Annotated in this window: 52 protein-coding genes and 1 riboswitch (2 of these 53 cut by a window edge); of the genes, 41 read left to right on the top strand and 11 right to left on the bottom strand. The window is 66.3% G+C overall.

What is annotated here, in order from left to right:
- Positions 1–569: the 5' portion of a helix-turn-helix transcriptional regulator gene (locus tag R9B84_RS32630; protein ID WP_423761555.1), read on the bottom strand. The gene continues 262 nt to the left of window position 1, outside the view; only the first 569 of its 831 coding nucleotides appear in the window; it begins with the start codon at positions 567–569; its stop codon lies off the left edge, out of view.
- 238 nt (positions 570–807) lie between these two features.
- Here R9B84_RS32630 and R9B84_RS32625 point away from each other — a divergent pair, with 238 nt between their 5' ends.
- The 4 genes from R9B84_RS32625 (at position 808) to R9B84_RS32610 (ending at position 6,707) form a co-directional block, all read left to right on the top strand.
- A complete protein-coding gene (locus R9B84_RS32625) occupies positions 808–2,532 on the top strand; it encodes an amidohydrolase (protein WP_423761554.1) in 1,725 nt (574 codons plus the stop codon).
- A gap of 212 nt (positions 2,533–2,744) precedes the next feature.
- Complete coding sequence (locus R9B84_RS32620; protein ID WP_423761553.1) at positions 2,745–3,860, top strand: polyamine ABC transporter substrate-binding protein; 1,116 nt, start codon at positions 2,745–2,747, stop codon at positions 3,858–3,860.
- Positions 3,861–3,956: 96 nt separating this feature from the next.
- On the top strand, positions 3,957–5,540 hold the full coding sequence (locus R9B84_RS32615) for a DUF3138 family protein (RefSeq protein WP_423761552.1): 1,584 nt from the start codon (positions 3,957–3,959) through the stop codon (positions 5,538–5,540).
- Between the two features lie 90 nt (positions 5,541–5,630).
- A complete protein-coding gene (locus R9B84_RS32610) occupies positions 5,631–6,707 on the top strand; it encodes a C45 family autoproteolytic acyltransferase/hydolase (RefSeq protein ID WP_423761551.1) in 1,077 nt (358 codons plus the stop codon).
- A gap of 230 nt (positions 6,708–6,937) precedes the next feature.
- Here R9B84_RS32610 and R9B84_RS32605 read toward each other — a convergent pair whose 3' ends face one another.
- Together R9B84_RS32605 and R9B84_RS32600 are read right to left on the bottom strand one after the other, a co-directional pair.
- Complete coding sequence (locus R9B84_RS32605; RefSeq protein ID WP_423761550.1) at positions 6,938–7,306, bottom strand: hypothetical protein; 369 nt, start codon at positions 7,304–7,306, stop codon at positions 6,938–6,940.
- 23 nt (positions 7,307–7,329) lie between these two features.
- Entirely contained in the window at positions 7,330–7,731 is a 402-nt protein-coding gene (locus R9B84_RS32600; protein WP_423761549.1) for a winged helix-turn-helix transcriptional regulator, read from the bottom strand.
- A 136-nt stretch (positions 7,732–7,867) separates the two neighbouring features.
- Here R9B84_RS32600 and gstA point away from each other — a divergent pair, with 136 nt between their 5' ends.
- From gstA to R9B84_RS32505, 19 genes are all read left to right on the top strand, one after another.
- Positions 7,868–8,500 carry a glutathione transferase GstA gene (gene gstA, locus R9B84_RS32595; protein WP_423761548.1) on the top strand — a complete coding sequence of 211 codons (633 nt, stop codon included), beginning with the start codon at positions 7,868–7,870 and terminating at the stop codon, positions 8,498–8,500.
- A 107-nt stretch (positions 8,501–8,607) separates the two neighbouring features.
- Positions 8,608–8,988: a hypothetical protein gene (locus R9B84_RS32590; protein ID WP_423761547.1), complete on the top strand. Its 381-nt coding sequence runs from the start codon at positions 8,608–8,610 to the stop codon at positions 8,986–8,988.
- Between the two features lie 92 nt (positions 8,989–9,080).
- Positions 9,081–10,373, top strand: a complete 1,293-nt coding sequence (locus R9B84_RS32585; RefSeq protein ID WP_423761546.1) for a TolC family protein — start codon at positions 9,081–9,083, stop codon at positions 10,371–10,373.
- 11 nt (positions 10,374–10,384) lie between these two features.
- Entirely contained in the window at positions 10,385–11,917 is a 1,533-nt protein-coding gene (locus R9B84_RS32580; RefSeq protein WP_423761545.1) for an efflux RND transporter periplasmic adaptor subunit, read from the top strand.
- The gene (locus R9B84_RS32575) at positions 11,914–15,132 is read left to right on the top strand and encodes an efflux RND transporter permease subunit (protein WP_423761544.1); all 3,219 of its coding nucleotides are present in this window, start codon (positions 11,914–11,916) and stop codon (positions 15,130–15,132) included. Before R9B84_RS32580 ends, R9B84_RS32575 begins: the two co-directional genes overlap by 4 nt.
- Complete coding sequence (locus tag R9B84_RS32570; protein ID WP_423761543.1) at positions 15,129–15,491, top strand: copper-binding protein; 363 nt, start codon at positions 15,129–15,131, stop codon at positions 15,489–15,491. The genes R9B84_RS32575 and R9B84_RS32570 overlap by 4 nt, the downstream gene beginning before the upstream one ends.
- A gap of 7 nt (positions 15,492–15,498) precedes the next feature.
- On the top strand, positions 15,499–15,936 hold the full coding sequence (locus tag R9B84_RS32565) for a hypothetical protein (RefSeq protein ID WP_423761542.1): 438 nt from the start codon (positions 15,499–15,501) through the stop codon (positions 15,934–15,936).
- A gap of 211 nt (positions 15,937–16,147) precedes the next feature.
- Positions 16,148–17,590: a PAS domain-containing sensor histidine kinase gene (locus tag R9B84_RS32560; protein ID WP_423761541.1), complete on the top strand. Its 1,443-nt coding sequence runs from the start codon at positions 16,148–16,150 to the stop codon at positions 17,588–17,590.
- On the top strand, positions 17,587–18,222 hold the full coding sequence (locus tag R9B84_RS32555) for a response regulator transcription factor (protein ID WP_423761540.1): 636 nt from the start codon (positions 17,587–17,589) through the stop codon (positions 18,220–18,222). Before R9B84_RS32560 ends, R9B84_RS32555 begins: the two co-directional genes overlap by 4 nt.
- 130 nt (positions 18,223–18,352) lie before the next feature.
- Positions 18,353–18,739, top strand: a complete 387-nt coding sequence (locus R9B84_RS32550) for a response regulator transcription factor (RefSeq protein ID WP_423763528.1) — start codon at positions 18,353–18,355, stop codon at positions 18,737–18,739.
- A 105-nt stretch (positions 18,740–18,844) separates the two neighbouring features.
- Positions 18,845–19,468 carry a YSC84-related protein gene (locus tag R9B84_RS32545; RefSeq protein WP_423761539.1) on the top strand — a complete coding sequence of 208 codons (624 nt, stop codon included), beginning with the start codon at positions 18,845–18,847 and terminating at the stop codon, positions 19,466–19,468.
- A gap of 92 nt (positions 19,469–19,560) precedes the next feature.
- A complete protein-coding gene (locus R9B84_RS32540) occupies positions 19,561–20,097 on the top strand; it encodes a YMGG-like glycine zipper-containing protein (protein ID WP_423761538.1) in 537 nt (178 codons plus the stop codon).
- A gap of 28 nt (positions 20,098–20,125) precedes the next feature.
- Complete coding sequence (locus R9B84_RS32535; RefSeq protein ID WP_423761537.1) at positions 20,126–20,521, top strand: hypothetical protein; 396 nt, start codon at positions 20,126–20,128, stop codon at positions 20,519–20,521.
- A gap of 16 nt (positions 20,522–20,537) precedes the next feature.
- Positions 20,538–21,707, top strand: a complete 1,170-nt coding sequence (locus R9B84_RS32530) for an efflux RND transporter periplasmic adaptor subunit (protein WP_423761536.1) — start codon at positions 20,538–20,540, stop codon at positions 21,705–21,707.
- 12 nt (positions 21,708–21,719) lie between these two features.
- Positions 21,720–24,914: an efflux RND transporter permease subunit gene (locus R9B84_RS32525; RefSeq protein ID WP_423761535.1), complete on the top strand. Its 3,195-nt coding sequence runs from the start codon at positions 21,720–21,722 to the stop codon at positions 24,912–24,914.
- Position 24,915: 1 nt separating this feature from the next.
- A complete protein-coding gene (locus R9B84_RS32520; protein WP_423761534.1) occupies positions 24,916–26,385 on the top strand; it encodes an efflux transporter outer membrane subunit in 1,470 nt (489 codons plus the stop codon).
- Positions 26,382–27,671: a paraquat-inducible protein A gene (locus R9B84_RS32515; protein ID WP_423761533.1), complete on the top strand. Its 1,290-nt coding sequence runs from the start codon at positions 26,382–26,384 to the stop codon at positions 27,669–27,671. Before R9B84_RS32520 ends, R9B84_RS32515 begins: the two co-directional genes overlap by 4 nt.
- On the top strand, positions 27,646–29,262 hold the full coding sequence (locus R9B84_RS32510) for an intermembrane transport protein PqiB (RefSeq protein WP_423761532.1): 1,617 nt from the start codon (positions 27,646–27,648) through the stop codon (positions 29,260–29,262). The genes R9B84_RS32515 and R9B84_RS32510 overlap by 26 nt, the downstream gene beginning before the upstream one ends.
- On the top strand, positions 29,259–29,846 hold the full coding sequence (locus R9B84_RS32505; protein WP_423761531.1) for a PqiC family protein: 588 nt from the start codon (positions 29,259–29,261) through the stop codon (positions 29,844–29,846). Before R9B84_RS32510 ends, R9B84_RS32505 begins: the two co-directional genes overlap by 4 nt.
- A 238-nt stretch (positions 29,847–30,084) precedes the next feature.
- Here the strand turns inward: R9B84_RS32505 and R9B84_RS32500 are convergent, their stop codons facing one another.
- Positions 30,085–31,095: a sodium:calcium antiporter gene (locus tag R9B84_RS32500; protein ID WP_423761530.1), complete on the bottom strand. Its 1,011-nt coding sequence runs from the start codon at positions 31,093–31,095 to the stop codon at positions 30,085–30,087.
- A gap of 71 nt (positions 31,096–31,166) precedes the next feature.
- A riboswitch (yybP-ykoY riboswitch) is annotated at positions 31,167–31,345 on the bottom strand.
- A gap of 116 nt (positions 31,346–31,461) precedes the next feature.
- On the opposite strand from R9B84_RS32500, the gene R9B84_RS32495 reads away from it, so the two are divergent.
- The 4 genes from R9B84_RS32495 to R9B84_RS32480 all read left to right on the top strand — a co-directional run bounded on the left by R9B84_RS32495 (position 31,462) and on the right by R9B84_RS32480 (position 34,252).
- Entirely contained in the window at positions 31,462–31,737 is a 276-nt protein-coding gene (locus R9B84_RS32495) for a metal/formaldehyde-sensitive transcriptional repressor (protein WP_423761529.1), read from the top strand.
- An 11-nt stretch (positions 31,738–31,748) separates the two neighbouring features.
- Entirely contained in the window at positions 31,749–32,750 is a 1,002-nt protein-coding gene (gene dmeF / locus R9B84_RS32490; RefSeq protein ID WP_423761528.1) for a CDF family Co(II)/Ni(II) efflux transporter DmeF, read from the top strand.
- A 2-nt stretch (positions 32,751–32,752) separates the two neighbouring features.
- Entirely contained in the window at positions 32,753–32,938 is a 186-nt protein-coding gene (locus R9B84_RS32485) for a DUF1289 domain-containing protein (protein WP_423761527.1), read from the top strand.
- Positions 32,939–33,043: 105 nt separating this feature from the next.
- Entirely contained in the window at positions 33,044–34,252 is a 1,209-nt protein-coding gene (locus R9B84_RS32480; RefSeq protein WP_423761526.1) for an MFS transporter, read from the top strand.
- Between the two features lie 22 nt (positions 34,253–34,274).
- On the opposite strand, the gene R9B84_RS32475 is transcribed toward R9B84_RS32480, so the two are convergent.
- Both R9B84_RS32475 and R9B84_RS32470 read right to left on the bottom strand, forming a co-directional pair.
- Complete coding sequence (locus R9B84_RS32475; RefSeq protein WP_423761525.1) at positions 34,275–35,693, bottom strand: heavy metal sensor histidine kinase; 1,419 nt, start codon at positions 35,691–35,693, stop codon at positions 34,275–34,277.
- On the bottom strand, positions 35,690–36,361 hold the full coding sequence (locus tag R9B84_RS32470; protein WP_423761524.1) for a heavy metal response regulator transcription factor: 672 nt from the start codon (positions 36,359–36,361) through the stop codon (positions 35,690–35,692). The genes R9B84_RS32475 and R9B84_RS32470 overlap by 4 nt, the downstream gene beginning before the upstream one ends.
- Before the next feature lie 267 nt (positions 36,362–36,628).
- Between R9B84_RS32470 and R9B84_RS32465 the strand changes: the two genes are divergently transcribed.
- From R9B84_RS32465 to R9B84_RS32420, 10 genes are all read left to right on the top strand, one after another.
- A complete protein-coding gene (locus tag R9B84_RS32465) occupies positions 36,629–37,021 on the top strand; it encodes a hypothetical protein (RefSeq protein WP_423761523.1) in 393 nt (130 codons plus the stop codon).
- 88 nt (positions 37,022–37,109) lie between these two features.
- A complete protein-coding gene (locus R9B84_RS32460; RefSeq protein WP_423761522.1) occupies positions 37,110–37,406 on the top strand; it encodes a hypothetical protein in 297 nt (98 codons plus the stop codon).
- Positions 37,403–38,887, top strand: a complete 1,485-nt coding sequence (locus R9B84_RS32455) for a TolC family protein (protein ID WP_423761521.1) — start codon at positions 37,403–37,405, stop codon at positions 38,885–38,887. The genes R9B84_RS32460 and R9B84_RS32455 overlap by 4 nt, the downstream gene beginning before the upstream one ends.
- 1 nt (position 38,888) lies before the next feature.
- On the top strand, positions 38,889–40,184 hold the full coding sequence (locus R9B84_RS32450) for a multicopper oxidase family protein (protein WP_423761520.1): 1,296 nt from the start codon (positions 38,889–38,891) through the stop codon (positions 40,182–40,184).
- A 78-nt stretch (positions 40,185–40,262) separates the two neighbouring features.
- Positions 40,263–40,610: a copper-binding protein gene (locus tag R9B84_RS32445; RefSeq protein ID WP_423761519.1), complete on the top strand. Its 348-nt coding sequence runs from the start codon at positions 40,263–40,265 to the stop codon at positions 40,608–40,610.
- 14 nt (positions 40,611–40,624) lie between these two features.
- Complete coding sequence (gene copC, locus R9B84_RS32440; protein ID WP_423761518.1) at positions 40,625–41,005, top strand: copper homeostasis periplasmic binding protein CopC; 381 nt, start codon at positions 40,625–40,627, stop codon at positions 41,003–41,005.
- Positions 41,002–41,943, top strand: a complete 942-nt coding sequence (locus tag R9B84_RS32435) for a copper resistance D family protein (RefSeq protein WP_423761517.1) — start codon at positions 41,002–41,004, stop codon at positions 41,941–41,943. Before copC ends, R9B84_RS32435 begins: the two co-directional genes overlap by 4 nt.
- Before the next feature lie 212 nt (positions 41,944–42,155).
- On the top strand, positions 42,156–43,967 hold the full coding sequence (locus R9B84_RS32430; protein WP_423761516.1) for an ExeM/NucH family extracellular endonuclease: 1,812 nt from the start codon (positions 42,156–42,158) through the stop codon (positions 43,965–43,967).
- 733 nt (positions 43,968–44,700) lie between these two features.
- Positions 44,701–46,551 (top strand): S10 family serine carboxypeptidase-like protein, encoded by a 1,851-nt coding sequence (locus R9B84_RS32425; protein WP_423761515.1) that lies wholly within the window; start codon positions 44,701–44,703, stop codon positions 46,549–46,551.
- Positions 46,552–46,633: 82 nt separating this feature from the next.
- A complete protein-coding gene (locus R9B84_RS32420) occupies positions 46,634–47,026 on the top strand; it encodes a 2-oxoglutarate dehydrogenase (protein ID WP_423761514.1) in 393 nt (130 codons plus the stop codon).
- A 62-nt stretch (positions 47,027–47,088) separates the two neighbouring features.
- Here the strand turns inward: R9B84_RS32420 and R9B84_RS32415 are convergent, their stop codons facing one another.
- The gene (locus R9B84_RS32415; protein ID WP_423761513.1) at positions 47,089–48,045 is read right to left on the bottom strand and encodes a helix-turn-helix domain-containing protein; all 957 of its coding nucleotides are present in this window, start codon (positions 48,043–48,045) and stop codon (positions 47,089–47,091) included.
- A gap of 299 nt (positions 48,046–48,344) precedes the next feature.
- Between R9B84_RS32415 and R9B84_RS32410 the strand changes: the two genes are divergently transcribed.
- Both R9B84_RS32410 and R9B84_RS32405 read left to right on the top strand, forming a co-directional pair.
- On the top strand, positions 48,345–49,592 hold the full coding sequence (locus tag R9B84_RS32410; protein ID WP_423761512.1) for a D-arabinono-1,4-lactone oxidase: 1,248 nt from the start codon (positions 48,345–48,347) through the stop codon (positions 49,590–49,592).
- A 33-nt stretch (positions 49,593–49,625) separates the two neighbouring features.
- Positions 49,626–50,405 (top strand): glucose 1-dehydrogenase, encoded by a 780-nt coding sequence (locus R9B84_RS32405; protein ID WP_342310195.1) that lies wholly within the window; start codon positions 49,626–49,628, stop codon positions 50,403–50,405.
- An 88-nt stretch (positions 50,406–50,493) separates the two neighbouring features.
- Here the strand turns inward: R9B84_RS32405 and R9B84_RS32400 are convergent, their stop codons facing one another.
- Positions 50,494–51,576, bottom strand: coding sequence for a helix-turn-helix transcriptional regulator (locus tag R9B84_RS32400; protein WP_423761511.1), 1,083 nt, complete (start codon positions 51,574–51,576; stop codon positions 50,494–50,496).
- Positions 51,577–52,146: 570 nt separating this feature from the next.
- Here R9B84_RS32400 and R9B84_RS32395 point away from each other — a divergent pair.
- Positions 52,147–52,416: a DUF4148 domain-containing protein gene (locus R9B84_RS32395; protein ID WP_423761510.1), complete on the top strand. Its 270-nt coding sequence runs from the start codon at positions 52,147–52,149 to the stop codon at positions 52,414–52,416.
- Between the two features lie 254 nt (positions 52,417–52,670).
- On the opposite strand, the gene R9B84_RS32390 is transcribed toward R9B84_RS32395, so the two are convergent.
- Both R9B84_RS32390 and R9B84_RS32385 read right to left on the bottom strand, forming a co-directional pair.
- On the bottom strand, positions 52,671–54,203 hold the full coding sequence (locus R9B84_RS32390) for an amino acid permease (RefSeq protein ID WP_423761509.1): 1,533 nt from the start codon (positions 54,201–54,203) through the stop codon (positions 52,671–52,673).
- Between the two features lie 269 nt (positions 54,204–54,472).
- Positions 54,473–55,552, bottom strand: coding sequence for an alcohol dehydrogenase catalytic domain-containing protein (locus R9B84_RS32385; protein WP_423761508.1), 1,080 nt, complete (start codon positions 55,550–55,552; stop codon positions 54,473–54,475).
- Positions 55,553–55,662: 110 nt separating this feature from the next.
- Between R9B84_RS32385 and R9B84_RS32380 the strand changes: the two genes are divergently transcribed.
- Positions 55,663–56,460, top strand: a complete 798-nt coding sequence (locus R9B84_RS32380; protein WP_423761507.1) for a helix-turn-helix transcriptional regulator — start codon at positions 55,663–55,665, stop codon at positions 56,458–56,460.
- A gap of 158 nt (positions 56,461–56,618) precedes the next feature.
- On the opposite strand, the gene R9B84_RS32375 is transcribed toward R9B84_RS32380, so the two are convergent.
- Positions 56,619–57,671, bottom strand: partial view of an aminotransferase class V-fold PLP-dependent enzyme gene (locus R9B84_RS32375; RefSeq protein WP_423761506.1) — the 3' portion only. It continues 426 nt past the right edge of the window; only the last 1,053 of its 1,479 coding nucleotides appear in the window; its start codon lies off the right edge, out of view; the stop codon is at positions 56,619–56,621.

Raw genomic sequence — 57,671 nt, 5'->3', positions numbered from 1 at the left:
GCGCAGGTGCGCGCGTGCAGCTCGAACATCGGGAACAGCAGGTCGACCATCTGCCGGAAGTGGAACAGCTCGTCCGTGGTGAACGCGGCGCGCCCGACGGTGCGCGCGAGCCCGAGCGCGTACTGCAGGTGCGCGTTGCCGTGCACGAGCAGGCATTCCTGCGCGATGCCGGGCTCGTCGAAGATCCGGCGGCGGAATTCGCCCTGCGCGATGCCGTCGACATGGCGCTGCACGAGCAGCGTGCCGGCCTTGCCGCGCAGCGGCGCGACCAGCGGATCGATCTGGCAGTAGTCCTGGTAGTAGATGTCCATCACGCGCAGCGTATCGGCCGCGAAGCGCAGGCTGCCGCTGCCGAGCCATTCGACGACGAAACCCGACGTGCTGCCCGTATCGGCGCGCCAGCGCTCGAGGTGCACGGCGTCGGCGTCGATGCTGTCGTTGACGAACTCCGTGACTGCGCCGACGAAATCCGGCGTGCCGACCGCGCGCAGCGTCGCGCCGAGCGTGTCGGGGCGCACGCCGATCAGGTAATGGCCGCGGGCGGCCGGGTCGGGCTGGAGAAGTCGCATGGTCGGGCGAGGGCGGTCAGGGAACAGCGCGACGTTACGCGAACGACGTGCACGCGTCAGCCGGGAATTCACCGGATCGACCCCATGGATTTCGTGCGTTGTCCCCAAAACGACGACAAGACCGCGTGCACGGCAGCCGGAATTCGTCCGAGCCCCGGCGGCGGGGGGGCATACCGGCGCGAATCGTCTGCCTATAGTGAAAGCACTTCGAAAACCTGATGACCAGAAAGGACAGGCAATGCAGACTCAACCGACGCATGCCGCCGCGACGCCGGCGGATTTCGTTCTGACCAACGCGAAGATCTACACCGTCGATCCGCACAAGCCGTGGGCACAGGCCGTCGCCGTGCGCGACGGCCGGATCGTCCACGTTGGCGACACGGCAGCCGTGCAGGCTTACGTCGGCGCGCATACGAAGGTGGTCGACGCGGCCGGCCGGCTCGTGCTGCCGGGCTTCGTCGAATCGCACTGGCACTTCGAGACGACCGCGTTCGCGTTCCAGGCGTTCGTGAACTATGAGGATCCGCAGCAGGTGCTCGCCGCGCTGCGCGCGTACGTCGAGTCGCATCCGGACGAGCCGGCGATCACCGGAATGGGCTGGGTGCAGGCGACGATTCCGCCGGCGCTGCTGCGCAAGGAGACGCTCGACGCGATCTGCGCGGATCGCCCGGTGTGCCTGCTGTCGACCGATTTCCATTCGATGTGGGTGAACTCGAAGGCGCTGGAGATCGCCGGTATCGATGCGTCGACACCGCCCGTTCAGGAAGGCGCGAGCTGGTTCGAAAAGGACGCGGCGACGGGCGAGCCGACCGGCCTGATCGTCGACGGCGCCGCGTATTCGTTGCTGATGCAGCGGATCAGCGCGGCCGGCCTGCTGCCGACCGGCATCGACCTGTACCTGAAATCGATTCCGCCGTGGCAGAAGAAGCTGTGCGCGGCCGGCGTGACGACCGTGTTCGATGCGGGCTTCTTCGATGCGAGCGGCGACCAGTCGCTGCTGTACGAGACGCTGCAGACGATGGAGCGCGCCGGCGACCTGAAGCTGCGCGTGGTCGGCAGCGTCGCGGTGATCGGCGAGATCGACGATCCGGTCGGCACGCTCGTCCGGTATCGCGAGCAGTACGATTCGCCGCTCGTGAAGGCGCGCGCGCTGAAGCTGTTCCTCGACGGCACCGAGGCGAACCACACCGCGTACCTGCTCGAACCGTACGCGGACCGCCCCGACACCTGCGGCGCGCCGACGATGCCGGCCGATACGTTCAACCGCTATCTGGTCGAAGCCGATCGTGCGAACGCGAACGTGATGGTCCACTGCGTCGGCGACGCGGCCGTGCGGATGGCGCTCGACGGCTTCGACGCGGTCAACCGCACGAACCCGCCGCGCGACCGCCGCCACGTGATTACGCACGCGTTCCTCACGCACCCGGACGATATCCCGCGCTTCCGTCGCGCAGGCGTGATGGCGAACACGCAGCTGCAGTGGGGCGTGGTCGACGCGTACACCGAGCAACTGCGCGACCACTACGGCCACGAGCGCTGGAGCAACATGTACAAGTTCCGTACGTTCCTCGACGAAGGCGTGACGGTATCGATCGGCATGGACGGCCTCGCGTGCCAGTGCCGCTGCCAGCACAAGCCGCTCGAACACATCGAGTCGGGCCATACGCGCCAGCTCGCGGGCGAGCCCGATGCGCCGGTGTTCCCGGATATCGCCGAGCGCCTGAGCATTCCGCAGCTGATCGCCGCGTACACGATCCACGGCGCGTACCAGCTCGGGATGGAGCACGAGGTCGGCTCGTTGACGCCCGGCAAGCGCGCGGATCTCGTCGTGCTCGAGAACGACCTGTTCGAAGTCGGCCAGTACGACATCGGCCGCATCGACGTCGCGCTCACGATGATGGACGGCCGCATCACGCACGTGGGCGACGATTTCGGCGTGCGTGCGGGCGTGACGGCATCCTGACCGGGCGGCGGCTGACTGAGCGGTGACGGAAGCTTTCAAAGCGCTTCCGTTTTGCGTTGATCGACGCATCCGGCCGGAACCGGATGCGTCGATTGTGTGGCGTGTCCCCCTATTGGCAGGGCAGACCGACCAATTTCCTCTGGCTACATTTTTCCGGACCGAAGCACACACCCGTTCATCGCGAACGGATCACGATATCGACGGAGGAAACCATGGCAGGGGACTGGAAGCAGCATCTGAGGACGGCATGCGCGGCGCTCGCGCTGGGCGGGTTCGCGTGGGCCGGTGCGCCCGTCGCGCACGCGGCGGACGTCGTCAACGTGTACAACTGGGGCAACTCGATCGGCAAGGCGACGATCGCGAACTTCGAGAAGGCGACCGGCATCAAGGTCGTCTATCAGGAGTTCGATTCGAACGAGACGCTGCAGGCGAAGCTGCTGTCGGGCACGTCGGGCTACGACGTCGTCGTGCCGTCCGACATCTTCTGGGCGCGGCAGCTGCAGGCCGGCATCTTCCGCAAGATCGACAAGAGCCAGGTGCCGAACTACGGGCTGCTCGATCCGGAAATCATGAAGGTGCTGTCGAAGGATGATCCGGGCAACCAGTTCGGCATTCCGTGGACGTGGGGCACGGATGGCCTCGGGATGAACGTCGAGAAGGTGAAGGCCGCGCTCGGCAACGACGCGCCGCTCGACAGCTGGGCGCTGCTGTTCGATCCGAAGTACGCGCAGAAGCTGCGGAGCTGCGGCGTGTCGGTGCTCGATTCGCCGGTCGATGCGTTCGGGATGGCGCTGGTCTACCTGAAGAAGGATGCGAACACGACGAACCCGGCCGACTACCAGGCCGCGTACGAGCTGCTGAAGTCGGTGCGGCCGTACATCACGCAGTTCAATTCGAGCAGCTACATCAACGATCTCGCGGGCGGCGACATCTGCGTCGCGCTCGGCTGGTCGGGCGACGTGAACTCCGCGCGCATCGCGGCCGCTGCCGCGAAGAAGCCGTATCACATCAAGTACGTGATCCCGACCGAGGGCAGCGCGATGTGGTTCGACATGATGGCGATCCCGAAGGATGCGCCGCATCCGGACGCCGCGCTGAAGTTCGTCAACTTCGTGCTGTCGGAGAAGGAGAGCGCGAACCTGACCAACGACACGTCGTATCCGTCGGCCGTGCCGTCGTCGAAGCACCTGGTGCGCACCGAGGTGACGAGCGATCCGGCCGTGTTCCCGCCCGCCGACGTGATCCGCAAGCTGAGCCTCAGCAAGCCGGTTCCGCCTGAGCTGATGCGTCTGCAGAACCGTCTCTGGACGAAGCTGAAGACCGAGTAAGCCGGCCGCCGTTCGCCACATTCCCGCATATCTTTCGCGCGCCCCGCCGCCCAACGCGGCGGGCGGGGGCGCGCTCGTCCCGACGACACCCACCCCATGAAAATCAAACACATGACGGCGCTGTGCCTGCTCGCGTTCGAAGCAGCCTCGGCATTCGCGCACACGCCGCAGGCGACCGATGCGAGCAGGATGAAGGCGCTGCAGGCGCAGGTCACCGCGCTGCAGCAGCAGGTCAACGAACTGCGCGCGAGCATGACGGCAGCGAAGGCGCCCGGCGCCGCCACCGCCGCCACCACCGCCGCATCGGGCGGCGCGAAGATCGGCACGATCAACACGGCGGCCGCTGCCGCGCCGGCGGCCGACGCGGCGCCCGCATTCACGAACGACGACCTGCAGCAGATGCGCGAGCAGATCGCGAACGCGTCGCTGAAGGTCGACTCACTGCAGGACGCCGCGACGACCGGCCCGCTCGCGGGCCTGAGCATCACCGGCTACGTCGACCCCGTGTACCTGTTCAACCGTGCGCAGCGCACGTCAGGCTTCCAGTTCCTGAACCACGATCCGGGCGCGTACGACTACTTCAACAGCACGATCGGCGACGTCTACCTCGACATCAAGAAGACCTTCGGCGTCGGCCCGATGGCGCCGTCTGCCGAGATCGTGATCCAGCCGAACCGCGGCTTCGGCAACGTGTTCAGCAATGCGCACGGCGGCGTCGGCAACAACATCGTCACGCAGGCGCAGGTCAACGTGCCGCTCAGCACGACGCGCACCTTCGAGGTCGGGATGATGCCGAGCCTCGCGGGCTACGAGGTGCAGCCGTCGAACCAGATGCTGACGCTCACGCACGGGCTGCTGTACGACTTCAGCGAACCGGGCAACCTGGTCGGCATCGGGCTGAAGGGCTCCAACGCGGCGATGACGCGCTTCTGGCAGGTGGTGATCGGCAACGAGGTGCTGCGCACGGCCGGCGCGATCGCGAATGCGGCGAACAACACGACGAAGACCAACTGGACGCCGACGATCACCGCGCGCTTCGACAACGCGACGTCGACGGCCTTCGACTTCGGCATCTCGGGGATGCTCGGCCGGCAGTCGCTGTTCTCGCCGTGCGCGGTCGCGGGCGGCTACGGCTACCAGTGCAACGGATCGTCGCCGACCGGCCTCTACAAGTACGTGGAAGCCGACATGACCTATACGCACGACAAGACCCAGGTCAACGCGCAGGTCGACTACGGCGAACTGCAGAAGGGCGCCTGGAACGGCGGCACCGCGCGCTGGTACGGGATGTCGCTGCTCGGCCATACGAAGTGGACGACGTCGTGGGTCGGCCGCATGGGCGCGACGCTGCGCGTCGACTACCTGAACAACACGGCGAACGGCGGCGGCGGCACCAACATCCAGTACGGGCTCGCGGGCGGCAACCCATCGGTGAACGGGGCGAGCGGCTTCGGCATCGATCCGTCGTGCTTCCAGGGCTCATCGACGAACGGCACCGAGTGCAAGGGCGCGCAACGCTATGCGATCACGGCCGACCTGTTGTTCTACCCGACGCAGCAGATCACCGTGAAGGTCGAATACCGCCACGACGCGGCGAACCATCCGGTGTTCCGCAAGAGCAACGGCACGTACGCGCGCAGCAACGACCTGGCCGGGATGCAGTTCATCTACTCGTTCTGACGGCCGGCGCGCGCCGGCCGATCGGCGACGCAACACATCACGTTCCGGGCCGCGCGGGCCCGGACCTCATTCAACACAGGAGATTTGATCTTGAAGCTGCACACCTTCGTGACCGACATCACCGATCCGCGCGCGCGCGGCCGCCTGATCGGCGAACGCTTCGCGCCCGGGATCCGCGAGACGGTCGCGCTGTATCTCGCGTTCTTCCCGAAGCTCGGCATCGATCCGCAGCGCGCGCGGGAGATTGGTGAAGCGAGCCTTGCCGCGCTCGGCGCATGGTGCCCGCGCCTGGCCGCCGAAGTCGAAGCGATCGCCGATGGCGTCGACCTGCCGCGCTGGCAGCTCGCGTGCCTGAACGCGCGCACCGAGATTCTCGCCACCGCGCCCGCGTCGGCCGAAGGCGAGTGCTCGACGACCGTCTACGCGCCGGCCGGCCCGCACGCGCCGCGCACGCTGCAGACGTGGGACTGGCACGACAGCCTCGCGCCGCAGGGGCTGCTGATGCAGTTCGACACGCCGGACGGCCGCACCGTCAAGCTGTTCTCCGAATTCGGGATGCTGGCGAAGCTCGGTGTGAACAGCGCGGGGCTCGGGCTGCATTTCAACATCCTGCACCACGCGAGCGACAACGACAGTGCGGGCGTGCCCGTGCACGCGATCGCACGGCGCCTGCTCGAGGACGCGACGACGGTGCAGGAGGCGATCGAACTCGCCCGCACCGCGCGCGTGAGCGCATCGACGGTGCTGACCGTGTTCACGCGGCATGACGCGAACCCGCGCGCCGCGAGCATCGAGCTGAGCCCGTCGGGCGTGGGTGTGGTCGTGCCGCGTCCGGACGGCTGGCTGCTGCATACGAACCACTTCCTCGATCGTGCGTTGAGCGCCGGCGAATGCATGCCCGACAGCTCGACGACGCGCGAGCGCTTCGCGCACCTGAACGATGTCGTGACAGGCATGACGAGCGCCGACGTGCGCGAGCGCGCGGCCGCGATGTGCGGCGCGGCGGGCGACGAGGCCGTCGTGTGTTTCCATCCGGACCCGTTGATGCCCGACACCGAGCGCTGGGAAACGCTGCTGACCGTCGGCGTCGATACCGATGCGTGCGCGCTCGACTACGTGGCCGGCAATCCGCACGACCTCGCGCGCGATGGGTTCTTGAGGTTCTGACGCGTAGGGCGGCACGCGCGTGCCTCAACAGCTCGACCTGTTCGTGTCACTGCTGTCGCGACCGATCTATCGGAGTCCTCGGGTTGCCCGCTGGGTGCAACAAATTGCTCCCTGTCAGTCGGCTATCGCTTCCTTCGCGCTGATCCAGCCCTGCACCGCGCCGGCGTGCGGATTGCGATACCGCACCTTGAGCCACTGCGAAGGTCGAGGATGGGCGTGCAGGCGATCGACTAACCGTGCGCGCTGTCGTCGCGATAACCATTCTTGCCGACGAAGATCTCCTTCAGTGCGGCGCGCAGCGCGACCGGATCGTACTGGCCGGGTGCGAGATGGATCACGTAACGCGTTTGGCCGTCGAGACGCGCGGCGACGCCCGGTTCGATCTCGACGTCGATCGTACCGTCCGTCAGGCGCACCGACAGATCCTTGACGCGCCAGTTGATCTGGTCGCGCACCATCACTTCGATCAGCGTGTCGTCCGGAAAGCGCGACAGCGCGAAGCAATAATCCTGCTCCGCGTCGTGACAGTAGATGTTGGCGAAGCTTTCGTCGTCGTCGAGGTCGGACGTTGCCGCGCCGACGGTGGCGTGAAGTTCCATGAGCGTAGTTCCTGCGTAATGGGTTATCGGGGTGAGCGGGACGAGCGGGTTGCCGTTTCGATCGCAGCCGCGGCTGCGGGTGTCGCATCGGTATCGCACGACGCATCGGCATCGCGTGCCTTCAGCCACAGCCCGAATTCGCGCATCACGTCGACCACCGGCCGCAGCCGGTCGCCGTCCGCGGTCAGATCGTACTCGACGCGCACCGGCACTTCCGGATAGACGGTCCGCCGCACGAGCCCCGCGTCTTCGAGCGCACGCAGGTCGAGCGTCAGCATGCGCTGCGAGATGCCCGGCATGTCGCGGCGCAGGTCGCTGAAGCGCCGCGGCCCGTCGAGCAGGTACGACACCAGCAACAGCCGCCAGCGGCCGCCGAGCAGGCGCATCGCTTCTTCAACGGAACATCCTGTCGCACTCGTTTTCATCCTGCGGAACCCTGGTCGGTAAATTTTTTGTGACTACGGCACAAACGACTGCCGTCTTCCCAGCCATGCGCCGATGCGAGATATTAGCGCCCGCGTCGCGGCGAATCGATACACGGACAACCAACGAAGGAAACGCATGAAGCTTTATCACGCTCCCGGAAGCTGTTCGCAGGCGATCCGCATCGTGCTGCAAGAAGGCAACATCGACGCGGCGATCGTCAAGGTCGACGCGCGCAAGCATGTCGTCGAAGGCGGCAGCAACTACTACGACGTGACCGAACTCGGCTACGTGCCGCTGCTCGAACTCGACGACGGCACGATGTTGCGCGAAGGGCCGGTGATCGCGCAGTATCTCGCGGATCTGCGCCCGGAATCCGCGCTCGCGCCCGCCTACGGTACGCTCGCGCGCTACCGGCTGATGGAATGGCTGAACTTTCTCGGCACCGAGATCCACAAGGGCTTCGTCCCGCTGCTGTACGCGGTGCAGGCGGGGAAGTACGTTGAACCCGTGCGGCAGAAGCTCGACAGCCGGTTTGCGTGGATCGACCGCCAGCTCGACGGCAACGCGTTCGTCACGGGCGACACGTTCACCGTCGCGGATGCGTACCTGTTCGCGTTGACCGGTTGGGGCAAGGCCGACTGGATGCGCTCGGTGTACGACGCGGATATCGACCTGAGCCGGTATGCGCATCTGCGCGCGTGGTACGAGCGGGTTCGCGAGCGGCCGGCCGTGCAGGCCGTGCTCGCGGCGGACGGCCTGTTGCGGTAGCGCACAGAGACGGTCGCGGATACGGCGCGTCATCCCGTCGCGCCGCGACCGTTTTTGTGCTATCGAGGTGCCGCCACGCAGCAAAATGCCGCGCTATAATCCTCGCCATGAAACTGCTTCGAACCTTCATCCTGCTGCTGCTTTGCGCGGTGCTGCCCATCAGTGGGCTGGCAGCCAGCGGCCTGACCGGTGAATGTCCGATGCAGCACACGATGTCGATGGAAGCGGACGCGGGCATGACCATGTCCGCCGACATGAGCGATTGCGATTCGATGAAGTCGCCCTCCGCCGGCAGCGCGAAGGCCAAAGCCAAGGGCATGGCCTGCAAGATAACGGCCCAATGCCAGTTCGGCAGTCTCTATCACCCGGCCGCCCGCGCCGACGTCAGCCGCCCCGCTGCATTCGCCAGCACGATCGTCTTCCATTACACGCACTCCGTTCCGGTCCGCGACCCGAGCGGGTTGTGGCGCCCCCCACGCATTAGCTGATCCCGATCCGACCGGTTCACCGCCCAGGCGGTGAGGTTCGTCCTGTGCTCAGGACGTGGAATCCCTTTGGGTTCCGACGTTGGGGTTAAACCATGTCATTCGATTTCGGCACGCCGCGCACGCGGCGTGCGTGTCGGCGCGCGTCCGTGCTGTGGGCCGCGCTGCTGGTGGCGGGCGCCGTTCACGCGCAGCAGTCGCCATTCACGCTGGACGCCGCGCTGCAGTCCGCGACCGATCGTTCCGCTTCGATGCAGGCCGCGCAGGCGTCGGTGCGCGCGAGTTCGGAAGCCGCCGTCAAGGCCGGCCAGTTGCCGGACCCGATGCTCAAGGCCGGCATCGACAACCTGCCGGTCAACGGCGGGCAGCGCTTCACCGTCGGCCAGGACTTCATGACGATGCGCCGCATCGGCATCGAGCAGGAATGGGTGTCCGGCGACAAGCGGCGGCTGCGCACGGCGCTCGCAGACCAGATGGTCGGTCGCGAACGCGCCGGCTACCTCGTGCAACTCGCGAACGTTCGCCAGCAAACCGCCACGGCCTGGCTGAACGCCGTCTATGCAAAGCAGGCGCTCGCGCTTCAGCAGGCGCTGCTCGCGCACATGAACCATGAACTCGACGCGACGCAGGCGTCGTATCGCGGCGCGAAGGCGAGCGCGGGCGATGTCGTTCAGGCCCGCGCGATGCTCGCGCAAACGCAGGATCAGATGCTCAAGGCGCAGCAGGCGTATCGCACCGCACTCATCGCGCTTGCCCGCTGGACGGCGACTCCCGTTGCGGACGTGACGGGCACGCCACCCGCGCCCGAATCCTTCGTGTCGTCGCTGCCGCCGGACGAACTGCGTCTGTCGCAACCGGCGCTCGTTGCCGCCGCGGACGACATCGCGGTTGCCGAAGCCGACACCGCGGTCGCGAACAGCGAGCGCAGCCCGAACTGGACGTGGGAGATCGCGTACCAGCAGCGCGGCGGCGCGTATTCGAACATGGTGTCCGTCGGTGTGTCGATCCCGCTGCCGCTCAACCGCAAGAACCGCCAGAACCGCGACGTCGCCGAGAAGGCCGCGCTCGCGACGAAGGCGCGCCTGATGTACGAGGACACGCTGCGTCAGGTGCAGGCCGATATCCGCACGCAGTCCGAAACGCTGGCGACCGGCCGCGAACGCATCGCGAACCTGAGCGCAGCGCTGCTGCCCGCCGCCGATCAGCGCGTGCAGCTCGCCAGCGCCGCGTACCGGGCCGGCACGGGTTCGCTCGCGGACACGTTCGCCGCCCGGCGTGCGCAACTGGAAGCGCAGTTGCAGGTGCTCGATCTCAGGCGCGACGTGTCGCAGACCTGGGCGCAGCTCGAATATCAGGTCGTGCCGGCGACGCTGGCCGCCGCGCAGTGAAGGAGAACCTCATGACGAAGCAATCACTGGTGCGCGCGGCGCTGATGGCATTCGCCGGCGCGGCGCTGCTCGGCGCAGGCTATGTCGCGGGCGTTCGCCAGGCGGCGGGCGGCGCGGGGATGACCGCATCGGCCGCTGCGCCTGCTGTCGCCGCTGCAGGCACGACCGATCCGAACACGGGCCGCAAGGTGCTGTACTGGCACGACCCGATGGTGCCGAACCAGCACTTCGACAAACCGGGCAAATCGCCGTTCATGGACATGCAGTTGCAGCCCGTCTACGCGGACGAAGGCGGCGGTTCGTCAGGCATCCGGATCGATCCGGGCCTGCAGCAGAACCTCGGCATCCGCTACGCGACCGTACGCCGGCAGCAGACAGCCGCCGGATTCGATGCGGTGGGTACCACGCAGTTCGACGAATCGCGTGCGGACGTCGTCCAGTCGCGCGTCACCGGCTATATCGACCATCTCTATGCGCGCGCGCCGATGCAGCGCATCGCGAAGGGCACGCCGGTCGCGTCGCTGTTCGTGCCGGACTGGCTCGCGCCTCAGGAGGAATATCTCGCGCTCAAGCGCGGCGGAATGGACGGCAGCCTGCTCGATGCGTCTCGCGCGCGGATGCGGGCGCTGTCGATCCCCGACGGCATGATCGCGAACCTCGATCGCACCGGCCGCGCGCAGACGCACGTCGTGCTGAGCGCGCCGGAAACCGGCGTCGTCAGCGAGCTGAACGTGCGGGACGGCGCGATGGTCGCGCCCGGTCAGACGCTCGCGAAGATCGCCGGGTTGTCGACGCTGTGGCTGATCGTCGAGGTGCCGGAAGCGCTGGCGCTGAACGTGCAGCCGGGGATGTCGGTCGACGCGACGTTCGCGGGCGATCCGGCGCGACACTTCAGCGGACGCATCCGCGAAGTGCTGCCCGGCATCAGCACGGGCAGCCGCACGCTGCAGGCGCGCGTGGAGATCGACAACGCATCGCTGAAGCTTACGCCCGGCATGCTGATGCGCGTGCGCGTCGCCGCGAAGGAGTCGGTTTCGCGCCTGCTCGTGCCGTCCGAAGCGGTGATCGCGACCGGCAAGCGCACGATCGTCATCGTGAAGAACGGCGACGGCCGGCTTCAGCCCGTGTCCGTGACGGTGGGCAACGACGTCGGCGGCGACACGGAAGTGCTCGACGGGTTGAACGAAAGCGATACGGTCGTCGCCTCGGGGCAGTTCCTGATCGATTCGGAAGCCAGCCTGAAAAGCGTGCTGCCGAAGCTGGAGCGAGCGGCGGGAGCAAGCGCCGCGGCATCGTCCACCGCCTCAGCGGCGCCGACTTACGAAACCACCGGCAAGGTCGAGAAGGTCACGGCCGACGACATCACGTTCTCACATCAGCCCGTTCCGGCGCTCGGCTGGGGCGCGATGACGATGGCGTTCGGCAAGCCGTCGGCACAGGCGTTCCCGGGCGTGAAGCCGGGCCAGACCGTGCGTTTCGCGTTCACGCAGACCGACGACGGCTACCGGCTGACGAAGGTCGAGCCGCAGGGAGGTGAGCGATGATCGCGCGCATCATTCGCTGGTCCGTCCACAACCGCTTCCTGGTGCTGCTGGCCACCGTGCTGATCGCGGCATGGGGCGTTCATTCGCTGCGGCAGACGCCGCTCGATGCGTTGCCCGACCTGTCGGACACGCAGGTGATCGTGAAGGCGTCGTATCCGGGCAAGGCGCCGCAGATCGTCGAGGATCAGGTGACCTATCCGCTGACGACGACGCTGCTCGGTGTGCCGGGCGCAAAAACCGTCCGCGCGTACTCGTCGTTCGGCGACGCGTTCGTCTATGTGCTGTTCGACGATCGCACCGATCCGTACTGGGCGCGTTCGCGCGTGCTCGAATACCTGAGCCAGGTGCAGAGCCGGCTGCCGGCGGGCGCGACGGTGTCGCTCGGGCCGGATGCAACCGGCGTCGGCTGGGTGTACGAGTACGCGCTCGTCGACCGCACCGGCCATCACGATCTCGGGCAACTGCGCGCGCTCAACGACTGGTTCCTGAAGTTCGAGCTGAAGGCGGTGCCGGACGTATCCGAAGTCGCGAGCATCGGCGGCATGGTGCGCCAGTACCAGGTCGTGCTCGATCCCGACAAGCTGCGCGCGTACGGAATCACGCAAGCGGCGGTTGCAGACGCGCTTCGCCAGGCCAATCAGGAGTCCGGCGGTTCGGTCGTCGAGCTGGCCGAGTCGGAGTACATGGTGCGGTCGTCCGGCTACCTGCGTACGCTCGACGATTTCCGGCACGTCGTGCTGCGCACCGACGATGCGGGCACGCCGGTGCTGCTCGGCGACGTCGCGCGTATCCAGGTCGGCCCGGCGATGCGGCGCGGGATCGCGGAGCTGAACGGGCAGGGCGAGGTGACGGGCGGCGTCATCGTGATGCGCTCGGGCAAGAACGCGCTCACCACGATCGACGCGGTGAAGGCGAAGCTCGCCGACCTGAAGCGTTCGCTGCCGTCCGGTGTCGAGATCGTCACGACCTACGATCGCTCGCAACTGATCGAGCGCGCGGTGGGCAACCTGAAGGACAAGCTGATCGAGGAATTCGTGATCGTCGGCATCGTCTGCGCGGTGTTCCTGTTCCATCTGCGCAGCGCGTTCGTCGCGATCCTGTCGCTGCCGCTCGGCGTGCTGGCCGCGTTCATCGTGATGCGCTACCAGGGCGTGAACGCGAACCTGATGTCGCTCGGCGGGATCGCGATCGCGATCGGCGCGATGATCGACGCGGCGATCGTGATGATCGAGAACGCGCACAAGCATCTGGAGGCGTACGACCACGCGCATCCCGGCGAGCCGATCACGGCCGCGCGCCGCTGGGAACTCGTCGCGGCGTCGGCCGCGGAAGTCGGGCCGGCGCTGTTCTTCTCGCTGCTGATCATCACGCTGTCGTTCATTCCGGTGTTTTCGCTGGAAGGGCAGGAGGGCAAGCTGTTCGCGCCGCTGGCGTTCACGAAGACCTACACGATTGCCGCCGCCGCCGGGCTGTCGGTGACGCTGGTGCCCGTGCTGATGGGCTATCTCGTGCGCGGCCGCATTCCGCACGAGAACGCGAATCCGATCAACCGCGTGCTGATCCGCCTGTACCGGCCGCTGCTCGAAGCGACGCTGCGGCACCCGTGGTTCGCGATCGGCGTCGCGGTCGTCGCGCTCGTGCTGACGGCCGTGCCGTTGTCGCGGCTCGGCGGTGAATTCATGCCGCCGCTCGACGAAGGCGACCTGCTGTACATGCCGACCGCGCTGCCGGGCATCTCGGCCGACAAGGCGAGCGAGCTGCTGCAGCAGACCGACCGGCTGATCAAGACGGTGCCCGAGGTCGACACGGTGTTCGGCAAATCGGGGCGCGCGGATTCGGCGACCGACCCGGCGCCGCTGGAGATGTTCGAGACGACGATCCGCTTCAAGCCGCGCAGCGCGTGGCGGCCCGGCATGACGCCGGAGAAGCTCGTCGACGAACTCGATCGCACGGTGAAGGTGCCGGGCCTGTCGAACGTGTGGGTGCCGCCGATCCGCAACCGGCTCGACATGCTGTCCACCGGCATCAAGACGCCGGTCGGCGTGAAGATATCCGGGCCGGACCTGAAGGGAATCGACGCGATCGCGACGCAGGTCGAGGCGGCGGTGAAGCACGTGCCGGGCGTGACGTCCGCGCTCGCGGAACGGCTGAACGGCGGCCGCTACATCGACGTCGATATCGACCGGCTCGCCGCCGCGCGCTACGGGCTGTCGGTTGCCGATATCCAGTCGGTCGTGTCGTCGTCGGTCGGCGGCGACGATGTCGGCGAGGTGATCGCGGGGCGCGAGCGTTTCCCGATCAACATCCGCTATCCGCGCGAGATCCGCGATTCGCTCGAGAACCTGCGGCAACTGCCGGTCGTCACGGCACGCGGCGCGCAGATCCGCCTCGGCGACGTCGCGCGCATTGCGATCGCCGACGGCCCGCCGATGATCCGCAGCGAGAACGCGCGGCTGTCGGGCTACGTGTACGTCGACATCCGCGGCACGGATCTGAACACGGCGGTGCGCGCGATGCAGCAGGCGGTGGCGCAACAGGTCGCGTTGCCGCCCGGCTATTCGATCGCGTGGTCGGGGCAGTTCGAGTATCTCGAACGCGCGGCGGCGACGCTGCGCACCGTCGTGCCGGTGACGCTCGTCGTGATCTTCGTGCTGCTGTTCCTCACGTTCGGTTCGGCGGCCGACGCGCTGCTGCTGATGTCGACGGTGCCGTTCGCGCTGGTCGGCGGCTTCTGGCTCGTGTGGGGGCTCGGCCATGCGGTATCCGTCGCAACGTCGGTAGGTTTCATCGCACTCGCGGGCGTGGCTGCCGAATTCGGCGTCGTGATGCTGCTGTACCTAAAGGGCGCGCTGACGCGCCGGCTCGACGCTGGCGAACCGCTGACCGATGCGCTGCTGCTCGACGCGATTCGCGAAGGCGCGGTGCTGCGCGTGCGGCCGAAGGCGATGACGGTCGCCGTCGTGCTCGCCGGCCTCGTGCCGATCATGGTCGGGCACGGTGCCGGCTCCGAAGTCATGCAGCGCATCGCCGCGCCGATGGTCGGCGGCATGGTCACGGCGCCGTTGCTGTCGATGTTCGTCATTCCCGCCGCGTGGCTTCTGCTTCAGCGTCGTCGTGTGCGACACGCGAGCGATGCGCGGCATGTCCCCGCAGTTTCGCCTGCAGTGCCTTCCGGCATGAATGTGCCATCCACCCAAACTGGAGAACCTCGATGAAGAAATTGATTGCTACCACTGCCGCCGTTTTCGCGATCGGCGCTTTCGCAAGCCCCGCATTTGCCGCCGGCGAAATGTCCGGCATGGACATGTCCGGCATGAAGATGTCGTCCGACGGCCCGGCCGCGTCGCATGCCGCGCTGACCGATGCGGAAGTGAAGAAGGTCGATGCCGCGACCGGCAAGGTCACGCTGAAGCACGGCGCACTCGACAACGTCGGGATGCCGCCGATGACGATGGCGTTCAAGGCGAAGGACGCGGCGATGCTCAAGCAGGTCAAGGAAGGTGACAAGGTCAAGGTACGCGTTGAAGAAGTCAACGGCACGTTGACCATCGTGAAGCTCGAAAAGCGCTCTTGACGAAGCATTGACGGCCGGCGCGCAGGTTGACGTCCGCGCGCCGGCACGCGGGGGGAGCAGGCGAGGGGGCCACCATGCGAACGAATTTCGCCAACGCGTATCAGTCGGACCACGAAACAACGGGCTCGTCGGCTATGCGGCGCGCGTCGAGCTCACCGATAGCGTGTTGCGCAATGTCGACCGGAAGACGCTCGTGTTTCTGGCCAGCATCTTCGTTCTTGTTCAGGCGTTCGTCATGACGGGAATGCTGCTGTTCGTGGCGCTGCGGCGCTATGAGCTGTTCGGAACCCAATTTGCGCTCGTCGCGCTGATCGTGCCTTCGCGAATGACGCGACGAATGACGTACCGCCATATCAATGACTTCAATCAAATTTATCGAAAATACTCGCGTGACGACGGCGAAAATTGCCGTCTGAACTGGAATCAAATCAATCGGTATACCTAGAATTGGTTTCGAGTACGCGAGTAATCGCGGCTTGCGTCGACGATTCTCAGACTGCAGGTAGCAAACGCAACACCACGCATGAAGCGCTGGAACACGGTGGAGCATCGGGGCTATCGCGGTCCGTTCCGCGGGCGGACTGCCTGAGCGATTGCGCGCCGCAGCAGGTGTGACGGTGCAGAGGGGCCGCGCGTCGCCACGGAGAGGAGCAGTCATGTCTGTCCCTACGCTGGATACCGAGGTTGTGCTGGCGGCGGCCATGGTGTCGTTCGTGTGGCGCTTATATAACTTGCACACGCAACTGCAAGCGCCGGTCGACTCGCGTAGCGGCGCGGCGGGCCGGCATTCATCTCGGCACGCGCATGAGCGCAGTGTGCCGTTTGGCATCGCTGCGCCGCAATGCGCCGCACCGCGGCGGGAGCCCCGCGGCGAAGGAATCATCGCGCATGCGGGCTTGCATATTCCGCCGGCGCTGCGCCGCGCGTCGGACGCGGCAGCACGTATTCCCTGGTTCGGCAAGCGTTTGAAACCCGGTCCGGATCATCGTGAAACGGCAACGCCGATGCGTGACGCGTTCGAACACCTACCGGTCGCGATCGTCGGTTTCAACGAGCGCGATGAAATCGCTTTTGCCAATGAAAGGGCGCTGGCGCTGTTCGGGTACCGCGGCGATGCATTGACCGGCGTGTCCGGTCGGATGCTGTTTACCGGCTGTCCCGCGAGCGTCGAGTTGAATGCGCAGGTTGTGCCACACCTGCCGCCGCTGGTGCGGTCGATGCAATCAGTGGTGGCGAGACGCAGCGACGGAGCGGAATTCCCGGCGGAAGTGACGACGAGCGAATGCTGCGTCGACGGCGCGCCGACCCGGCTCGCGGTCATCGTCGATCGCAGCGAGCGGGTCGAATTGCAGCGAAGCCGGCAGGAGCTCGCGCATCTCACACGTATCTCCGCGCTCGGCGAACTGGCGGGGTCGCTCGCGCACGAACTGAACCAGCCGCTAACCGCGATCCTGAGCAACGCGCAGGCCGCACAGCACTTCCTGGAGGGGGCTTCCATCAACCTGCCCGAGGTGCGGGAGACCCTGAAGGACATCGTGGCCGACAATTGTCGCGCGGGTGAAATCATCCGAAAAATGCGCGCCCTGGTGCGTAAGGGCGATGTGGATCTGCAACCGCTCGACGTCGGCGGCGTCGTTCGGGACGTCGTGCTGCTCGTGCATAGCGATGCGATCCTGCGCCGCATCCGGACGACGCTCGACATCGAGGACGCATTGCCAGCCGTGCGTGGCGACCGCGTGCAGCTTCAGCAGGTCGTGCTCAATCTCCTGCTCAACGGATTCGACGCGGTGCAGGACGGGACTGCCGCGGATCGTGTCGTCACCGTGCGGGTGTGGTCCGAGCCCGACGGCGCGGTGCGCATCTGCGTATGCGATCGAGGGCACGGACTGACGGTCGACCAGCTCGACAGGATCTTCAAGCCGTTCTTCACGTCGAAGCCGCATGGGCTGGGATTGGGCCTGTCGATCAGCCGGACGATCATCGTTGCGCACGGCGGCCGTCTCTGGGCGGAAAACAACGCGGACCGAGGCGCGTCGTTCCATGTCGCGTTGCCGGCAGGAAGCGCCGCCGAACCGAACAGTGCATGTGCGAAACCGTGAGCGATCCCGCTTCGATCGTCTTTATCGTCGACGATGACCCTTCGGTACGGCACGCGCTGTCGCGGCTCGTCCGGTCGTCGGGCTACCGGGCCGAGTCGTTCGAGTCGGGGCGCGCGTTTCTCGGCACGGCCGACTTGACGGTCTGCCCTGCGTGCTTGCTGCTGGATCTCCAGTTGCCGGACGTGAACGGACTCGAAATCCAGCGCACATTGAATGCGGCGCTGCCGATCATTTTCATTACCGGGCACGGCGACATCGGCACGACCGTGGACGCGATGAAGGCCGGCGCGGCCGACTTCCTGCCGAAGCCCGTTTGCGGCACGGTTCTGCTTGACGCAATCGGGCGTGCGCTCGAACGTTCGGTGCAGATGGGCGAACGCCGCCGGGAACTCGCGAGCCTCCAGGCGCGCGTCGACCGCCTGACGCCGCGAGAGCGGGAGGTCATGGCGCTCGTCGTGACGGGCCGCCTGAACAAGCAGGTCGCCGACGAACTCGGCATCGCCGAAAAAACCATCAAGATTCACCGCGCACGCGTGATGGAGAAAATGGAGGCGACGTCGCTGGCGGACCTCGTGCGTCTCGCCGACAAGCTCGGCTTCGGCGCTTCGATATCCACGCGTCCACCCCGCTGAGCCTCCTGCTAGGCGCGTCGTCCGTCGCGACGCTGGACCAAAGTCTTATACCGGTTTCGCTTTTCGCCTGATAGCCTCAATCTGCGGGATCGCTGTGACGCGGTCAACGGCCGAATCCGGAATTCTCACAATGGGTAACGTCAAGCAATTCGTTGCAGTTGTCGACGACGATGAATCGGTGGGCCGGGCGATCAAGCGTCTGTTGCGATCCGTCGGCATCGGTGCGGACACGTTTCAGAGCGGCGACGATTTTCTGGACACGCTCGCGTCGATGCCTTCATACCGCCCGGCTTGCGTGATTCTCGACATACAGATGCCCGGACTTAACGGACTCGAGGTGCAGCGGCGCCTCGACGGCACGGGCGTGCCCGTCATCGTGATCACCGCCTACGACGACGTCGCCGTGCGCGAACAGGCGCTTGCGGCCGGGGCGATCGCCTATGTGCGCAAGCCGTTCAACGATGCACTGCTGATCAAGACGGTGTGCACCGCCCTGGGTATCGCGTCGCCGTCGTGACGGCGTCTCCGCGCCGGTGCCGCCGGTGCCATATGGGACCAAAGTCCCATTGTTCTTGATGAATGCGGCAACCACACTTGAATCCGACAACGTGCGGCCGATGTCATGGGCCATGGCGCGGGCTTGCACGATTGCGGGAATTCAACGGGAGTACGCATCATGATCGAATGTATTCGCAAGCTGGCCGCGATCTCGCTGCTTGCCGTGACGGCGGCCTGCTCGACCAGTCAATCGCCATCCGCATCGGGTACCTCGGCCGAGGACGCCGTCCTCGACCAGGATGCGCAGGCAGCGCTGGCGAACCTGTACGTCGCCACGCCGCAGGCGAAGGACGTAGCGGCCAAGGCCAAGGGCATTCTCGTATTTCCGAGCGTGGTGCGAGCCGGGTTCATTGCCGGCGCTTCGCACGGCACGGGCGAACTGATCGAGGGCGGCAAGGTCACCGGATACTACGCGACGACATCGGTGACTTACGGTCTTCAGGCGGGTGTCCAGACATACGGGTACGTGATGATGTTCATGTCGGACAAGGCGCTCGACAACCTCAAGACGAGCGCCGGTTTCGAAGTCGGCATGGCGCCGACCGTCGTGATCGGCGATGCCGGCGCGGCCAGAAATCTGACGACAGCCACGCTGCAGTCGGATATCTACGCGTTCATCTTCGACCAGAAGGGATTGATGGCCGGGATCGGCTTGAGAGGATCGAAGATTACCCGCCTCAATCGATGAAGCAGGCGCCTCTTGCCTGCCGCAAGCAGGCGAATGGCGGCCTGGATGGCGGTCGGAAGACCGGGTGGAAGCGAGGCTACACGAGGCTACACATGGAATTCGCGTTGCAGCGACCGAAGCCTGCACGGCCAGGCAAGCGCGAAGCGACCCGCAAGCGGCGGCGCCCTCCCTTCGCGGTGGGTCTCGTCGCATTGACGATTGCCGGCTTCGCTGTTGCGCAGCAGCCGATCTTCTATCCCGCGAAGGGGCAGAGTGCGCAAAAGCAGCAGACCGACACGGCGGAATGCCAGGTATGGGCAAAGCAGACCACGGGCGTCGATCCGGTTGCCCTCGCGCAGCGCGCCGCCTCTCCGTCCGCTCCGCAGCCGCCACAGGGCGGCATGGTGCGAGGCGCTGCGGGCGGTGCCGCCATGGGGGCCGCGATTGGTGCGATCGCGGGCGATGCCGGCAAGGGCGCGGCGATCGGCGCGATCACCGGCACTGCCGGCGGCGGCATGCGCCGGCTTCGCCGGGAACAGGCCGCTGCCCGGCAGGAGCAGGCGATGGAGAGCAGCACCGCGAGCCAGTTGTCGACGTTTACGCGTGCCGTGACCGCATGCATGAACGGGCGGGGTTACACGAGCCAATAGTCATCGGAGCCGAGCGGTGGATGCAGCCATGAACAACCTCGTACGTACGGCGCTGGTGGCAACCTTCCTGCTGGATTGCGCCGGTGCATGCGCAGGCGATTTCGATGGAAGCAAGCCGTTGCTATGCGCGACGGTCGAGGCTCACGCCTGCGATCCGGGCCTTGCTTGCGCGCGTGCGCTACCCGCGGACGTCGGTGCGCCGAGGTTCCTGTCCATCGACTTCAACAAGAAGACGATTGCCGGACCCGCGCGCAGTGCACCGATTCAATTCATGGAGCGAGACCAGAACCAGATCGCCATGCAGGGCACCGAACTCGGCTTCGCGTGGACACTCTTGCTCGACACGCGCGACGGGACGATGACTGCGACCCTTGTCAACCGCGAAGACGCCGTGGTGGTGTTCGGAGACTGCACGGCGAAGTAGCGTCGGGAATCGTCCCATGAAGCCCGTAACCCTCATTCTTTCGATGCCGCTGATCGCGGCCCTCGCCGTTTGCACGGGATGCAAGAAGCCGGCAGCGATCCCGAAGCTCGGCGCGCCTGAAGTGACGATCGTGACGGTCGCGCCGCGCGACACGCCGGTGGACTTCGAATTCACCGCGCAGACGCAGAGTTCGCACGAGGTCGAGATTCGAGCGCGGGTGGACGGATTCCTGGACAAGCGCACCTATGTCGAAGGTCAGATGGTGAAGTCCGGCCAGACGCTCTTCCAGATGGACCACAAGCCGTTCGATGCCGCGCTGCAGACCGCGAAGGGACAGCTCGCGCAACAGCAGGCGAGGCTCAACGTCGCAAAGGAAAATCTCGCGCGGGTCAGGCCGCTCGCCGCACAGAACGCGCTGAGCAAGAAGGACCTCGACGACGCAGTCGGCAACGTGCAGCAGGCCGAGGCCGCCGTGATCGCCGCGCAGGGGCAGGTGCAAACGGCGCAGCTCAACCTCGGCTACACGACGATCAAGTCGCCGATCACCGGCCTGTCGAGTTTCGCCCGGCAGCAGGACGGCAGCTACGTCACGGCCACCGCGGCGGGACTGCTCACGTACATTTACCAGCTCGACCCGATGTGGGTGAATTTCAGCATCTCCGAAAACGAGATGCTCAAGCGCCGCGATGAAATTGCGAAAGGAAAGCTGCGCTTTCCGCCGAGCGACGAATTCGTCGTGACGCTCGTGCTGGCCGACGGTACGGAGTTTCCGCAGCGCGGGCGGATCAATTTCGCGAACCCGGCATTCAGCACCGACACCGGAACGTTTCTGGTGCGCGCCGTGTTCGACAACCCGAACGGCACGTTGCGCCCCGGGCAGTTCGTGCGCGCGCGCGTGTCCGGCGCGATGCGGCCCGGTGCGGTGCTGGTGCCGCAGCGCGCTGTCCTGCAGGGGGCGAAGAGTCACTACGTGTGGGTCGTCGACAATGAATCGAAGGCGCATCAGCGCGTCGTCGAAGTCGGGGAATGGCACGGCGACGACTGGTTCGTCACCGACGGGCTGAAGGCCGGCGAGCGCGTGGTGGTCGACGGGGCGATTCGCGTGGCGCCGGATACGCCGCTGAAGATCGTTCCCGGGACGCCGCCGTCGGCCGCGAGCGGATCCGGCGTCGCCGCGGCCCAGTGACGAGGTGGCTTCGTGAACATCTCCCACTTCTGTATCGACCGGCCGATTTTCGCGTCCGTCATCTCGATCGTCATCACGCTGGGCGGCGCATTGACGATGCTCGCGCTGCCGATAGCCCAGTACCCGGACGTCACGCCGCCGCAGATCACGATTGCGGCGTCCTATCCGGGTGCGAGCGCGGACGTGGTCGCGAACAACGTGGCCGCACCGATCGAGCAGCAGGTCAACGGCGCGGACAACATGATCTACATGAACTCGTCCAGCTCGTCGACCGGCAACCTGACGATCAACGCGTTCTTCGAGATCGGCACCAACCCCGAACTCGCGCAGGTCGACGTGCAGAACCGCGTGAACCTGGCGTTGCCGCAACTGCCGCAATCGGTTCAGGCGCAGGGCGTGCAGATCCAGAAGAAATCGTCGGCGTTCATGATGGTCATCGCGATCTATTCGCCGCAGGAACGCTACGACGCGACCTATATCGCGAACTACGCGAACATCTACGTGCTCGATGCGATCAAGCGCATCGGCGGGGCCAATCAGTCCGCCATCTTCGGCACGCCCGACTATGCGATGCGCATCTGGCTGAAACCGGACCGCATGGCGCAACTGGGCATCACCGCAGCCGACGTCCAGCGCGCGGTCGCCAACCAGAACCAGCAGTTCGCGGTCGGGCGGCTCGGTCAGGCGCCGACCGGCGGCGCGGTCGAGCAGTCTTTCGCGGTGACGACCCCGGGCCGCCTCGCCGAGCCGGCCGACTTCGACAACATCATCATCCGTGCGGCGAGCCAGGGCACGGCGATCGTCCGCCTCAAGGATGTGGGGCGGGCCGCGCTGGGGCAGAAGGACTATTCGATCCGCAGCCGCTTCCAGGGCAAGCCGGCCACGATTATCGCGGTCTATCAGCAGCCGGGCGCCAACGCGCTCGATGTGTCCAAGCAGGTGCGTGCGACGCTCGCGGACATGAAGAAGTCGTTTCCGGAAGGGCTCGACTACCAGATCGCGATGGACACGACGGAATTCACGCGCGCGTCGATCACCGACGTCGTGCACACCTTCTTCGAGGCGCTCATCCTGGTCGTGATCGTCGTGTTCGTGTTCCTGCAAAGCCTGCGCGCCACCATCATCCCGGTGCTGGCGGTGCCGGTGTCGATTCTCGGCACCGCGATGGGCATGGCGCTGCTCGGCTTCTCGATCAACATGCTGACGCTGTTCGGGATGGTGCTCGCGATCGGCATCGTGGTCGACGACGCGATCGTCGTGATCGAGAACGTCGAGCGCAACATGACGGTGCACAAGCTCGACCCGAAGGCGGCCGCCAAGCGCGCGATGGACGAAGTGGCCGGACCGGTGGTGGCGATCGTGCTGGTGCTGTGCGCGGTGTTCGTGCCGGTCGCGTTTCTCGGCGGCATCACGGGGCAGCTCTACAAGCAGTTCGCGATCACGATCGCGATTTCGGTGGTGATCTCGGGTGTCGTCGCGCTGACGTTGTCGCCGGCCCTGGCCGCGCTGCTGCTCACGAGCGCGCACCACGAGAAGAAGGGCTTCTTCCGATGGTTCGAAAACGTGTTCGCGCGGCTGACGGCCGGCTACACGCGCGCGGTCAGGTTCGTCATCAAGCGCTTCGTGCTCGCGCTCGTCCTGTTCGGCGGCATGATCGTGCTGACGGTGTTGATGTTCAGGGCGATCCCGGGCGCGTTTCTGCCGCCGGAAGATCAAGGCTACCTGCTCGGCGCGATCGTCATGCCGGACGCGGCAAGCCTCGACCGCACGGGCGACGTGTCGCAGCGGGTCGCCGACTACTTCATGAAGCAGGCGGCGGTGGGCAGCGTGACGACGGTCGACGGCTTCAGCCTGCTCGACAGCCAGAACAAGAACAACGCCGGCACGTTCTTCGTCGGCCTGAAGGGCTTCGACGAGCGCTACAAGTTCGCGAACATCAGGACGCAGAACGCCCGCGCCGTGCTGGTCGATGCGTATGTGAACCTGTCCAGGATCAGGGAGGGAATCGTCATTCCCGTCAATCCGCCGTCGATTCCGGGGCTCGGTACGACGGGCGGCACCGAGGTATGGGTGCAGAGCAAGGGCGACGCGTCGATTGCGCAGTTGGCGGGTGTCGTGCAGGAATTCGTGAACAAGGCGAAAGCGCGGCCGGAGCTGTCGGGCGTGACATCGACCTTCAACGCATCGTCGCAACAGCTTCTGGTCGATGTGGATCGCGACAAGTCCGAGACGCTCGGCGTGCCGATCCAGGACGTGTACAGCGCGATGCAGACGATGTTCGGCTCGCTCTACGTGTCGCAATTCAACCGGGCGAGCCGGCTCTGGCAGGTCATCCTGCAGGCGGAGCCGTCCTACCGCCTCAAGCCGCAGGACCTGGACCAGATCTACGTGCGCAGCACGAACGGCAACATGGTGCCGCTCAAGTCCGTGGTGACCTACCGGTACGTGACGGGCCCCGACCTGATCACGCGGTTCAACAATTTCCCCGCGGTCAAGATCACGGCCAATGCAGCCCCCGGCTACAGCTCCGGCCAGGTCATCGCCGTGCTGGAAGAGCTGGCGGCACAGTTGCCGCCCGGTTACGACGTCGCGTGGAGCGGCGAGGCCTACGAGGCGCGCAAGGCGGGCGGAACGTCCGGCCTGGTGTTCGGTTTCGGTCTCGTGATGGTGTTCCTGATCCTCGCCGCGCAATACGAGAAGTGGTCGCTGCCGTTCGGCGTGCTGATGGCGGTGCCGTTCGCGATGTTCGGCGCGCTGGTCGCGATCCTGCTGCGCGGGCTCAATAACGATGTCTACTTCCAGATCGGGCTGACGATGCTGGTGGCTCTGGCCGCCAAGAACGCGATCCTGATCTTCGAGTTCGCGGTGATCAACCGCGAGGCGGGCGCATCGCCCTACGACGCGGCGCTCACCGCTTCGGAAGAGCGCTTGCGGCCGATCGTCATGACCTCGCTGGCGTTCATCCTCGGCGTCGTGCCGCTGGCGATCGCGCTCGGCGCGTCGGCGAACAGCCGCCATTCGATCGGCACGGGCGTCATCGGCGGGATGCTCGGGGCCACGGCGATCGCCGTGTTCTTCATCCCGATGTTCTATTACCTGCTCGAGGCGCTGTCGTCGCGCTCGCGCGGCAAGGCCCTGCCGCCTTCCTCGGAGGCCGGGCCCGGGTCGCCGCACACCGCGCCATCCGCACCCTGCAAGGACGACTGACATGCGACGCGCCGCGTTCTGGCGCCTCTGCGCGCCGGTCTTGTTGATGGGCCTGGGCGGATGCCTGCTCGGCCCGGACTACGTGCGACCCCAGGTCGACGCGCCGGCGTCGTTCCGGTTCGCGTCCGGCGAGGCGGCAGACGTCGCCAACAGCGCGTGGTGGGAGCAGTTCCAGGACCCGACATTGAACGCGTTGATCGCGACCGCGCTGGCGGAAAACCGCGACGTCAAGGTTGCGTCGGCGCGCGTCGACGAATTCCTCGGTCAGTTCGTCAGCACGCGCTCGGCGTTGTTTCCGCAAGTCGCCGCCGGGTTCGACGCCACGCGCCAGCGCTCGTCGCGAAGCGGCGCGATTCCGCTGCCGCCGACGGTTCCGTCGGTCTCGAACCAGTTTCAGGCGACCCTGTCCGCAACGTGGGACCTCGACCTGTTCGGCAAGGTCAGGCGCGAAACCGAAGCTGCGCGTGCCAACCTGCGTGCGAGCGAGGAAGCGCGGCGCGCGACGATCCTGACGCTCGTGGCGTCGGTCGCATCGTCGTACATCACGCTGCGCAGCCTGGACCGCCAGCTGGAGATCGCGAAAGCGACGACAGCGAGTCGCGCGGACTCCGTCAAGGTGTTTACGGCGCGCTTCAACGGGGGCGAAGTGTCGCAGATGGAGCTGGCGCAGAGCCAGTCCGAATACGAGACGACGCTTGCGACCATCCCGCAGCTCGAAACGCAGATTGCACAACAGGAGGACGCGCTGTCCGTGCTGCTCGGCCGCAATCCCGGCTCGATCGTACGCGGCCGCGCGCTCGCCGAGCTCGAGACGCCCGCGGTTCCCGCGGGGCTGCCGGCGGATCTGCTCGAACGCCGGCCCGACCTGCTGCAGGCGGAACAGAACCTGATCGCGCAGAACGCGCTGATCGGTGCAGCCCGCGCGCTGTACTTCCCGTCGATTTCGCTGACCGGGCTGTTCGGTTCGGTCAGCGCGCAGTTCTCGAATCTCTTTACCGGGCCCGCGCGCGTCTGGTCGTTTGCCGGATCGGCGACGCTGCCGATCTTCACCGGCGGCAACATTACGGGCCAGGTCCGCCAGGCAGAGGCGCGTCAGCAGGAAGCGCTCTACGCGTACCAGAAGGCGATCGAGGTCGCGTTCCAGCAGGTCGAGGACGCGCTGATCGGATCGCAGAAGTCGCGCGAGCAACTCGCCACGCAGGCGCGCCAGATCGACGCGTTGCGCACGTACGAGCGGCTCGCGCGGTTGCGCTACGAGGGCGGTTATACGAGCTATATCGAGGTGCTCGACGCGGAGCGCACGCTGTTCAATGCGGAGTTGTCGTACACGCAGACGCGCAGCGCGACGCTCACGTCGCTCGTCAATCTCTACATGGCGATGGGCGGGGGCTGGGTCGTCACGGCCGAGCGGATGACCGCACGGCCGCACGCCGCCGCCGATCGGCCCGTGGCCGGCGAGGGGCCGAGATGAACCGCGCCGGCCTGATCGTTTGCCACGAATGCGACCTGCTGCAGCGAAACGTGCCGGTGGCGCCTGGCTGCGCGCTGCGTTGCCGGCGCTGCCATGCGGAGCTTTACCGGAACCGCGAGGACAGCCTGACGCGTGCGCTGGCGTTTGCCACGGCCGCGGGCGTGCTGTTCGTCATTTCCAACCTGTACCCGATCGTAGGCCTGTCGGTTGGCGGGACGGTTGTCGAGACGACGCTGGCCGGATCCGTGCGCGTGCTGTATGCGGACGGGATCTGGCCGCTCGCCGGCCTCGTGTTCGCGACCACGATGCTGATGCCGCTCGTGCAGATTGCCGGCATGCTCTGGCTGCTGGTGCCGCTGCGGATGAACCGCGTGCCCGCGTGTGCGGCGCTCGTGTTTCGGCTCTGCCACCTCGCGGCCCCGTGGGGGATGACGGAAGTGCTGATCCTCGGCTTGCTGGTGGCGCTGGTCAAGCTGGCCCACATCGCGAGCGTCGTGACGGGCGTCGCGCTCTATTCGTTCGGCGGGCTGATGCTCGTGCTCGCCGCCGCCGGCGCTTCGTTCGATGCGCATGAACTGTGGTCGCGGATCGATGCGGCGCAGGGCCGTGGCGACGGGCGCGGCAGCGGCATGCCAATGCCGCGCGGCGCCGTTACCGCCGCCGAATGCGGCCTCGTGCTGTGCCACGATTGCGGGCAGCTCGCGCGTGCGCCGGCCGGCGAGCACGGCCTGGCCTGTCCGCGCTGCGGCGCGGCGCTGCACCTGCGCAAACCCGCGAGCGTGTCGCGCACGTGGGCGCTCCTGATCGCCGCGATGGTCCTTTACATCCCCGCGAACGTGTTGCCGGTGATGTACACGAGTTCGCTGTTCGGTGCGCAGAAGGACACCATCCTGAGCGGCGTCGTCTATCTGTGGGTGTCCGGATCGTGGCCGCTCGCGGTCGTGGTGTTTGTCGCGAGCATCGCGGTGCCGCTGCTCAAGATTCTCGCGCTCGCGTATCTGGCGTTCACGGTCCAGCGGCAGTCGCGATGGCTGCAGGAACAGCGTACGCGCATCTATCGGATGGTCGAATTCGTCGGGCGCTGGTCGATGCTCGACATCTACGTGATCACGATGCTCGTCGCGCTCGTGCAGTTCCAGGCGCTGGCGACGATCAAGGCCGGTCCTGCGGCGATCGCGTTCGGGGCGGTGGTGGTGCTGACGATGTTCGCGGCGACGACGTTCGACCCCCGCCTGATCTGGGACACAGTGGAGCAGCATCATGGGTGGCCCCGAGCAGAAGCCTGACATGCCGGACATACCGGACGCCGTCGCCACGACGCGCTCGCGCTGGCGCATGCAACTCGTGTGGCTCGTGCCGATTGTCGCGGTGCTGATCGGCGGATGGCTGGCGGTGAAGGCCGTCATCGAACAAGGCCCGACGATCACGATCACCTTCAGGACCGGAGAAGGTCTCGAAGCCGGGAAGACGAAGATCAAGTTCAAGAACGTCGATATCGGCGTCGTCAGGTCGGTGGTGCTGTCCACCGATCACAAGCGCGTGGTGGCGACCGCCGATATCTCCAAGGACGCGACGACGCTGCTGGTCGACAACACGCGCTTCTGGGTCGTGCGCCCGCGCATTGCCGGCGGCACGGTGTCGGGCCTCGGCACGCTGTTGTCCGGCTCGTTCATCGGCGCTGACGTCGGCGATGCGAAGGGCGCGCGCCGCGCGTTCACCGGCCTCGAAGCCCCGCCGGTTTTCACGAGCGACGAGCCCGGACGCGAGTTCGTGCTGAAGAGCGCGGACATGGGATCGGTCGACGTCGGCTCGCCCGTCTATTTTCGGCGGCTCCAGGTCGGACAAATCGTCACCTACGCGCTCGATCCGGACGGCAAGGGGGTGACCCTGCGCGCGTTCGTCAATGCGCCGTACGACCGGTTCGTGAACGCCGATTCGCGCTTCTGGCACGCGAGCGGCATCGACGTCGCGCTGAGCCCCGACGGCTTGCGGGTCGAAACGCAATCGCTGGTGTCGATCATGATTGGCGGCATCGCGTTCGAGACGCCCGTCGATTCGCTCGATCAGCCGGTCGCGGCATCCGACGCGCCGTTCACGCTGTTCCGCGACCGGGCGGAGGCGATGAAGCGGCACGACCGGATCGTCGAGAAGTATCTGGTGAACTTCACCGAATCGGTGCGCGGCCTGGCGGTCGGAGCGCCCGTCGATTTCCGCGGCGTGGCGGTCGGCGAAGTGACGGGAATCTATACGCGCTTCGATCGCGAAACCCGCAAGTTCAGCATTCCCGTCGAATTCAATCTTTATCCGGAGCGTTTCACGTCGCGCTACCGGACAGGCGCCAAAGGCGGGCGCCTTTCGCAGCATCCCGAGCAACTGGCGAACCTGCTTGTGGAGCGCGGGCTGCGCGCGCAGTTGAGGACCGGCAACCTGCTGACAGGGCAACTCTATGTCGCACTCGATTTCTTTCCGGAAGCGGCGAAGGCTTCGATCGACTGGGCTGCCAACCCGCCTGAACTGCCAGCGATTCCGGGATCGCTGCAATCGCTGCAGGATTCGGTGACACGCCTGATGGCGAAACTCAACGGCATGCCGCTCGACAAGATCGGCAACAACGCGCAACAGACGCTGGCGAGCGCCAACCTGCTGCTCAAGCAGCTCGATACCGTGGTGCCGCAGGCGCGCGATACGCTGGCATCGGCGCACACCGCGCTCGATTCGGCGAACAGCGCGCTGCAGCCGGGCTCGGAGCTGCAGCAGAACACCGGCGATGCGATGCGTGAGATCGCCCGTACGGCCGCGGCGTTCAGGACGCTGGCGGACTACCTCGAGCGGCATCCGGAAGCACTGGTGCGGGGCAAGACGGAGGGCCGGCCATGAAGCGCGTCCGTTCGATCAAGGCCGTCGCGCTGTTGGTCGGGCTGCTCGGCGGCTGTGGCAGTTCGCCGACAGCCCGCTTCTACACGCTGAGTCCCGACGCGACGCTTACCGGCGTGGGCACCGCTATGCCCGTGAGCGTCGTGGTCAACCCGGTGACGGTGCCGGAACTTGTCGACCGCCCGCAGATCGTCACGCGCGTTGCCGGCAACCAGGTATCGCTCGACGAGTTCGCCCGATGGGCCGAACCGCTGAAGACGGACATTGCCCGTGTCATTGCCGCCGATATCGGCCAACTGCTGGGTTCGGCTCGAGTGAATGTGTTTGATTCGGGACCGAACATGGCGCCTGCATGGCGCGTCCGTGTGGACGTCATGCGTTTCGAGTCGGCGCCGCGCGATTCGGTCACGATCGAAGCGCTGTGGGCTGTACTGCCACCGGGAAAGGCGGTGGCGATCGCGGGTCGCTCGGTCGCGCGCGAAGTCGTGCACGGGCAGGGATACGACGCGCTCATCGCCGCGCACGATCGCGCGCTTGCCGCGGTAAGCAGCGATATCGCCACGGCCATCCGGGCGAGCTTGCGTTAGCCAGGCGATTCGAAGCGAATCACGCGTACCGCTCGAGCGCCATCGCCTGCTGTCGCGGTACCCGCTCTTGCCGTCGAAGATTTCCTTCAGCGCGGCGCGCAGCGCGACGGGATGTACAACGCGGATATCGACCCGAGCCGGTATGCGAATCTGCGCGCCTGGTACGAGCGTGTGCGGATGCGCCCGGCTGTGCATACGTGCTGCAGGCCGACGCACGACCGAACGCATCCCGACGCGTTCAGCGCGCCAGCGTCAGGAACAGATATCCCGCATAACCCGCACCGTTCGCCAGCAACGCCCAGATCGCGAGCCCGCGCGTGCGGGCATTGACGCGCAGCCAGGCCGCCGCCGCGAGCGTGACGATCACGCCGGTCAGCACTTCGGGCCGCGGCTCCCACGGCGTGAGCATGATGCCGATTGCCGGCAGCAGCGTGCCCTGGAACACCATCGCGCCGGTGATGTTGCCGAACGCGAGCGTGTCCTTCTTGCGGCGGATCCACAGCACGCTGTTGACCTTCTCCGGCAGTTCCGTGGCAATCGGCACGATGATCAGCGACAGCAGCAGCGCCGATACGCCGAGCACGTGCGACACGCCTTCCACGCCGTGGATGAAGCCCTTCGCACCGCCGACCAGCAGCGCGACGCCGAGCAGCAACTGCAGCGCGATGGTCGCCAGGTTGGTCGGCAGGCCCGTGCGCGCCAGGAACATCGTGTGCGGCGCCTCGGTGCCGTGCCCGGCATCGACAAGCTGGCTCGACGCGCGGAACGTCATCACGACGTACATCACGTAGATGCCGACCAGCATCGCGGCGAGCAGCGCGCGCACGGCCCAGTTGTGATGCGGGACGAACATCGCCGCGGTGGCCAGCGAGAACGCGGCGAGGAAGTAGTTCATGTCGCGCACGAAACCCGTGCGCTCGGGCGCGATCGTGCCGCGCAGCCCGCGCGATCGGATCACGGCGAGCGTCATCAGGAAGGTGGTGAGCGTCGCGAGCATCAGCGGTGCGCCGAGAATCGCGCCGACGCCGATTTCCTCGTTCACGGCCTGGTTCGCCGTGCCGCCGGCCAGCGCGAGCAGCGGCACCATGGTTTCGGGCAGCGCGGTGCCGACGGCTGCGAACAGCGACCCCGTCACGCCTTCGGAAATCTTCAGGCGTTCGCCGAGATGTTCGAGCGCATTGGTGAAGACCTCGGCGGCCACGAGGATGACGACCAGCATGAACGCCAGTTCGAGGAACATGAAAGTCATGCGACGCCTCCGCAGGCCGGTGCGTAGCGGGCGATGAGGCGCGGGGGGAAGGCGGGGAGGAACATGGGGACTCCGTGGTCGGACGCTGACGAACCATGGCGCATCCGCCGACGTCCGACCAGGAACGACGCGATGCGCCCATGGTCTCGCCAAACCGACTCGGTCGAACGCGCCACGGCTGAAAGCCGAGTGTGTTGACGCGTTCGCTTTCCGGGGGACGGAAAGCAGGCTACTCCCCAAAGACGAGCGCAAGTCTAGCCGAGCGGATTTCTTTCGACAAGCCTTCATCTCGAAAAAATATACCCCTCTACCCTATATGGAAAACACTTTGAAGATATACTCCCCCACCCTATACAGGAGCAATCGATGAGTCACACAGTTCGCGAAAAACAGAAGCTGCTGAACCGCGTGCGCCGTATCAGGGGCCAGGTCGAAGCGATCGAGCGCGCGCTCGAAGAGGAGCGCGGCTGCAACGACGTGCTGCAGCAGATCACGAGCTGCCGGGGCGCGATGAACGGCCTGCTGGCCGTCGTGCTGGAAGACCACATCCGGTCGCACCTCGTCGATGCGGACGCGCCCGACGCGCATGAAGGCAGCGCGACCGAGCAGCTGATCGAGGTCGTCCACAGCTATTTCAAGTAAGCGGAACGAAAATGAACGAATTCAACGGCGCGGCGGCCGGCGGCAGGCACAGCCATGCATTTCTGGGCGCCGCACATGAGCAGAACGAACGGAAGACGTGGATGGTCATCGGCCTGTGCACGGCGATGATGGTGGCTGAAATCGTCGGCGGCACGCTGTTCGGGTCGCTGGCGCTCGTCGCCGACGGGCTGCACATGTCGACGCACGCGGGCGCGATGCTGATCGCCGCGCTGGCCTATACCTATGCGCGCAAGCATGCCGACGATCAGCGCTTCGTGTTCGGCACGGGCAAGCTCGGCGACCTCGCCGGGTTCACGAGCGCGATCGTGCTGGCGATGATTGCGTTGCTGATCGGCTATGAGGCGATCGCGCGTCTTCTGTCTCCCGTGCCCATTCACTTCAGCGAAGCGATTCCGATCGCGGTGCTGGGGCTCGCGGTGAACCTGGCCAGCGTGTGGTTGCTGAGCGGCGACCACCATCACGGGCATGGCCACGGTCATCATCACGGGCATGACCACGACCACGATCACGAAGATGAGCATCACGCGCATCACGCTCATGGTTCGCACGCGGCGGCCCACCGCGATCACAACATCCGGTCGGCCTACATTCACGTGATCGCCGACGCGGCCGTTTCGGTGCTGGCCATCGTCGGCCTGCTGCTTGCGCGCGCGTTCGGATGGGTCTGGATGGACCCGCTCGCGGGCATCGTCGGCGCGCTGGTGATCGCGAACTGGGCCTACGGACTGATGCGCGATACGGGCGGCATCCTGCTCGACGTCAACGTCGACCGCAAGCTGGCGGACAACGTTCGCCGCGCGATCGAGACGCTCGGCGACAAGGTCAACGATCTCCACGTCTGGCGCGTGGGCCCCGGGCATATGAGCGCGATCGTGTCGGTCGAAACCGGCGACACGGCGCGCGATGCGCGTTTCTATCACGCGCTGATCGCGCGCTTCGACGGCGTGTCGCATGTGACCGTCGAAGTGATGACGCACGCGAAGGCGGCCTGATCGTGGCAGTGAAATCGCCGTGCATCGAGCTGTGCGCGTTTGACGGTCGAACGGGTTTTTGCGTCGGCTGCCTGCGCACGCGCGACGAGGCGCGCGACTGGAAGAAGCTGACCGACCATCGCCGGCACCAGATACTGAACGACCGCTCACGCCGGCAGACGAAGATCCGGCGCGAGCCGGGGGAATAGGGCGGCACGCGTGGCACGCGCGACAGTCGATGCGTGCCGCGTGTCACGGGCCTGCAGTAGTATCGATGGCGTCCCGTGTCGGGATTCCCGAATCGAGAGCGCCCCATGCAGACCGAACCGTCGACCGGCATTCTTCGTCAGATTCCGCGCAGCGTGTGGGTGCTGGGCTGCGTCAGCCTGTTGATGGACGTGTCGTCGGAAATCATCCACAGCCTGTTGCCGATGTTCCTGATGGCGGGGCTCGGCGCGAGCGCGACCACGATCGGCGTCATCGAGGGGATCGCCGAGGCGACGTCGCCGGTCGTCAAGGTGTTCTCCGGCACGTTGAGCGACTATCTGCGCAATCGCAAGTGGCTGGCGGTTGCCGGATACGGGCTCGGCGCGCTCAGCAAGCCGCTGTTCGCCATCGCGCCGACGATCGGCGTCGTGGTGACGGCGCGGATCGTCGACCGGATCGGCAAGGGAATCCGGGGCGCGCCGCGCGATGCGCTCGTGGCCGACGTCACGCCGGTCCACCTGCGCGGCGCCGCGTACGGGCTGCGGCAGTCGCTCGACACGGTGGGGGCGTTTCTCGGGCCGCTGCTGGCCGTCGTCATCATGCTGAGGTGGCGCGACGACTTCCGCCTCGCCTTCTGGCTGGCCGTGATCCCGGGCATGCTGGCCGTCGCGCTGCTCGCGTTCGGTATCGACGAGCCGGCGCGCGCGCCGGGCGACAAGCGCATCAACCCGATCCGCCGCGACGTCGTGAAACAACTCGGCGCCCGCTACTGGTGGGTCGTCGCCGTCGGTGCCGTGTTCGCGCTGGCCCGCTTCAGCGAGGCTTTCCTGGTGCTGCGTGCGATGGGCAGCGGCGTACCCGTCGCGCTCGTTCCGCTCGTGATGGTGGCGATGAACGTCGTGTATGCGTTGTCGGCCTACCCGTTCGGCAAGCTCGCCGACACGACGAGCCACACGAAGCTGATGGTGGCCGGACTCGTGATGCTGATCGCAGCCGACCTCGTGCTCGCGCACGGCACGCACTGGGGCACCGTACTCGTCGGCGTGGCGCTGTGGGGGCTCCATATGGGGATGACGCAGGGGTTGCTCGCGACGATGGTCGCGCATGCCGCGCCGTCCGACTTGAGAGGCACGGCGTTCGGCGTTTTCAATCTGCTCGGCGGCGTCGTGACGCTCGTATCGAGCGTCGTCGCCGGCCTCCTGTGGGACAGGGTGGGCGCCGCGGCCACGTTCTACGCGGGGGCGGTGTTCAGCGCGGCGACCATCATGCTGCTCGTCTGCCTGCGCGGATCGTTCGGCGCTGCGCAGGCCCGGTGATCGCAAGCCGGCGGCGAACGGTCTAGCTGTCGGTGCCGCGCGGAAAGTAAAGCGCGAACGTCGTGCGTCCGTCGCGGCTCACGACCTCGACCTTGCCGCGATGCAGCTCCATGATCGACTTGACGATCGCGAGCCCGAGCCCCGCATTCCTTGCCGCGCCGTGCCGCGACGAATCGATGCGGTAGAAGCGCTCGAAGATCCGGTCGACTTGTTCGGGCGGAATCGCGGCGCCGCGATTCGTGACCTCGACGACCGCGTAGCCGGCTTGCGCGGACACGGCCAGCTCGATCGTCGACGCGGCTTCCGCGTGTTCGAGCGCGTTCGACGCGAGGTTGCTGACCGCGCGCCGGAACAGCGTCGCGTCCGCGACGACCGGCGCTTCGCCATGCACGTCGATGCGCACGCCGGCCTCGTCGGCCAGCGCCTGGAAATACGACGCGAGCCGGCGCAGTTCGCTGCCCGCGTCGAGTTCGGCGGTTTTCAGGTGCTGTCGTGCGTTGTCGGTGCGCGCGAGAAACAGCATGTTCTCGATCATCCGCTGCAGTCGTTCGCATTCCTCGATATTCGAATCGATCAGCGTTTCGTATTCTTCGGTCGTGCGTGCGCGCGACAGCGTGATCTGCGACGAGCTGATCATGTTGGCGAGCGGCGTGCGCATGTCGTGTGCGAGATCGGACGAGAACTGCGACAGCCGCACGAACGCGCGTTCGAGGCGGTCGAGCATCCGGTTGACCGACGTCGCGAGCTCGCGCAGTTCGACGGGGCCGCCGCGCGCATCGAGACGCGCGTTCAGGTTGTGCGCCTCGATGCGCGACGTCTGCCGGCCGAGGCTCTCGACCGGACGCAGGCCGCGCGATGCGACGGCATAACCGAGCGCGCCGACCAGCAACGCGCCGACGGCCGCCGCGAGCCAGATGTCGACGCGATAGCTTTCGAGCAGCGACTGGCGATCGGTCGCCGTGCGCGCGAGCGCGACCTGGATCGCCTCGCCGGACGGCAGCGTGTCGCGCGCATACACGCAGCGCGACGTGCCGATGCCGGGCGGCGAGCAAGTGAACGGGCCGCCGGGTCCACCGGTTCTGCCGGCCGGGTGCGGCGCCGCGATCACGGAGGCCAGCGTGTTGCCGGCGTCGTCGGTGTGCTCGACGAGCGGGCGGTTCTGCCCGTCGTAGATGCCGAGATAGACGCCCGGATGTGACAGCAGCACTTCGTGGAACACGGCCGGATCGTCGCGCAGCGCGGCTGTCGATCCGCTCGCGTGCGCGAGTTGCAGGAACTGGTTGAGCTTGCCGGAGATCTCGATGTCGTCGCGCCGCTTCAGTTCGGCGGACAGCGAACGATAGAGATACGCGCCGGTCAGCGCGAACACGAGCGCCGCGACGACGGCGAACGCGAGCGTCAGGCGCCGCAGCAGCGAATACGAAGCCGGGCTGGCGGTCACGAACGATCCTCGAGCACGTAGCCCATGCCGCGGATCGTGTGGATCAGCTTCTTGTCGTATGCGTTGTCGATCTTCGCGCGCAGCCGCTTGATCGCCGCATCGACGACGTTCGTGTCGCTGTCGAAATTCATGTCCCAGATCTGCGACGTGATGAAGGTGCGCGTCAGCACTTCGCCCTCGCGTTCCGCGAGCAGTTGCAGCAGCGCGAATTCCTGCGCGGTCAGGTCGATGCGGTTGTCGGCGCGGCGCACGCGGCGCTTGATCAGGTCGACTTCGAGATCGGCGATCTGCAGGAGGTCGCGCACGTTGCGCGGCGCGCGCCGCAGCAGCGAGCGGATGCGTGCCAGGAATTCGGCATACGCGAACGGCTTGAGCAGGTAGTCGTCGGCGCCCAGTTCGAGCCCGGCGACCTTGTCCTCGATCGCCTCGCGGGCCGTGAGCAGCAGCACCGGCGTCTGCTTCTGCGCGCGCAGCCGCCGGAGCACCTCGAAGCCGTCCATCTCCGGCAGCATCACGTCGAGCACGACGAGATCGAAATCCTCGTGCAGCGCGAGGAACAGCCCGTCCTTGCCGTTCTCCGCAATGTCGACCGTGTAGCTCGCCTCCATCAGCCCCTTCCGGAGGTACGACGCCATCTTGGGTTCGTCTTCGACTATCAGTATCCGCATGGTGAGGCAGGCTGTCCGTGATTCCAGCCGGTCAGTGTAACGCCTGAGCTTACGGTGCCGCGCGTGCGCGAAGGATGACCGCCGGATGACGGAATTTTCATGAAGTGCTTACTCGCCGTTTCGCCCGCGTTTCATGACAATCCGGTCATGTTTCGACCATGTCGTCGTCACGGCGGCGGCGATAAGCTGCAGCCGTCTTGTCTCCGGAGCGCGCCGTCGCGGCGCTGCGCCGGCCCACCCGGTCGTTGCTTGCCTGATTCCGTTTCCATGTCGTACTGGCGCAAATTCATCCTCGTCGTGCTGCTGGCGCTGAGCCTGCCGATCCAGTCGTTCGCGACCGTTTCGATGCAGTGCGCGGGCGCTGCCGTGCCGCATGGGGAAGCGGCGCCGCACACGATGCCGGTCGCGCAGGGCAGCCACGCCGAACACGACAGCCACGCCGAACACGACAGCCACGACAGCCACGACAGCCACGCAAGTCATGCGCTGTCGTGCGCCGGCTGCGTGTCCTGCTGCTTCGGCACGGGCATGTCGGGCGTGCCCTCGGTGCCGGCAGTGTCGGACGCCCGCATCGCGATCGCGTCTTATCCGCCTTCGGCGGTCGTCGTGTCGTTCCTGACCGGCGGCATCGAGCGGCCGCCTCGCCGGATGCCCGTCTAGTCCCTGCCCGCGGCCGCCCGGCCGCGACCCGCAATCCACGCTGGCGGCCCTACGCGGTCCGCCGGACGACTCACGACGAGACTTGTTCATGCGATTGATCACTGCGGCGCTGTTGAGCGCGGCGGCCCTCGTGCCGTCGCTCGCGCCTGCGCAAACCCCGTTTCCCGATCCGGCGGACGCCGCCGCGACGGTGCCGGACGTCACCGTGACGTCCGCGTTCGACGGCTACCGGCCGTATCGGGACGATGAAGGCCCGGGCTGGAAACAACTGAACCGGGACGTGATGGAACGGCCCGCGAAGGCGCGCACGACCGGCCACGCGAAGCCCGGCAACCCGGCGGGCAATGGCGGCGCCCATTCGATGCACGGAGGGTCCGCGCAATGAAGAACCTGGCGATATCGCCGCGGATCGGCGCGGCTGCGGTCGTGCTGGCGTTCCTCGCGGGCTGCACGACGTTTTCGAAGGACGGCGGCTTCGACGCCGTGTCGTCCACCGCATCGGAGCGGATCGGGAAAGACGCTGTCGTCGTCCGCACCGATGCCGACAGCGAAGCCGTCGACAAGCGGACCCGCGAACTGCTCGCGAAACCGCTGTCGATGGACGACGCGGTGCAGGTCGCGCTGCTGAACAACCGGGGCCTGCAGGCGTCGTACGCGGAGCTCGGGCTGTCGGAGGCCGACCTCGTGCAGGCCGGCCGGCTGCCGAACCCGCGTTTCTCGTTCAGCCGCACCCGCGCCGGCGACGGCGAACTGACGCTCGGCCGCACGTTTTCGGCGAACGTGTTCGCGCTGCTGACGATGCCGCTCGCGACGAACATCGAGCGCCGCCGCTTCGAGCAGACCAAGCTCGAAACGGCCGACGCGATGCTGAAGGTGGCGGCCGACGCGCGCCGTGCGTATGTCGAGGCCGTCGCCGCCGAGCAGGCCGCGAACTATGCGCAGCAGGTGCGCGAATCGGCGAGCGCGGCCGCCGAACTCGCGCAGCGCATGCGGCAGGCCGGCAACTTCAGCCGGCTCGATTACGCGCGCGAGCAGGCGTTCCATGCCGATGCGGTCGCGCAGCACGCGAAGTCGGGCCAGCAGGCCGTGGCCGCGCGCGAGAAGCTCACACGCGCGATGGGGCTGTGGGGCGAGCGCACGCAGTACGCGCTGCCCGACCGTTTGCCCGACCTGCCGAAAGCACGCCCGGACCTACCCGATCTCGAACGCTTCGCGATGAGCAACCGCCTCGACATCCAGGCCGCGAAGCTGCAGACGCAGGGCGTCGCGTCGTCGCTCGGCCTCAGCAAGGCCACGCGTTTCGTCAACGCGGTCGATCTCGGCTACGTGAACAACTACGAGACCGGCAAGGGCCACGAGCACGGCTACGAGATCAGCGTCGAGATTCCGCTGTTCGACTGGGGCGGCGCGAAGGTCGCGCGGGCCGAGGCCGTCTACATGCAGTCGGCGAACCGGCTCGCGAAGACGGCCATCGATGCGCGCTCCGAAGTACGCGAGTCGTACGCGGCGTACGTGACGAGCTACGACGTCGCGAAACACTATCGCGACGAAGTCGTGCCGCTGCGCAAGACGATCTCGGACGAACTGCTGCTGCGCTACAACGGGATGCTCGCGAGCGTGTTCGAGCTGCTGACCGATGCGCGCGAACAGGTCGGCGCAGTGAACGGCTACATCGATTCGCTGAAGGACTACTGGCTCGCGGAGACCGATCTGCAGATGGCCGTCGGCGGCCGGCTGCCGACGGCGGGCCCCGCGCCGCGCGCGGCGGCTTCCGCCGAACCCGAACCCAAAACCGACGCTGCGCCGCAGCCGGCTTCCTCACCCGCGGCGCAACCGGCGCCCGCAACGCATCCTGAAGGTCATTGACATGGTGTCCCGTCGACAATTTCTCAGCGGCTCGGGCGCCGCGCTGCTGGGCGCCGCGATGGTCAGCAAGGCCGGCGCCGCGTCGCTGCCCGAAGCGCCCACGATGGCGAAAACCGCCACGCAGCCGCCGCTCGTGCCGCCCAACGGCCGTCCGTACACGCCGGTCGCGACGCTGAACGGCTGGACGCTGCCGTGGCGGATGAAGAACGGCTGGAAGGAATTCCACCTGACGGCCGAGCCCGTCGTGCGCGAGATGGCGCCCGGCATGAACGCGAACCTGTGGGGCTATAACGGCCAGTCGCCGGGCCCGACGATCGAGGCCGTCGAAGGCGACAAGGTCCGCATCTTCGTGACCAACCGGCTGCCCGAGCACACGACGATCCACTGGCACGGGCTGCGGCTGCCGAACGGGATGGACGGCGTCGGCGGCCTCACGCAGCCGCATATCCCGCCCGGCAAGACCTTCGTCTACGAGTTCCAGCTCGAGTCGCACGGCACGTTCATGTATCACCCGCACGGCGACGAGATGGTGCAGATGGCGATGGGGATGATGGGCATGTTCATCGTGCACCCGAAGGATCGCGGCACGATGCCGGTCGATCGCGACTTCGTGTTCCTGCTCGCCGCGTACGACATCGATCCGGGCAGCTACACGCCGCGCGTGAACGAGATGACGGACTTCAACATGTGGACCTTCAACTCGCGCGTGTTCCCGGGCATCGATCCGCTGCCGGTGCGCGCGGGCGACCGCGTGCGGATTCGTTTCGGCAACCTGACGATGACGAACCATCCGATCCACCTGCACGGCTACAGCTTCGAGGTCGCCGGCACCGACGGCGGCTGGATCCCGCCGGCGGCGCGCTGGCCGGAAGTGACGGCCGATGTCGCGGTGGGCCAGATGCGCGCGATCGAGTTCACCGCCGATCGCCCGGGCGACTGGGCATTCCATTGCCACAAGTCGCATCACACGATGAATGCGATGGGCCACCAGGTGCCGAACCTGATCGGCGTGCCGCAGAAGGATCTCGCGAAAAAGATCGGCAAGCTCGTGCCGGACTACATGGCGATGGGCAGCACGGGCGGCGCGATGGGCAGCATGGAGATGCCGCTGCCCGACAACACGCTGCCGATGATGACGGGCACGGGCCCGTTCGGGCCGCTGGAGATGGGCGGCATGTTCACGGTCTGCAAGGTGCGGCAGGGGCTCGGCCGCAACGACTATCGCGATCCGGGCTGGTTCCGGCATCCGAAGGGCACCGTCGCGTACGAGTACACCGGCGAACTGCCGGACGGCTGAGCAGCGGCAGGCGGCAGCAGGCGGCGGCCGTGCCGATAAGGCCGCCGGATTCAATTCATTCACTCAGGAGTAAGCACGATGAAGAAAGGACTGGTTTCGATTGCAACGGGTTGCGCGCTGGCGTTTTCCGCCGCGTCGTACGCAGCCGGCGACATGGCCGGCATGGACATGAGCGGCGGCGCGAAGCAGGGCGCCGACGCGAAGCAGCGCATGTCGCACGGCGAGATCCGCAAGGTCGACACGGCCGCTGGCAGGCTGACGATCAAGCACGGCCCGCTGGACAACCTCGGAATGGACGCGATGACGATGGTGTTCAAGGTGAAGGACCCGGCGATGCTGTCGCAGGTGAAGGCGGGCGACAAGATCGACTTCGTCGCCGAGGACGTGGGCGGCGCGCTGACCGTCGTCGAGCTGAAGAAGCTGTGACGCCGGGCATGCACATGAAGATCACGACTCTCAGGCGGCTGGCCGCCTTCGCCGCGACCGGCGCGATCGTCGCGGTCGCGCCGGTCGCGGCATCGGCGCACGGCAAGCTGGAAAGCGCTGCGCCGGCGACAGGCAGCACGGTCGACACGGCGCCCGACACGTTGCGCCTTACGTTCAACGAAGACCTCGAACCGACGTTCAGTTCGGTGAAGGTGTCGGACGCGAACGGCAACGCCGTCACGCAGGAAAAAGCGAAGGTCGATGCGTCGAATCCGCGCGTGATGACCGTCGCGATGCCGAAGCTCGCGCCGGGCGCGTACACGGTGCAGTGGGCGGCGATGACGGCCGACGCGCATCGGACCAAAGGCACCTATACGTTCAAGGTGAAAGGGTGAACGAGGGCTTCGTCGGCCTGCTGCGGCTCGTATCGGTGGCGATCCAGAACGCCGGGTTCGCCGTAATCGTCGGCGCGCTGCTCGGCAGTCACTGGCTCGCGCGCGGCGCGTCGGCATGGCAGCACGGCATCGGGCGGCGTCTCGTCGCGACGCTGCGCATCGCGTCCGTCGTGTCGCTGCTCGCGAGCATCACCGCGTTCTGGGCGCACTGTGCGCTGATGAGCGAGGTGTCGATGCTCGAAGCCGGGCCGTCCGTCCGCGCGATGCTCGTGGGCACCGGCTTCGGCCACGCGTGGCTGGCCGGTGCCGCGTTCATGGTCGTCATCGTGCTGCTGTCATTCATCAGGCATGCGAACGACACACGCTTTCCGTTCGCGATGTGGGCCGCGCTCGCATGCGTCGCGCTTGCGCGCAGCAACGGCGGGCATCCGGTCGACGCGGGGCTGTTCAGCGTGCCGGTATGGGTCGACTGGCTGCATCTGCTCGCGATCAGCGCGTGGGTCGGGCTCGTGCTCGTGACGGCGTTCGGCGTGATGCCACGTCTTGCCGGCATGCCGGCGAGCGAACGCGTGACCGGTGCGTCGTTCGTGCAGTCGCTTTCCGATGCGTCGACGGTTGCGCTGATCGTGCTGTTCGCGACCGGCGCGTACAACGGTTGGCGCGGCGTCGATACGCCCGCCAACCTGCTTGCATCGACATACGGGCAGATCCTGCTGCTGAAGCTCGCGCTCGTGTTGACCGCGGCGGCGCTCGGCGGACACAACCGGTTCTTCGGGATGCCGAAGCTGCTGGCCGCGTTGAAGGACCCGGCCGCCACGATGCCGTCCGGCCCGTTGCGACGGTTCGGCGCGGTGTTGCGGATCGAGGCGGTCGTGCTGGGCGGCGTGCTGATGGTGGCGGCCGTGCTCGTGTCGAGTGCGCTGCCGGGGACGGTTTAGCGCAGCGGTGCGGTGCTGAAAGTCACGCAGGGGAATCGTCGCGGGCACGACGGATTTTTGTCAGACGATTCCCCGTTTTTCACGCGTGATCGTGCGGCCGGTTGCGATCGCAGAGCGATACCGGTAATTACATCTTGCTGTCTGTCTATTACCAAAAACTGTCATCGAGCGCCGCTAAGCTTTCGCCACCCTCACAACCGGGATTCCCCGTCATGCGCTCGACAATCCGCCTGTTTGCCCCGCTATTGCTTCTGCCCACGCTCGCTGGCCCGGCGATCGCCGCCACCGCCGCGCCCGTCAGCGCGAACTGCGGCGGCAGCGCGACGCCCATTGCCGATATCCAGGGGCCGGGCGCGCCGTCGCCGCTCGCCGGCCAGAACGTGTCGATCGAAGCCGTCGTCACCGCCGATTTCGGCGGCACGGACGGCTTCGGCGGCTTCTTCGTCCAGCAGGCCGACGCGCAGCGCCGCAACCAGCCGGGCGTGTCCGAAGGCCTGTTCGTCTATGCGCCGAAAGTGCGCGCGAAGGCCGGCGATCTCGTGCACGTGACGGGCAAGGTCGAGGAGAAATACGGGCAGACGCAGCTCACGCAGTCGGGCGCGATCGCGGTGTGCGCGAACGGCCTGGCCGTCACGCCCGCGACGCTCACGCTGCCGGTCGACAGCCCGAACGCGTTCGCCGCGTATGAAGGGATGCGCGTGCGCCTGCCGCAGACGCTGAACGTCACCGACAACTACGAGCTCGGCCGTTACGGCAGCGTGTTGCTCAGCAACGGCCGCCTGCGCACGCCGACGAGCGTCGTGCCGCCCGCCCAGGCGCAGACGCAGATCGACGCGAACGCGCGCAACCGCCTGGTCCTCGATGACGGTTCGAACAAGCAGAACCCCGCGACCGTGCCGTATCCGGCACCGGGCCTGTCGGCCGCGAACACGCTGCGCGCGGGCTACACGGTGCGCGACGTCGAAGGCGTGCTCGAAGTGCGTTACGGCGCCTGGCGCGTGCAGCCGCTGCCCGGCGCGGCCGTGCCGGCATTCGACGCGCGCACGAACCCGCGCACCCACGCGCCCGCGCGCGATCCGAAATCGAACCTGCGCGTCGCGTCGTTCAACGTCCTCAACTACTTCAACGGCAACGGTCTCGGCGGCGGCTTCGACGATCCGAACAACCGCGGCGCGAAGAACTATGCGGAATTCCAGCGCCAGGAAGCGAAGATCGTCAGCGCGCTGAAGGCGCTCGACGCCGACGTGATCGGCCTGATGGAAGTCCAGAACAACGGCTATGGCGAACTGAGCGCGGTGCGCCAGCTTGCCGCAAAGCTCGGCAACGACTGGCGCGTCGTCGATCCGGGCACGTCGCGCCTCGGCGGCGATGCGATCGCGGTTGCGATGATCTACGACAGCCGCAAGGTCGAACCGGTCGGCCGCTCGGCCACGCTCGCAATCGACGACAAGAACCGCCAGCCGCTCGCGCAGTCGTTCCGCCGCATCGGCGGCAGGCAGGCGCTGACGATCGCGGTGAACCACCTGAAGTCGAAGAACTGCCCGGACGCCGCGAACGACGATCTCGACCAGGGCGACGGCCAGGGCTGCTGGAACCCGACGCGCACGCGTGCGGCGGCGAAGCTGGCCGACTGGCTCGCCGGCACGCCGACGGGTGTCGCGGGCCAGGGCGTGCTGCTGATCGGCGACTTCAACAGCTACACGTATGAAGACCCGATCCGTGCGCTCGAATCGCGCGGCTACCGCAACCTCGTCGCGCGCTGGATCGGCGCGAACGCGTACAGCTACGTGTACAACGGCGAAGCCGGCTATCTCGATCACGCGCTTGCGACGCTGCCGCTCGCGTCGCACGTGAAGGCCGTGCACGAATGGCACATCAACGCGGACGAGCCGCTCGCGCTGCAGTACACGCTCGCGTACAAGTCGACGGAACAGCAGAAGACGTTCTACGCGCCGGATGCATATCGTTCGTCGGATCACGATCCGGTGCTGATCGATATCGCGCTGCCGGGCGGCGGGCGTTGATTGCGGGCTGAGTGTTTGTGACGGACGACGTGCGGCACTGCCGCACGTCGTCACGCGGGCGGCGGCGTGTGTATCGTACGCCGCTCGCACTGCGGAAAATCCGGTCGGATATCGGGTAAATAATTCCACTGCGGCCGATGAAAATTAGCGATATCGGTATTTTGTGGATGGCGAGGTGTGTATAAGCCCTCGGGATTAAAGAACGGTAGAAGTGAATCGAATCATCGAATCACATATGCATGCCGTGACGCTGCCTTAATCGATTGCCAATAATAAAAATGAAAGAAAAATCCTGTCGATCTGAAGGCTTTCAAGGCGCCGCATCCATACAGCAAAGGCTTCTGCGCTGTGCGTGAAAAGTAAAATATTCGGCGAAACATTGCCGATAAAGCGCACCTTGCACGAATAATCCCGTTTTCTTTCAAATGCCAGACACCGACCGCCGTTCGCATCATTACGGGATTTTTAATATCGGAATGATCTTTGACAACGCGGCGCAGCACCGCCTATTTTGTCGTTGTCGTAAATTTCGGTAATCAGAAAAGAAGTCCAAACTGCAGGGGGCGGTTCAAGCACGATTCTCGCCAGCAGTTTGCTGTGTCTGTATCACGTTCAGTCTCTTGAAGCAGTCCGATCCCAACCGCCTTATGCGCGAGTGGCGGGTGTTGCTGCGCGTCTCGCCGGCGAAGGCGGCCTTTGTGAAGCGGTATCCGAACCAAATCAAAGGGCAGAGATGAAACCAGACAGGAGCTGTACCGGCAGCCGCCGTGGCCGTCACGGCCGGTTGGCCGGGCTAGGTGCATTGACCGCCATGACACTGGCGCTCGCGGCATGCGGCGGCGACGATTCGTCGTCCGTCGGCGCGTCGAGCCTCGCGCAGGCGACGGCCAGCCAGCAGGCCAGCGCGCAACAATCGGCCGGCAGCCAGACGCCGGCAGCCAACCAGCCTTACGTCGACCAGGTCGCGTATTCGATGAATGCGACCGACGGCCTCGCCGCCGCGCAGGTGTCCGAGAAAGCGGCGGTCATGCATTACCAGTGGAAGTCCGGCGGCACGGCCATCAACTACACGACCACCACCGGCCACCTGACCGCGCAGGACGCGAACGGCAATGCGGAAGCGTCGATGTCGTATGTCGCGTACACCGCGCCGAGCACGAACGGCAAGCCGCGCCCCGTCACGTTCGTGTATAACGGCGGCCCCGGCTCGTCGTCGATCTGGTTGCGCCTCGGCTCGTTCGCGCCGACCCGCGTCGCCACGCCCGATCCGCTGTTCGGCAGCAACTGGCCGAACTATCCGCTCGTCGACAACGCGGAAAGCCTGATCGACACCACCGACCTCGTGTTCATCGACCCGCCGGGAACCGGCCTGTCGGAAGCCGTGTTGCCGAACACCAACCAGAAGTACTGGGGTTCCGACGCGGACGTGAACATCATGCGCGACTTCATCCAGCGCTACCTGAACGTCAACAGCCGCAGCACGTCGCCGATCTACCTGTACGGCGAATCGTACGGCACGCCGCGCACCGACATGCTGGCGCTCGCGCTCGAATCGGCCGGCGTGCACCTGACGGGCATCGTGCTGCAGTCGGCGATCCTGAACTACTTCGCGGATGCGGTGGAAGCGGTGGCGATCACGCAGTCGACGGAAGGGCTGCTGCTCGAAACCGATACCGTGGCCGGTTATCTGCCCGGTTATGCGGCGGTCGCGGCGTACTTCAACCAGGTATCGCCGGCGCCGGTGAACCAGGCTTTGTACGCACTGCAGACGGAACTGTTCACGACGCTGATCTACAACCAGCTGCAGAAGTACTCGCAGTCGTGGGTGTTGAGCCAGCTCGGCATTCCGGATGCGCTCGGCACGCCGGTGTTCCCGAGCGATGCGACGCTCCAGCTGTGGTCGATCCCGTCGAGCCTGACGCAACAGGCGCTGCGCGGCTACTTCAACGCGAACCCGTTCGGCACGAGCCTGCTGCCCGGAACGACGGTCGGCCGGTATGACGGACGCGTGTCGTTGCCGAACTCCGATCCGCGGCTGCAGAACGACGGCGACCCGTCCGACATCCTGATCTCGCAGCCGTTCACTAACGCGCTCGCGACGCAGATGCCGGACTACCTCGGCTACACCGCGCCGAACGCGACCTACCTGCCGCTGAACGACAACATCATCGGCGTATGGGACTTCACGCACGACGGCCAGCCGATGCCCGACACGATCCCCGATCTGCTCGGTGCGCTGCAGCTCAACCCGAAGCTTCGCGTGCTCGCGGAGAATGGCTTCCACGATCTCGCGACGCCGTTCTTCAACACCGAGAAGCAACTCGCGCGGCTGCAGACGGTGAAGGGCCTGAATCCGAAGCTGCAGGTGAACTTCTTCCAGGGCGGTCACATGACGTATCTGGACGATGTCGCCCGTCCGCAGATGAAGCGGGACCTGAAGACGTTCTACAAGGGCGCGCGGATTCCGACGGCGCTGACGCTGCATACGCTTCCGCCGCCGTGGCCGGACGAGAACCCGCCCAGCGTGCCGACCGGCAGCGTCCCGGGCGCGACGGCCGCGACGACGCTGGCGGCGGCCCCTTGAGCGACGGACTCCTTGTCAAAGGAACCCTCTATTCATCCATTGAATGCGAGTGATCATGTCCCTAATCAAATTGATTCGGCGTATGCCTGCGTTGATCGTCCTCGGTGCCGTGGTGAGCAGCGCCTACGCATTGCCGCCGCAGGCGGTGGCGCCGGTGAAGCTGCCGCATGGCGGGCGCGGTGTCGACGGTCCGTTCTTTCCTGCCACGCGTGCGGCGCCGGTGTTGCCGTCGACTGGCGCGACGCTGCAGCAGCAGGCGCAGCGGCGTGTCGACGCGAGGCTCGGCGCCAATACGGTGCTGAGCAACGGCGCGGCCGTGACGAAGGCGCAGGCGCAGAGCAGCGGGCTCGGTTTCGTGTCGAAGCACTTCGACGAGATCGATGCGAAGCACACGGGCCGCGTGACGATGAGCGATGTGCGGCAGTTCATCCAGCAGCGGCAGGTGCAGGCGCAGCAGGAACAGCAGGACGAGTGATGGTGCGGGCAGGGCGGCGGCCGGTGCGAGGTCGGCACCGGCCGCCGAACCGCGCCACGCGTTCAGGTTGCGTGGCGCGCGTAACGCCTGGCCGTGGCGGACGGCAACTCGCCGAACATCGCGCGATAGTCTTGCGCGAAACTGCTCAGGTGCCAGAAGCCCCATTTGGTTGCGGCAGACGTCACGGATTCGCCGAGCCGAAGCTCGCGACGCGCGTGATTCAGTCGAACGGCCCGCAGATACGCAATGGGGTTCAGGTTGAGCGCGTCGTGGAACGCATACTGCGCGGTGCGCCGGCTGATGCCGAGTTGCACGCACAGTTCGGCGATCGACAGCGGGCAGGTCGATGCGTCCTGAAGCCGCTCCTGCACGGCGTTGACCAGCGACCAGTACTTCGTCGGGCGCGCGGCCTGCGTGCCGGCCTCCGGCGCGGCCGCCGTCAATACTTCCGAGATCGCGTACAGGACAGTGCGCTCCAGCAGTTCGATCCGGTCCTGTGTCGTCACGTCTTCGACGGAGGTGCTTTTCGCCGCGGCGGCCAGCGTCCGGCGCAGCAGGTCGCGAAGATTATCCGCGACGTAGGTGGGCATCGGGATCAGCGGTGCGAGCGTGCGCGCGCGCAGGGACGCGGCGACCGTGCGCATCGCCTGCGTCGACAGCTTGTCGGGCTCGATTTCGACATTCACGAGCACGTGCCGGTCGGGCGAGTAGAACTCGAATTCCGGCAGGCTCGAGAACACGTGCAGGCTGTCGCGCCCGCTCTTCTCGCCGCACATGCGCGCATGCCCTTCCAGTTCCAGCGGCACGGCCACGGCGATCCGGTCCGGCGGCACCGCGCCCCGCTGCAGGATGACCTTGTCGAGGTCCTCGACCAGCAGCTTGATGCCGCCCAGCGACACGATCGACGACGAGCCATGAAACAGGCCGCCCGAGATCTGCGTGTAATTCAGGTTCCAGCCTTCGAACGACCGCGCCTGTTCCTCCACGTCGGTGAACGCGCAGAAAGCAACTGTTCGCACGAACAACGGGGCGCCAGAGAAATCGCTCGGGTGGGCAGACGGCGTCATCGGGGGCGGGAAGGGGCGGGCCGGGTCGAATCATTGTAGCCGCTTGATGAGCCGGTCAAAAAGCGCCGCTTCGTGGAAACCCTCGCTTGCCGAAATCCGATAGTGAAAAGCGTTTCGGCACCCTACCTTTGGCATGAATGCGACGCAGTTCACCGAGCGGTTCGGCGAGGCGGCGGGGCGGCCAGCCGCCAACCGCCAACCCGCCGAGCCATCCCCGCAACGCACCGCGGTGCCTGTCTGGAGAGACGTTGATGGAACTTCCCCGTGGCGGATTCTGGAGAAACTGGGTGGGCAATCAGTCGTGCGTGGCCGCGCACCTGGCGTCGCCGACCAGCGAGGCCGAGATCGCGGAACTGGTGCGCACCGCGACACACCAGGGCAAGCACGTCCGCTGCGCGGGGTCGGGGCACTCGTTCACGCCGGTCGTGGCGACGAGCGGCCTGCTGCTGTCGCTGCAGGACTACCAGGGCATCGTCGATGTCGATGAAGCGCGCAAGCGCGTGACGGTGAAGGCCGGCACCAAGCTCAATGCGGTGACGCGTCACCTGAAGGACATCGGCCTGTCGCTCGTCAACCAGGGCGACATCGATTCGCAGGCGATTGCCGGCGCGTTCGCCACCGGCACGCACGGCACGGGGACGACGCTGAGCAACCTGTCGTCGCAGGTCGTCGGGATGCGCATTGTGCGTCCGGACGGCTCGATCATGGAAGTGAGCGACCGGAAGGACCTCGACCTGCTCCATGCGACGCAGGTGAATATCGGCATGTTCGGCGTGGTCTCGGAAATGACGCTGCAGGTGACCGACGCGTTCTGGCTGCACGACCGCGTTTGGCGCGAGGACTTCGAAGCGTTGATGGAGCAATACGACGACCTGGCGGCGCAGCATCGGCATTTCGGCTTCTTCTGGTGTCCGACGTCCGAAAGCCGCCACCTGTACTGTCTGCCCGACACCACCAAAGTGTCGAACTCGAAGAAAGACTACGACGTGTGCGAGATCAAGGTGATGGATGTCACCGCCGAGCGCACGTTCCATGAAGGCGAGCACGAGAAGATCGCATACAGCTCCGAGGTGTATGCGATCCACTACGTGCCGAACTTCCACGAGCTCGAGTACGCGGTGCCCGCGCGACACGGAAAGGAAGCGCTGCGCCGCGTCCGCGATCTCATTCTCACGAAACACCGCGACTGCATTTTCCCGGTCGAGTACCGCTTCACGAAAGGCGACCCGGCGTGGATCAGCCCGTTCAATCACCAGGACAGCGTCACCATTTCATGCTCGGGCGGCCCGAACGGCGTCGACTACTGGCCGTTCCTGAAAGACGTCGACGACATCCTGCGTGACTACGACTCGCGTCCGCACTGGGGCAAGCTGCACTTCACGAACCGCGAAGACGTGGACCGCTGGTTTCCCAAGGCGGAAGCATTCCGCGCACTGCGCCGCAGTGTGGACCCCGAAGGCTACTTCCTCAACGATCATCTTCGGACGCTGTTCAGTTGAGCGCGCCGATCGAACCAGACAGGAGAACGAAGCATGAATGTCAAGATTGACGGCCGCCTGGCCGGCAAGGTCGCCATCGTGAGCGGCGGCGCTGGCGGATGCGGCGCGGCTGCGTCCGAACTGTTCGCCGCGCAGGGCGCGAAGGTTGCGATCGTCGACCGGGACGGTGACGCCGCCGAAGCGCTCGCGTCCAGGCTGCGCGATGCCGGCCTGCAGGCGATCGGCCTCGGCGCCGACGTGTCGAAACAGGCGGAGGTTCAGCGCGCCGTCGATGCGGCGCGGGAGCAGTACGGCAATGCGGACATCCTGTTCAATCACGCCGGGACGCTGATCGTCAAACCGTTCCTCGACATCGAAGAATCGGAATGGGACTGGCTGATGGGCGTGAACGTCAAGAGCATGTTCCTGATGACGAAGGCGGTGCTGCCGCAGATGCTCGAGAAGGGGCGTGGCAGCATCGTGTGTACGTCGTCGATTTCCGCGGTCTGCGCGACGCCGGGCGAAGTGCTGTACGACGCGACCAAGGGAGCGTGCCACATGTTCGCGCGGGCCATCGCGGTCGAGTACCGCGACCGCGGGATTCGTTGCAACGCGCTGGCGCCGGGGTTCATCCGCACGCCGCACGGGATGCGCGAACTCAAGGACCTTCAAGCGATGGGCGTCGACGCGACCGAAGCGGCGATCGCGATTCAGCAGGGCCGGTTGTGCGAGCCGTCGGAGGTCGCGGCGGCCGCGCTGTTCCTCGCGTCCGACGAGTCGAGTTTCGTCAACGGCACCCATCTGTTCGTCGACAACTGTTTTTCCGCCGTCTGATTCGATGATGCCGGGCGATATCGGGGCGAGCGAAGTTGCCGTGCCGTCCGGTGGCGACCGCGCTTTCGACGCGACACGCCACGCGATGCTAATCGTGCCGGCCAACGCGAAAGACGCTGCGCAATTCGTCGTGGTTGTGGACGTTGAGCTTGCGATAGATCTTTCGCACATGATCGACGACGGTGCTGTCGCGCAGCGCGAGGCCGCGTGCGATCGCGGTTTGCGAGTGGCCGAGGACGAGTAGCGAACAGAGCTGCCGTTGTCGTTCCGTCAGGCCGAACTCGAAGCCGAGTCGCTCGATCTCCAGTTCGTGCGGGAGGAAATGCTCGATGTAGATCACGATCGCCTGTTCGCAGTGCATCGCGCTCGCGTGCGCAAAGCGATACGCCTTGAATCGGAAGCGGCCCGCCGCATTGCGGCGTTCCATCGTCGCGGGTGCCACCGGGAGGCCGCACCAGATGCGATTGACGTTCGTCAGCAGCGGCGCAAGCCAGTTCGGAAAGCAGTCGCGACGATAGAACGCAAGCGGTTCGCCGGATGCGAGCGCCAGCATTCTGGTGCTGTCCTCGCTCTGCAGCAAGAGCTTCCCGGTGTTGTCGATGACCATGATCGCCGACTGGCTGCCTTCCGCTTCGCACAGCGGCTGATGTATCGGGCACGAAAGCGCATGCGCGATATGTCGCGCGAAGGGCGCGATGTCCCGATGATTCTTTTCCGAGAACGGGCGACCGCCGGGCGCGCGGCACAATTTCAGGCTTCCCCAGCCACGGGTGCCGTCGGTCGCCGTCAGCTCGAGACAATGCCGCATGCCGACCGGCTGCCACAGCTCCGCATACATGGCGCTCTTCAGCAGCGCGGCGTCGTAACGGGCGCTGTTTTCGAATCCGCGGCCGCGGCGCATCGCATCCGAGAACGTGACGCCGAGCACTTCCTGTTTTTCTGTGTCGTGGACTTCGGCAAAGTAGGTGGGCAGGACTTGATAGACGGTGCCGTTTTCGCTGTATACGTCCGATACGGCGTAGTGCTCGTCGGCGTAGAAGAACATGCCCCAGTCGGCGCACACGATGCGCCGCGTCGCTTCAACCACATGAGGAATGACGAGGCGCGGTTCGATGCCGAACGAACATAGTCGCCGGATGTGGCCCGCTAGCGCGACATACTTGTCGGACATGGTGCGCCCCTTGAGCTACGACGGGCTTGCACGCGAATGCGTCGCAACGCGGGCCGCGTGCACCTTGCGCATACGGTGTCCAGTTTAGGTCGGCGAATCGACGAATTCCACAATTGCCCCCTCGTCAGGGGGCGTTAAACCGGCCGGCCGATTTCTATCATTAATCCATTCCTGCTGATCGCCCCGCCCGATGCGCGGTGGCTCGAAGCGCAAGATGCGCCCGATCGCGGGCGCGCGCCGCAGGAACGTTCGATTCGCGTTGCGGCACGACGCGTAGACAAGAGCATGCGCCAGGCTGCTGCGAGGCAATATTGCACATTCGCATTCGAATGCGCTGGTCCGGGGGATGTCACAGGAGGACGCGAAGGTCGCTCGATGGAACCTCGAACGTGCGAAGCCGGCCGATGACGGGCATGACGCAGCAGAATGCTCGCGATTCGCGAGGCGCGGTGCATGCCGTTGCGGCCGATGTTGTCGCATCGGCGAGGTGCGTCGAATCGCGCGGACGTCCGGACATCGGCTCCGTCCCCGCTGGATGAGTCGCAATGTTTTTTCATATGAGGTGCCACGATGAAGACGATGTACAAGGCGGCACTGGCTGCCGTTTGCGTGTTGGGTGCGGCCGGGCTTGCCCGGGCGGACGGCGGAGCCGACCAGAGCCCCGGCACGCCCTCGGATGCAGCGATCAGCGCCACCGCAGTGGGCTCCATGCCCAGTGCCGGGTCGCAGGCGGGCGGCCCCGCGGCGATCACGCGCGCTCAGGTGAAGCAGGAACTGATTCGCGCGCAGAAGTCGGGCGAGCTCGATCGGATGAATCAGTTCTACGGCGGCGGGGAATAGGGGCGGCGTGACGAACCGGCGCGGCCGCCCGGATCATCGGCGGCCGCGTGGTCGGTGCGCCGGTTGTACGCGAAGACTGTTGCGACCGGCAGCGCAATCCTTGCGAAGATCGCGGGCATGACCATCAGGCGAGTGTTCAACGGCCCGAAGGGTTGGATTGCCGGATCAAGGTCGTTCCGCATCGATGTCGAAAAAAAACCGACTCGCGGTATCACACCGGCGAGTCGGCGATTTCAGCCCTTTTCAACGGCGCTTCAGACGGACGGATCGACGTTCGCCTCGAGTTCGCGGATGCGCTCGAGGTTCCGCGTGTCCTTCAGCACCGGCGGCCCCGCGAAGGTGTTGCGCACCCCGAAGCCGTACCAGATCACCATGAGCACCACCACGAAACCGACGAGCACGTAGAGCACCTTTTCATTCGGCGGCTGGATGCCGACATACGCGAGCACACAGGCGCCGACCAGCGCGAGCAACGCACATGGTTTGGACCAGATGCCCAGTTGGAACGGACCTTTTTCGGTCCACGTGCGGCCTTCGGCCAGCATCCCCGAGCCGATAGGCATCGCATACGAGATGAACAGGAATACGGCGCTTCCGGCACTCAGCACCGAGAACGCATCGCCGTACAGCGTGACGACGATCGCGAGCACCGCACACGTCCAGATCGCGGGGCCGGGCGTCCGGTGCGTGTGATTCACGCTGCGCAGCAGCTTCGACGCCGGCAGCCCGCCATCGCGCGCGAACGCATACACCATCCGCGACGTCGACATGATCGCGGCGAGCCCGCACACGTAGTTGATGAAGAACATCGCGAGTTCGAGACAGACACGCAAGGTCTTCGGAATCGGCGCGAGTATCGCTTCGAAAAAGCCGGTGCCCTGTTTCATGCTGGCAGTCAGGTCGGGCATCACCAGCACGAACGCGCACACCATCACGTAGCCGAAGATCGCGGACCAGAACACCGACCCGATGATGCCGCGCGGCACGTTCTTGGCCGCGTCGTGCGTCTCTTCCGACGTATGCGCGGACGCGTCGAAGCCGGTGATGGTGTAGGTCACCAGCAGCAGGCCGGACAGGAACGCGAGCGGCGTGGCCTGCTTCGGCCACGCACCGCCGTCGACACCGGTGAAATTGGTGAAGGTGACCAGCCGATGCGCATCGAATGCGACAGGCGAGTAGTAGAGCAGCGAAACGACCAGCGCGATCGTCACCACGAAGATCAGATAGCCCGACAGGTCGGTGATCTTGCTTGCGATCCTGATGCCGCGTGCGTTCAGGATCGCCTGCGAGATCGTGATGAATGCGATGAACGCCGTTTGATGCCACCAGGTCAAGCTGTCCGGACTGACGCCGAACATCGGTGCGATCAGCGTCTTGAAGAACGGATCGTAGGTGCCGAAGTTGATCGCGGCGATCACGAAGACGAGGCCGATCAGGTTGAGCCACGCCGTCATCCACCCCCACTTCTTCCCGCCGAGGATGGCGCCCCAGTGATAGAGGCCGCCCGCCGTCGGGAACGCGGACGCGATCTGCGACATCGACACGGCGACGATCAACGCGAACAGCGAACCCAACGGCCAGCCCAGGCCGATCGACGCGCCGCCGGTGGCGGAAAACGCGAGCTGAAACGCGGTAATGCCGCCCGACAGGATGCAGATCACCGAAAACGACACGGCGAAGTTCGAGAAACCGCTCATCCGTCTCGACAGTTCCTGCGCATAACCCATCTTGTGCAGGAGGCTTACGTCACTGTCGGTGCCTGAATCAGGCGCGAGTTTTGAATCCATGTTCGCTCCGTCACGAATGTCCTGCGTGGCAGGACTGTCATCGCCGCCCGGGCCTCGTGTGACGGCCCGCTCCTGGAATTCGTCGGCGGCACGCGACGCCGCGGTTGAACGGCAATCGCGTTCCGGTCCGATGCGTGAACGGTATGAAACCAAATTTCCGGTCAATATCGGATTTCGGCAATGTAGTGAAAATCCGGATGCGTGCACTGTTTGGGGGCGTGGTGCGGCGTCATGGGCAGGCCGATCCGGTGCGATGCCGGATAGACGTGCTACGGCGCGATCACGGTCATCCTGAACGGCCCGCCGTTTGCCGCCGCATGCGCGACCGCGTCGTTCGCATCGTCGAGCGCGAAGACCGTCGCGTCGAAGTGCCCGAGGTCGAGCAGCCCGCCGCGGATAAGCCCCACCATCAACGTCACGGCTTCCGTCGGGTACATCCACTTGCCGCGCAGCGTGATGTCGTTGCGCATGATCCACGGATACGGCAGCTCGAGCCCCGCGCCGCCGAGCATGCCGACGCCGCCCATCAGCACCACGCGCCCGTACGGGCGCACCGCCATCACCCCAGCGCGTACCGTCGTCGCGGGCACCGACGGCGGCATCAGGTCGATCACGCTGTCGATCGGCCCCGGCGCCGCCTGCTGCATGCGTGCGCGATCCGTGGTTTCGTCGCCGGTCAGCGCGACGGTGCGCACGCGTTCGCCGAAGCGGCGCTCGAGATCCGCGAGCGCGCGCGCATTGCGGCCGGGTGCGACCACGCACCGCGCGCCCATCGCCAGTGCCACCGCGATGCCTGCGCTGCCGAAGTTGCCGGTCGCGCCGCTGACGAGCAGGATCTCGCCCGCGCGCAGATCGGACGCGAGCAGCCCGCCGTACGGCACGAGCAACGTATTGAGCGCGCACCAGCGCGCGGCGTCGGCTGGCTGGATGTCGCCGATGCGCACCGCGTTCTCGGTCGGCACCCGCAGTCGTTCGGCGAACGGGCCGTCGTGGAAATGGCGCTGCAACTGCTTGCCGCCTTCACCGCGCGCGCTCCAGCCCTGCAGCACGATATCGGGCATCAGCGCATCGTCGCGCGAGCGCACGGTCGGATCGCAGAACACCCAGTCGCCCGGCTGCAACTTCGTCGCGTCGGGGCCGGTTTGCCGGACACGGCCGATTGCACCGCAGCCGGGCACGATCGGCAACGCGATCGGATACTGGCGCTCGCCGCTGAACACTTCCTGTGCATAGGACAGCACCGGCGTCGCGACGACATCCACGATGACCTCGCCGGTGCCGAGCACGGGGTCCGGCATCGTTTCGATCGCGAGCGGCATGCCGAGCGACTTCAGAATCGCAGCTTTCATGACTCTTCCAGAGGGTGGGGGACGCGCCGATTCTGGCAGGCTTAGAATCCGCAACAAGGCCCGGCATGAGCCCAGGATTGCCCGATACCACCCTGCACGGAGCGACCCCGATGACCGCCACCACGCGAACCCCGTTCGGCGATTTTCTGCGTTCGCGGCGCAAGAAGCTGCGACCGGATGCCGTCGGCCTGCGCGACGGCCCGCGCCGGCGCACGCCCGGACTGCGGCGCGAGGAAGTCGCGGAACTGGCGGGCATCGGCGTCGACTGGTATGTGCGGCTGGAGCAGGGGCGCGACGTCAGCCCGTCGGATGCGACGCTCGATGCACTGGCACGCGCATTGCGGCTGGACAAGGCCGAGGCCGCCCATCTGCGCGCGCTCGCGCGGCGCGACACGTCGCGTGCGTTCGTGCCGGAGCGCGTGCCGCCCACCATCGCGCGGCTCGTCGCGAATCTTCACCTGCCTGCGTACGTGACCGGGCGGCGCTGGGACATCCTCGCGTGGAATGCCGCAGCGGCCGACCTGCTTGGCTTCGATCGGCTTGCGGAAGCAGACCGCAACATCCTGGTCTACATGTTCGTCGAGCCGCACGCGCGCCGGCTCTTCGCCGAGCGTTGGGCCGACGAAGCGCGCCGCATGATCGCGCTGTTTCGCACGAACCATGATCTCCATGCGAGCGATCCGGCGTTCATTGCGCTGGTGGAGCGCCTGTGCGCGAGCAGCGACGCGTTTGCGCAATGGTGGGATGCGCACGACGTGCGCAGCGGGGCGTCGGGCCAGAAGGTGCTCGTGCATGCGCAACGTGGCACGCAGCGTTATGAATACGCGACGTTCCAGGCGAACGACGATCCCGCGTTGAAGCTGGCGATTTATACGCCGGTGAGTGGCGATGGGGGCGTCGGCGAATAGCGGCGCGCGAGCGACAGGCGTGCCGGCGGGTCATGCGCCGGCAGTCGTCGGCCGGGCGGCCGAGGCTTGATTGGCCGGCGTCACCGCCCGGCATTACATCGAAGCGCGGCTTCGTACGCGAATACGGGCGGTGAAGCGAAACCGGAAAGTGTTCCGGCTCAAGCCGTCCGCCGGCTCGACAAACGATTCCACAACATTCCCGAGCGGCTCCCGCTTCGGCAATACGCGAGCACCGGCTTCTGCAGCGAGTCGACCAACGCACCGAACGCATCGACCTCCGCGTCGCCGATGCGATCGCGCTCGACCGGCAGGTAGCGCGCTTCGAGGCCCAGTTCGCGGGCAGCCGCTGCGATTTCATCGAACGCCGGCTGATCGTCGCCTTCGCCGTCCGGGCGGTTGCAGATGACCGAGCGGAAGCCCGCATTCCGGATCGCTTTCAGATCGGCCGGCGTGATCTGCCGCGAAGCGGAAAACCCGCTCGACGCCGTTGCGCGGCATTGCTCGATCGCTTTCCGGAAACAGGCAATGGCGAAATCGACGTCCTGCTCGGTCGTAAAGCGACCGAAGCTCACGCGCACGGTGCGGCCGGCAGTCTCTGCATCGAGGCCGATCGCAGTCAGCACGTGGGACGGTGCGCCGCTGGTCGAGTTGCATGCGGACGTCGACGACACGGCGAGCGCCTCGCCGAGCATGAACGGGAAAAAGCCGGGTGCATTCACCGTCAGGCTCAACGTGTGCGGGATGCGGCGCGCAGCGGCAGCGTTCTGCGTGACGTCGCCGAGTGCGAACAGCGCATCCGTCAGGCGTGCGCCGAGCGCGGCGATCCGCACGGCTTCGCCGTCGAGTTTTTCAGCGGCCAGTTCGCACGCGACGCCCATGCCGACGATCTGATGCGTCGCAAGCGTGCCCGAGCGCAACCCGCGCTCGTGTCCGCCGCCGTGAATCTGCGGAGCGATCCGGTCGGCGATGTCGCGGCGAACGAACAGCGCGCCGATGCCCTTGGGGCCGTACACCTTGTGGGCCGACATCGACATCATGTCGATGCCGAGCGCACGCACGTCGATCGGCGTCTTGCCGAGCGCCTGCGCGGCGTCGACGTGGAGCAGCGCGCCCGCGGCGTGCACGATGCGCGCGATCGCGCCGATGTCGGTCAGCGTGCCGATCTCGTTGTTCACGAGCATCAGCGACACGAGGCCGGTGTCGGGGCCGAT

Origin of the sequence: Burkholderia sp. NLJ2, assembly GCF_049487195.1 — a bacterium.
Taxonomy (GTDB): domain Bacteria; phylum Pseudomonadota; class Gammaproteobacteria; order Burkholderiales; family Burkholderiaceae; genus Burkholderia; species Burkholderia pyrrocinia.
The sequence above is the reverse complement of the archived record's forward strand: the minus strand, read 5'-3'. Positions and strand labels throughout refer to the sequence as shown.

What these genes read in the sequence shown, in the direction of transcription:
- R9B84_RS32400 (WP_423761511.1), bottom strand. Translation starts at nt 51,576, where the DNA reads ATGTCCGACAAGTATGTCGCGCTAGCGGGCCACATCCGGCGACTATGT.
- R9B84_RS32460 (WP_423761522.1), top strand. Translation starts at nt 37,110, where the DNA reads ATGCGATTGATCACTGCGGCGCTGTTGAGCGCGGCGGCCCTCGTGCCG.
- R9B84_RS32550 (WP_423763528.1), top strand. Translation starts at nt 18,353, where the DNA reads ATGGGTAACGTCAAGCAATTCGTTGCAGTTGTCGACGACGATGAATCG.
- R9B84_RS32420 (WP_423761514.1), top strand. Translation starts at nt 46,634, where the DNA reads ATGCCTGCGTTGATCGTCCTCGGTGCCGTGGTGAGCAGCGCCTACGCA.
- R9B84_RS32560 (WP_423761541.1), top strand. Translation starts at nt 16,148, where the DNA reads ATGTCTGTCCCTACGCTGGATACCGAGGTTGTGCTGGCGGCGGCCATG.
- R9B84_RS32380 (WP_423761507.1), top strand. Translation starts at nt 55,663, where the DNA reads ATGACCGCCACCACGCGAACCCCGTTCGGCGATTTTCTGCGTTCGCGG.
- R9B84_RS32505 (WP_423761531.1), top strand. Translation starts at nt 29,259, where the DNA reads ATGAAGCGCGTCCGTTCGATCAAGGCCGTCGCGCTGTTGGTCGGGCTG.
- R9B84_RS32545 (WP_423761539.1), top strand. Translation starts at nt 18,845, where the DNA reads ATGGGCCATGGCGCGGGCTTGCACGATTGCGGGAATTCAACGGGAGTA.
- R9B84_RS32590 (WP_423761547.1), top strand. Translation starts at nt 8,608, where the DNA reads ATGAAACTGCTTCGAACCTTCATCCTGCTGCTGCTTTGCGCGGTGCTG.
- R9B84_RS32520 (WP_423761534.1), top strand. Translation starts at nt 24,916, where the DNA reads ATGCGACGCGCCGCGTTCTGGCGCCTCTGCGCGCCGGTCTTGTTGATG.
- R9B84_RS32625 (WP_423761554.1), top strand. Translation starts at nt 808, where the DNA reads ATGCAGACTCAACCGACGCATGCCGCCGCGACGCCGGCGGATTTCGTT.
- R9B84_RS32530 (WP_423761536.1), top strand. Translation starts at nt 20,538, where the DNA reads ATGAAGCCCGTAACCCTCATTCTTTCGATGCCGCTGATCGCGGCCCTC.
- R9B84_RS32480 (WP_423761526.1), top strand. Translation starts at nt 33,044, where the DNA reads ATGCAGACCGAACCGTCGACCGGCATTCTTCGTCAGATTCCGCGCAGC.
- R9B84_RS32450 (WP_423761520.1), top strand. Translation starts at nt 38,889, where the DNA reads ATGGTGTCCCGTCGACAATTTCTCAGCGGCTCGGGCGCCGCGCTGCTG.
- R9B84_RS32385 (WP_423761508.1), bottom strand. Translation starts at nt 55,552, where the DNA reads ATGAAAGCTGCGATTCTGAAGTCGCTCGGCATGCCGCTCGCGATCGAA.
- copC (WP_423761518.1), top strand. Translation starts at nt 40,625, where the DNA reads ATGAAGATCACGACTCTCAGGCGGCTGGCCGCCTTCGCCGCGACCGGC.
- R9B84_RS32620 (WP_423761553.1), top strand. Translation starts at nt 2,745, where the DNA reads ATGGCAGGGGACTGGAAGCAGCATCTGAGGACGGCATGCGCGGCGCTC.
- R9B84_RS32585 (WP_423761546.1), top strand. Translation starts at nt 9,081, where the DNA reads ATGTCATTCGATTTCGGCACGCCGCGCACGCGGCGTGCGTGTCGGCGC.
- R9B84_RS32455 (WP_423761521.1), top strand. Translation starts at nt 37,403, where the DNA reads ATGAAGAACCTGGCGATATCGCCGCGGATCGGCGCGGCTGCGGTCGTG.
- R9B84_RS32500 (WP_423761530.1), bottom strand. Translation starts at nt 31,095, where the DNA reads ATGACTTTCATGTTCCTCGAACTGGCGTTCATGCTGGTCGTCATCCTC.
- R9B84_RS32430 (WP_423761516.1), top strand. Translation starts at nt 42,156, where the DNA reads ATGCGCTCGACAATCCGCCTGTTTGCCCCGCTATTGCTTCTGCCCACG.
- R9B84_RS32470 (WP_423761524.1), bottom strand. Translation starts at nt 36,361, where the DNA reads ATGCGGATACTGATAGTCGAAGACGAACCCAAGATGGCGTCGTACCTC.
- R9B84_RS32410 (WP_423761512.1), top strand. Translation starts at nt 48,345, where the DNA reads ATGGAACTTCCCCGTGGCGGATTCTGGAGAAACTGGGTGGGCAATCAG.
- R9B84_RS32615 (WP_423761552.1), top strand. Translation starts at nt 3,957, where the DNA reads ATGAAAATCAAACACATGACGGCGCTGTGCCTGCTCGCGTTCGAAGCA.
- R9B84_RS32540 (WP_423761538.1), top strand. Translation starts at nt 19,561, where the DNA reads ATGGAATTCGCGTTGCAGCGACCGAAGCCTGCACGGCCAGGCAAGCGC.
- R9B84_RS32575 (WP_423761544.1), top strand. Translation starts at nt 11,914, where the DNA reads ATGATCGCGCGCATCATTCGCTGGTCCGTCCACAACCGCTTCCTGGTG.
- R9B84_RS32395 (WP_423761510.1), top strand. Translation starts at nt 52,147, where the DNA reads ATGAAGACGATGTACAAGGCGGCACTGGCTGCCGTTTGCGTGTTGGGT.
- gstA (WP_423761548.1), top strand. Translation starts at nt 7,868, where the DNA reads ATGAAGCTTTATCACGCTCCCGGAAGCTGTTCGCAGGCGATCCGCATC.
- R9B84_RS32425 (WP_423761515.1), top strand. Translation starts at nt 44,701, where the DNA reads ATGAAACCAGACAGGAGCTGTACCGGCAGCCGCCGTGGCCGTCACGGC.
- R9B84_RS32465 (WP_423761523.1), top strand. Translation starts at nt 36,629, where the DNA reads ATGTCGTACTGGCGCAAATTCATCCTCGTCGTGCTGCTGGCGCTGAGC.
- R9B84_RS32605 (WP_423761550.1), bottom strand. Translation starts at nt 7,306, where the DNA reads ATGGAACTTCACGCCACCGTCGGCGCGGCAACGTCCGACCTCGACGAC.
- R9B84_RS32535 (WP_423761537.1), top strand. Translation starts at nt 20,126, where the DNA reads ATGAACAACCTCGTACGTACGGCGCTGGTGGCAACCTTCCTGCTGGAT.
- R9B84_RS32495 (WP_423761529.1), top strand. Translation starts at nt 31,462, where the DNA reads ATGAGTCACACAGTTCGCGAAAAACAGAAGCTGCTGAACCGCGTGCGC.
- R9B84_RS32570 (WP_423761543.1), top strand. Translation starts at nt 15,129, where the DNA reads ATGAAGAAATTGATTGCTACCACTGCCGCCGTTTTCGCGATCGGCGCT.
- R9B84_RS32600 (WP_423761549.1), bottom strand. Translation starts at nt 7,731, where the DNA reads ATGAAAACGAGTGCGACAGGATGTTCCGTTGAAGAAGCGATGCGCCTG.
- R9B84_RS32405 (WP_342310195.1), top strand. Translation starts at nt 49,626, where the DNA reads ATGAATGTCAAGATTGACGGCCGCCTGGCCGGCAAGGTCGCCATCGTG.
- dmeF (WP_423761528.1), top strand. Translation starts at nt 31,749, where the DNA reads ATGAACGAATTCAACGGCGCGGCGGCCGGCGGCAGGCACAGCCATGCA.
- R9B84_RS32510 (WP_423761532.1), top strand. Translation starts at nt 27,646, where the DNA reads ATGGGTGGCCCCGAGCAGAAGCCTGACATGCCGGACATACCGGACGCC.
- R9B84_RS32445 (WP_423761519.1), top strand. Translation starts at nt 40,263, where the DNA reads ATGAAGAAAGGACTGGTTTCGATTGCAACGGGTTGCGCGCTGGCGTTT.
- R9B84_RS32390 (WP_423761509.1), bottom strand. Translation starts at nt 54,203, where the DNA reads ATGGATTCAAAACTCGCGCCTGATTCAGGCACCGACAGTGACGTAAGC.
- R9B84_RS32515 (WP_423761533.1), top strand. Translation starts at nt 26,382, where the DNA reads ATGAACCGCGCCGGCCTGATCGTTTGCCACGAATGCGACCTGCTGCAG.
- R9B84_RS32580 (WP_423761545.1), top strand. Translation starts at nt 10,385, where the DNA reads ATGACGAAGCAATCACTGGTGCGCGCGGCGCTGATGGCATTCGCCGGC.